37 protein-coding genes are annotated in these 40,418 nt (G+C 61.0%); 12 read left to right on the forward strand and 25 right to left on the reverse strand.

Translation table 11 applies throughout. The features are described from left to right. Nucleotides 1-902 (reverse strand): FecR family protein (locus J1777_RS10975; protein ID WP_207575738.1); only part of this gene is annotated, 902 nt, incomplete at its 3' end. Nucleotides 903-1,135: 233 nt separating this feature from the next. On the opposite strand from J1777_RS10975, the gene J1777_RS10980 reads away from it, so the two are divergent. Further along, complete coding sequence (locus tag J1777_RS10980) at nt 1,136-1,807, forward strand: cyclic nucleotide-binding domain-containing protein (protein WP_207575739.1); 672 nt, start codon at nt 1,136-1,138, stop codon at nt 1,805-1,807. Here J1777_RS10980 and J1777_RS10985 read toward each other — a convergent pair. The 9 genes from J1777_RS10985 to glyQ all read right to left on the reverse strand — a co-directional run bounded on the left by J1777_RS10985 (nt 1,800) and on the right by glyQ (nt 13,871). Next, a complete protein-coding gene (locus J1777_RS10985; RefSeq protein ID WP_207575740.1) occupies nt 1,800-2,807 on the reverse strand; it encodes a GNAT family N-acetyltransferase in 1,008 nt (335 codons plus the stop codon). The genes J1777_RS10980 and J1777_RS10985 overlap by 8 nt on opposite strands. Then, on the reverse strand, nt 2,800-4,113 hold the full coding sequence (locus tag J1777_RS10990) for an ABC transporter ATP-binding protein (protein WP_207575741.1): 1,314 nt from the start codon (nt 4,111-4,113) through the stop codon (nt 2,800-2,802). Before J1777_RS10990 ends, J1777_RS10985 begins: the two co-directional genes overlap by 8 nt. Further along, the gene (locus J1777_RS10995) at nt 4,103-4,876 is read right to left on the reverse strand and encodes an ABC transporter permease (RefSeq protein ID WP_045266120.1); all 774 of its coding nucleotides are present in this window, start codon (nt 4,874-4,876) and stop codon (nt 4,103-4,105) included. Before J1777_RS10995 ends, J1777_RS10990 begins: the two co-directional genes overlap by 11 nt. Before the next feature lie 132 nt (nt 4,877-5,008). After that, nucleotides 5,009-6,004 (reverse strand): acyltransferase family protein, encoded by a 996-nt coding sequence (locus tag J1777_RS11000; protein ID WP_207575742.1) that lies wholly within the window; start codon nt 6,002-6,004, stop codon nt 5,009-5,011. An 8-nt stretch (nt 6,005-6,012) separates the two neighbouring features. Beyond that, a complete protein-coding gene (locus J1777_RS11005; protein ID WP_207575743.1) occupies nt 6,013-7,209 on the reverse strand; it encodes a glycosyl transferase in 1,197 nt (398 codons plus the stop codon). A 15-nt stretch (nt 7,210-7,224) separates the two neighbouring features. Beyond that, nucleotides 7,225-8,871 carry a glycosyltransferase family protein gene (locus J1777_RS11010; RefSeq protein ID WP_207575744.1) on the reverse strand — a complete coding sequence of 549 codons (1,647 nt, stop codon included), beginning with the start codon at nt 8,869-8,871 and terminating at the stop codon, nt 7,225-7,227. Continuing rightward, a complete protein-coding gene (locus tag J1777_RS11015; protein ID WP_207575745.1) occupies nt 8,868-10,598 on the reverse strand; it encodes a PIG-L family deacetylase in 1,731 nt (576 codons plus the stop codon). Before J1777_RS11015 ends, J1777_RS11010 begins: the two co-directional genes overlap by 4 nt. A gap of 99 nt (nt 10,599-10,697) precedes the next feature. Beyond that, nucleotides 10,698-12,860, reverse strand: coding sequence for a glycine--tRNA ligase subunit beta (glyS, locus tag J1777_RS11020; protein WP_207575746.1), 2,163 nt, complete (start codon nt 12,858-12,860; stop codon nt 10,698-10,700). Between the two features lie 60 nt (nt 12,861-12,920). Further along, nucleotides 12,921-13,871, reverse strand: coding sequence for a glycine--tRNA ligase subunit alpha (gene glyQ, locus J1777_RS11025; protein ID WP_207575747.1), 951 nt, complete (start codon nt 13,869-13,871; stop codon nt 12,921-12,923). Nucleotides 13,872-14,005: 134 nt separating this feature from the next. Between glyQ and J1777_RS11030 the strand changes: the two genes are divergently transcribed. Beyond that, complete coding sequence (locus J1777_RS11030) at nt 14,006-15,088, forward strand: SPFH and helix-turn-helix domain-containing protein (protein WP_207575748.1); 1,083 nt, start codon at nt 14,006-14,008, stop codon at nt 15,086-15,088. A gap of 40 nt (nt 15,089-15,128) precedes the next feature. On the opposite strand, the gene J1777_RS11035 is transcribed toward J1777_RS11030, so the two are convergent. Then, entirely contained in the window at nt 15,129-15,575 is a 447-nt protein-coding gene (locus J1777_RS11035) for an OsmC family protein (RefSeq protein WP_207575749.1), read from the reverse strand. A 292-nt stretch (nt 15,576-15,867) separates the two neighbouring features. On the opposite strand from J1777_RS11035, the gene ilvA reads away from it, so the two are divergent. Then, nucleotides 15,868-17,439, forward strand: coding sequence for a threonine ammonia-lyase, biosynthetic (gene ilvA, locus J1777_RS11040; protein ID WP_207575750.1), 1,572 nt, complete (start codon nt 15,868-15,870; stop codon nt 17,437-17,439). A 142-nt stretch (nt 17,440-17,581) separates the two neighbouring features. On the opposite strand, the gene J1777_RS11045 is transcribed toward ilvA, so the two are convergent. From J1777_RS11045 to J1777_RS11105, 13 genes are all read right to left on the reverse strand, one after another. Next, nucleotides 17,582-17,878, reverse strand: a complete 297-nt coding sequence (locus J1777_RS11045) for a flagellar protein FliT (RefSeq protein ID WP_207575751.1) — start codon at nt 17,876-17,878, stop codon at nt 17,582-17,584. Nucleotides 17,879-17,899: 21 nt separating this feature from the next. Then, a complete protein-coding gene (gene fliS, locus J1777_RS11050) occupies nt 17,900-18,316 on the reverse strand; it encodes a flagellar export chaperone FliS (protein WP_207575752.1) in 417 nt (138 codons plus the stop codon). Nucleotides 18,317-18,372: 56 nt separating this feature from the next. After that, nucleotides 18,373-19,737 carry a flagellar filament capping protein FliD gene (gene fliD, locus J1777_RS11055; RefSeq protein ID WP_207575753.1) on the reverse strand — a complete coding sequence of 455 codons (1,365 nt, stop codon included), beginning with the start codon at nt 19,735-19,737 and terminating at the stop codon, nt 18,373-18,375. Between the two features lie 198 nt (nt 19,738-19,935). Continuing rightward, nucleotides 19,936-20,652, reverse strand: coding sequence for an RNA polymerase sigma factor FliA (locus J1777_RS11060; protein ID WP_207575754.1), 717 nt, complete (start codon nt 20,650-20,652; stop codon nt 19,936-19,938). Nucleotides 20,653-20,656: 4 nt separating this feature from the next. Next, complete coding sequence (locus J1777_RS11065; protein WP_207575755.1) at nt 20,657-21,433, reverse strand: hypothetical protein; 777 nt, start codon at nt 21,431-21,433, stop codon at nt 20,657-20,659. Continuing rightward, nucleotides 21,426-22,964 carry a flagellar biosynthesis GTPase FlhF gene (flhF, locus tag J1777_RS11070; protein ID WP_207575756.1) on the reverse strand — a complete coding sequence of 513 codons (1,539 nt, stop codon included), beginning with the start codon at nt 22,962-22,964 and terminating at the stop codon, nt 21,426-21,428. Before flhF ends, J1777_RS11065 begins: the two co-directional genes overlap by 8 nt. Before the next feature lie 2 nt (nt 22,965-22,966). Then, a complete protein-coding gene (flhA, locus tag J1777_RS11075) occupies nt 22,967-25,069 on the reverse strand; it encodes a flagellar biosynthesis protein FlhA (protein WP_207575757.1) in 2,103 nt (700 codons plus the stop codon). 38 nt (nt 25,070-25,107) lie between these two features. Then, nucleotides 25,108-26,253 (reverse strand): flagellar biosynthesis protein FlhB, encoded by a 1,146-nt coding sequence (flhB, locus tag J1777_RS11080; protein WP_207575758.1) that lies wholly within the window; start codon nt 26,251-26,253, stop codon nt 25,108-25,110. A gap of 171 nt (nt 26,254-26,424) precedes the next feature. Further along, on the reverse strand, nt 26,425-27,150 hold the full coding sequence (locus J1777_RS11085) for a protein phosphatase CheZ (protein WP_207575759.1): 726 nt from the start codon (nt 27,148-27,150) through the stop codon (nt 26,425-26,427). A gap of 6 nt (nt 27,151-27,156) precedes the next feature. Next, the gene (gene cheY / locus J1777_RS11090) at nt 27,157-27,549 is read right to left on the reverse strand and encodes a chemotaxis response regulator CheY (protein ID WP_207575760.1); all 393 of its coding nucleotides are present in this window, start codon (nt 27,547-27,549) and stop codon (nt 27,157-27,159) included. Between the two features lie 29 nt (nt 27,550-27,578). Beyond that, nucleotides 27,579-28,619 (reverse strand): flagellar motor protein MotB, encoded by a 1,041-nt coding sequence (motB, locus tag J1777_RS11095; protein ID WP_207575761.1) that lies wholly within the window; start codon nt 28,617-28,619, stop codon nt 27,579-27,581. Beyond that, nucleotides 28,620-29,480, reverse strand: coding sequence for a flagellar motor stator protein MotA (gene motA / locus J1777_RS11100; RefSeq protein ID WP_207575762.1), 861 nt, complete (start codon nt 29,478-29,480; stop codon nt 28,620-28,622). It lies immediately after the preceding gene. A 214-nt stretch (nt 29,481-29,694) separates the two neighbouring features. Then, complete coding sequence (locus J1777_RS11105; protein WP_207575763.1) at nt 29,695-30,270, reverse strand: 5-formyltetrahydrofolate cyclo-ligase; 576 nt, start codon at nt 30,268-30,270, stop codon at nt 29,695-29,697. A 15-nt stretch (nt 30,271-30,285) separates the two neighbouring features. Here J1777_RS11105 and J1777_RS11110 point away from each other — a divergent pair, with 15 nt between their 5' ends. Beyond that, nucleotides 30,286-32,253 (forward strand): lytic transglycosylase domain-containing protein, encoded by a 1,968-nt coding sequence (locus J1777_RS11110; protein WP_207575764.1) that lies wholly within the window; start codon nt 30,286-30,288, stop codon nt 32,251-32,253. Between the two features lie 90 nt (nt 32,254-32,343). Here the strand turns inward: J1777_RS11110 and J1777_RS11115 are convergent, their stop codons facing one another. Continuing rightward, entirely contained in the window at nt 32,344-33,276 is a 933-nt protein-coding gene (locus J1777_RS11115; RefSeq protein WP_207575765.1) for an MBL fold metallo-hydrolase, read from the reverse strand. A 152-nt stretch (nt 33,277-33,428) separates the two neighbouring features. On the opposite strand from J1777_RS11115, the gene J1777_RS11120 reads away from it, so the two are divergent. The 8 genes from J1777_RS11120 to J1777_RS11155 form a co-directional block, all read left to right on the forward strand. Further along, a complete protein-coding gene (locus tag J1777_RS11120) occupies nt 33,429-33,911 on the forward strand; it encodes an Lrp/AsnC family transcriptional regulator (protein ID WP_207575766.1) in 483 nt (160 codons plus the stop codon). Between the two features lie 110 nt (nt 33,912-34,021). Further along, a complete protein-coding gene (locus J1777_RS11125) occupies nt 34,022-34,639 on the forward strand; it encodes a GNAT family N-acetyltransferase (RefSeq protein ID WP_207575767.1) in 618 nt (205 codons plus the stop codon). Between the two features lie 96 nt (nt 34,640-34,735). After that, nucleotides 34,736-35,614 carry a transporter associated domain-containing protein gene (locus J1777_RS11130; protein WP_207575768.1) on the forward strand — a complete coding sequence of 293 codons (879 nt, stop codon included), beginning with the start codon at nt 34,736-34,738 and terminating at the stop codon, nt 35,612-35,614. 71 nt (nt 35,615-35,685) lie between these two features. Then, complete coding sequence (lnt, locus tag J1777_RS11135; protein ID WP_207575773.1) at nt 35,686-37,215, forward strand: apolipoprotein N-acyltransferase; 1,530 nt, start codon at nt 35,686-35,688, stop codon at nt 37,213-37,215. A gap of 91 nt (nt 37,216-37,306) precedes the next feature. After that, nucleotides 37,307-37,831 carry a bifunctional 3-hydroxydecanoyl-ACP dehydratase/trans-2-decenoyl-ACP isomerase gene (gene fabA, locus J1777_RS11140; RefSeq protein ID WP_207575769.1) on the forward strand — a complete coding sequence of 175 codons (525 nt, stop codon included), beginning with the start codon at nt 37,307-37,309 and terminating at the stop codon, nt 37,829-37,831. Continuing rightward, on the forward strand, nt 37,828-39,051 hold the full coding sequence (gene fabB / locus J1777_RS11145; RefSeq protein WP_207575770.1) for a beta-ketoacyl-ACP synthase I: 1,224 nt from the start codon (nt 37,828-37,830) through the stop codon (nt 39,049-39,051). The genes fabA and fabB overlap by 4 nt, the downstream gene beginning before the upstream one ends. A gap of 33 nt (nt 39,052-39,084) precedes the next feature. After that, nucleotides 39,085-39,621, forward strand: coding sequence for a D-glycero-alpha-D-manno-heptose-1,7-bisphosphate 7-phosphatase (locus tag J1777_RS11150; protein ID WP_207575771.1), 537 nt, complete (start codon nt 39,085-39,087; stop codon nt 39,619-39,621). 63 nt (nt 39,622-39,684) lie between these two features. Continuing rightward, a partial coding sequence (locus J1777_RS11155) for a lysophospholipid acyltransferase family protein (RefSeq protein WP_207575772.1) occupies nt 39,685-40,418 on the forward strand: 734 nt, incomplete at its 3' end.

Raw genomic sequence — 40,418 nt, forward strand, 5'->3', positions numbered from 1 at the left:
GGGGTGGGCCGTGCCAAGGCAACGTTGAGTTGCTGCACTGTGTCTTGCGCCAGGACGGTTTGCACCTCTTGCTGGCTGCCAGGAGTCAGGCTTGCTTGCGCACTGGCAGTGACAGTGGCGGTGGCCGAGACCGGGCTGGGAGAGAGGTTGTGTGCGCTGCGGGTGTGGCTGGCAAGTTGCGCATCTGCCTCCCGGGGGGGCATGTCTTGGGCCAGCAGTTGGGGCTGGGCAAAGTAGTTGCGGTATTGCATGAGCATGCCGGGCATGTCGGCCGCGCTGAGCCATTGGGCCGCACTGCCGCCGCAGGGGCCGGTGGCCTGGGCCTGGCATTCGGGGGCGGTCAGCGGGGCCATGACGATGGCCCCTTGATTGACCTGGGCCTGGGCTTGTTGCGCATCGGCCCGCACCACAAAATCGGTGCCGCGCACGCCAATGGCAACCAACGGGGTGTTGAGGCGAAAGCGCTCGCGGGCACCTTCGGCCGCGGCCCCGGAGATGGCGCGGGCTACGCCTTGGTCAAGGCGAAAGCGCACCAGGGATTGGTGAACCTGGGCCGGGTTGTAGTGGTAGTCCTCGACCACCAGGCGGCTGTTGGGGCGCACGCTGACCAGGGCTTCATCGACAAAGCGGATGTGAACATGGCCGCCCGCAGCGGTTTCAACCCGGTCGCCCACCCAGATGCTGCCGCCAGCACGGGCACTGCGGCGCTGGCCGTCAGCGCGAAAGATGTCTGCTTTGCCAAGGGTGAGGGTGATGCGCCCAATGGCGGCGCTGGGCGCTAACGTGGCCTGGGGCGGCAGTGCCGCAGCGTCTTGCCCGGCCTGCCCTGCGCGTGGGCAGGCCGCTGCCACCAGCACGGCGGCCAGGGCAAGTACAGAAAAACGGGGGGCAAGGGAAAACATGGTGCGGTGCAACAGTAAAGAGATAAAGGTGGCCCAAGCGCCAATAACCAATCAAGCCGACTATTTTGCATGTGCCCAGCGGGGCCTGTCTGTGCGTGCAATCACAGGCGCAGGCCCGGGGCCAGGCCGCGCCAGGGTGACCGACAAACGGCGGCTTTACACTTGGCGGCTTTTATTTGTGTGTTTGCACTTGGTTTTGGTGCCTTGGGATTGTTTGCCGCATGCCTGTTGTTGTGTCTGCCTTGTCTGCCCTGCCGCTGCTGTCGCACCTGCCCCAGGTGACGGTGGCGCATTTGGCGCAGCATGCCCAGGTGACGGCCTACGCCAAGCGCGAGGTGGTGCTGCACAAGGGGGCGGCGGGCCAGTGTTTGAATTTTTTGCTGGATGGCCGCCTGCAGGGCCTGGACTTTACGGCGGATGCGCGTGAGGTGGGGCTGTACTTTGTGCAGCCGGGCGATTTTTTTGGTGAGGTGGCGCTGGTGGACAACCAGCCGCAGCCAGAGTACGTGACGGCGTTGATGCGCTCGCAAGTGATCAGCATTGGCAAGGAGTTGATCCGCCCGGTGCTGTTTGCGGTGCCGCAGCTGGCCGAGGCGCTGTGCCTGCGCCTGTCGCAGCGCTTGCGCGGGGTGTCAGAGCACCGGCGCATTTTGGGTCTGGCCACGCCGGTGCAACGGGTGTGTGCGCTGCTGGTGCAGATGGAAAAGCAGGGGCGCATCCCGCAGGTGCCCACGCACCAAGAGCTGGCGATCATGGTGAACCTGACGCGCGAATCGGTGTCGCGGGTGTTTCAGCTGCTGCAGGGGCGCAGCATTGTGGAGCGCGATGGCAATGATTTGCTGGTGCTGACCCCCGCCCAGCTAACGGCCTGGGCTGAAGGGGCAGAAGTCGCTGTGGCTACATAAAGTCTGAATCGCCGCCCATGAGCCAGAGGTGCCCCTGCCAGGGGGCCACGCTGGCGGTGGGGCCTGCGGCATCAATCGCATTGGTGGGGATGGAGATGTCGGACGGGCTGCTGTGCAGGCCCTGGGGCTGGGCGGCACAGAAGTCGGATGCCACGGCATCGCTGACCAGCGCTTGCACTGGGCGCTGGTGCTGGTGGGCAAAGGCGCGGGCGGCGGCAATGGCGTGGGGCAGGTGTTGGCGGGGGCCGAGGTAGTCGAGCCAGTCGCAATGCTCAGGATGCAGGCGCAGGGCCAGTGCCGCCAGGGGTTTGCCGGTAAGGCGCTGGCGCACCAGCAGCAGGTGGTAGTCCACGCCAGGGCGTTGCTGGTAGCGCCAGGCCCAGTGGCTGGCGCTGCGCAGGGGCAGAAAGTGCTGGGGCCAGCTGGCTTGCATCTGGGGCCACAGGGCATCCAGGGCGGTCAGGGGCGCATCGGCCGCCAGCGTTTGCACGGCCCAGAGGCGCTGCCAGGGCGCAGGCTGGGCTGTCCAGCGCAGTTGTTGCAAGCAGCCCGCCTGGCGATACAGGCCGAGCTTGAGGCCGAGCTGAAAATGGCGGGTGTTGGGAAAGCCAAAGGCAAACGCATAGGGGGCACCAGCGCCCAAGTGCTGGCTGAAAAAGTGCTGTGCCACCTGAAACAGCGCCCCTTTGCGCGAAAACACGCCGCGCTCTTGCATGCGCACCATGACATCGCCGTTTTGTACGGTCTGGATGGTGCGCCCCTGGTGGCTGAAGGTGCGCGGCATGCCCCCAAAGAAGGCAATGGCATCGCCCGTGGAGGCTTTGGTCAGCAGGCTGCCACGCAGGTCGGTGCCACGGTATTTCCAGTCCCATTCCTGCTGGCCCATGGTGTGGCCAAAGACTTGCGCAAACAGGGTGCGCAGCTGCGCATCCTGGCTGCGGTGGGCGGTGTGCAGTTGCCAGTCGCTGAGCAAGGTGGGGGGGGTGCTGCGATCAGCCATGGGGCACCTGCGTCCAGTCCCCCGCCAGCAGCCAAGGGCCTTGGTGCTGGCCGCTGTGCTCTAGCTCGATGTGGGCAATGGGGTCCATCCACTCGTACACGTAGCGCCCTTGTGCGCACAGGAGATAGACACCGACGCGGTAGCGCCCTTTGTTCAGGGGCAGTTGGGGCAAGGTGTAGCGCACCTGGGCGTGGCCCTGGGCGTTGTGGGCCTGCACGGTGCCCGGTGGGCAGTGGCCGGAGCCGAGGATTTTGCCGCTTTCAGAGGAGATCACCACGGCGACAAGGGGGTGGGGTTCTTGCGCGCTGGTGTGTACGGTGGCATCGACGTGCAAGGTGCTGCTGCCGGTGTGGCCGCGCAGCTCGGTGCCGACGGTGTCATCCAGGCCCACTTCGACCTGGATAAAGCGGGCGACGGCCGCAGGGGCTGGCGCAGGGGTGTCGGGCGGCACAGGGGGCGCGGATGGGTCGGACGGATGATCAGACGGGTCGGGCAGCGCCGAGGCGGCGTGCGCTTGCACGGTGGCGCTGACAGCGTCGATGCCCGGTTGGCGATTGACCCCATCCAGATACTCTTGGTAGCGCGGCAGCACGGCGCTGGTGGGGCCAAATTCGCGGATGCGCCCTTGCTCCAGCCACAGGCAGCGCTCGCAAAACAGGTCCACATGGAACAGGGCGTGCGAGCACAGCAGCAAGGAGGTGCCGTTTTCGCGCAGCTGCATGACGCGGTCGAAGGAGCGTTTGGCGAACACGCCATCGCCCACGGAGAGGGCTTCATCGACGATGAGGATGTCGGGCTCGACACTGGTGGCCACCGCAAACGCCAGGCGCACTTGCATGCCGCTGGAGTAGGTTTTGACGGGCATGGCCAGGTGCTCGCTGCTCAGGCCACTGAAGGCGCAGATGGCATCCAGCCGCGTGCTGACCTGGGCATGCGTCAAGCCCATGGTGGCGGCGTAGAGGAAGATGTTTTCGATGCCGGTGGCTTCGGGGTTGAAGCCCGAGCCCAGCTCCAGCAAGGCGGCGATGCGCCCTTGGCTACGCACCTGCCCGCTGCTGGGGGTGAGGGTGCCGGCGGCCAGCTGCAGCAGGGTGGATTTGCCCGCACCGTTGAGGCCGACGATGCCCACCGACTGGCCGGGCAGGATGTCAAAGCTGACGGGCTGCAAGGCGGTGTAGCCGCCAGCCTCTAGGCGCTGGCTGCCACGCAGGTGGCCCCACAGCTGGCGCAGGGGGGTGCGCTGGGGGGGGTAGGTTTTGCCCGCCTCCTGAAAGCTCAGGACGGGGGGCTGTGTATCAGAGGACATCGGCAAACCCCGGTTGAATGCGAATGAAAAACCAGCGTGCCAAGACAAGCAGCGCACAGGCGGCCAGCGCATGTGCCCCCCAGCCCAACCAGTCGATCGGCTGGCCATGCATGAGCACGCCACGCACCAATTCGACCGACCAGGCCAGTGGGTTGCACTGGATCAACCACTGCATGCCGGCAGGAATCATGGAGGCAGGATAGAAAATGGGCGACAAAAACATCAGCAGGCTGCTGACCGAGGGGGCCAGATGGCCAATATCGCGCAGGTACACGCCTGCTGCCCCCAGCAACCAGGCCAGCGCCTGGGCATAGATGAGCAGCGGCAGCAGCGCCAAAGGCAGCAGCGCCAGGGCTTGCCAATGCGCCTCGCGCCACAGGGCAAAGCCGATGGCAATGCACAGGGACAGCCCCAGTTGCACGGTGCCCGCCCCCACCACCACGCTGGGCAGCAGCAAGAGCGGAAAGCGCACTTTGGTGATTAAAAACGGGAAGCTGCTGACGCTGGAGGGCGCACGGTTGATAACGTCCGAGACGAAGGCAAACAAGGTCAGGCCAATGAAGACTTGCAAGCTGTATTCGCTGATGCTGCCATCACCAGCGGGCCAGCGCACCCGAAAGAATTTGTAGAAGACCAGGGTGAACAGCAGTATTTGCGCCAGCGGTTGCAGCACCAGCCAGGCAACCCCCAGGGCAGAGCTGCGAAAGCGCAGCTGCAGTTCACGCAGCAGCCATTGGCGGTAGAGGTAGATCCATTGGGGCATGATGTTTATAAGAATTATTGAATATTTGCTTTAGGATTAAATCTGTCCATCAAAGGCTTTTCAAAGAAATGCCAAGAAACTGATGCCAATATGCAGGTGATAACCAGGCACCACATGAGGGCAAGCTCTGGCTTAAGCCAATCCAGCGTTTTTAATGATAAGAGAACCGGTAGATGCCACAGATATATTCCGTAGGATATGGTGCCCAGATAGCTGACAGGTGCCAGCATGGTTTTTATTTTTCCCCGTAAACCTTAAGGTAATAAAAAACAATAAAACCAATGCAAACGAAACCGCCAATAGGCTGCGCCAGAAGGTCACCATCAGCGGATAATCCCAGTAGCTGCCATAAGACGCATAAATGCGCAATGTAAAATATAAAGAAATGCCAGCCAAGATGGCAATTGTTATTTGGGTCATGCCTTTTTTCTGAAGCATGGTTTTGCCGTAATCTGACCTGACCAACCTGGCCAAAAGCAGACCCGCCAAAAATTCATCCAACATGCCCGGCAGTTGGGTGGCGGCAACAAACACGGGGAAAAATCCCGATGATTCTGACGGTTGCACCCAGGCACTGACCCCTGCCCGCCAAAGCCACGCTGTAAGCAGAAAAACCAAGGCAATGCCCCACCAGCGCCCTACCCTGAGCCACGGGGCGATGAGCAGCATCAGCACATAAAACTGCATCTCTGTGGCCAGCGACCAGTTACTGCCGTTGATGGCCCCGTGCAATTGGGGCACCAGGTTGTGTAGAAACAGCAGGTGCGAACCTAAGTTCAAAAACAAATGCTGAAAAAGCAGGTGGGGGGATATGAAGGCGATAAACACCAACATGGTTAAGTAGTGCAAGGGAACAATGCGCGCGAGTCTGCGCCGAAAGAACCCGGGCCTGAAGGCGTGCTCCCCACGTTTATCGATTTCAGAAAATGCCGAAAGACCGATGACAAATCCAGAAATGACAAAAAATAAATCCACCCCCATCCAACCGACCCTGAACCAAAGCCAGGGCCAGGTTGCAGGAAAGTTGTTCCACTGAAAATGCTCAATGACGTGGTAAACAACAACAGATATTGCAGCAAAGCCACGCAATATGTCTATCGTATCGAAATAGTACGATTTTTGCTGCATGGTATTTATTACATGCGTGCGCGAATTTCGCACAAAAAGCCTTTGAATCCTTTTTCTGCAATCATTTGGCGCGCGCGTGCCATGTAAACACCGAACATGGCGGGACGCGAAAGAATCCCACTCAGGGCAGACCAAATGGTTTTCTTGGGTGCCGATACCATGGACAGCGCCGACATATCGCTTTTATTCCCAGAATACTCATGCACGCCATTTTTCTCCCACCAGGCAGCAAAGCCCGTGTGGTCAAAAGGATGGGGAAAGGCTTTTTGCAGGTCTTCGCGCATGCGATAGACGCGCCGCTGCAGCTTGCTGATGGGTTGCCCATTGTCAAAATTGGCAAAAGCCCATTGGTGCTGGCTCAATGGGTCTGCGGCGGTGACTTGAATGGCAGCCTCGTACCAGTCGATCATTTCAAACACTACCGGGCTGTGTACGGCATAGCGCTGCGCCATGATGCGGTGCGCACCTTTGTCAAAGCCGGTGTAATGGTAGAAGCCCAGGGGTTCGCCGTTTACATGAAACTGGCCATCTTCACGGGTGATGCGCCGCTTGGACAGGTTCCAGGTGGAGACATTCAGGCGCGGGGTGCGCAAAATCGCCACCTCTGGGAACAGGGCCGGGGCCAGGTCCACCCAGCGCTGGTCGGTGAAGATGCCGTTGGGGATGTCGTCGATGCACAGACGGTGGCAGCGCTCGCGCCACCATGCGGCAAAAGCACGCCCGGCATCGGTGGCGGCAACGGCCACAAAACCCAGGTTGTACACGCCGTGTTTGAGGGAGCAGATTTCGTTGTCCCAAATAGCCATCCAGTCGTCTTCGGGGGTGGTCTGGTGGGGGGTCAGGGCAATGCTGTTGTGCTCCAGGGTGGCCAGCACATCGTCCAGACGCGAGTACATGACGGTGTCGGGGTCCATGTAGATCACGCGGTCACCATCGTTGGCCAGAAGCTTTTCCAGCACAAAGGGTTTGATGGCGGTGGCCAGCTCCACAATGGCGTGGCCAAAGGCCCAGCTGCGCCAGTTGTCGATGCCCAGGTCGGCGGGGCTCCAGACGCTGTCGAACATATCCAGTGGGATGTTTTCTGGACGCTCGTCCGCCAGCGCCAAATGGATGCGTGCCTCAGGGTGGAATTTTTTGATCGACTCGGTCAATAACCGCACTTTGGGAATGTAGTTAACGGCAGCACTGGTAAAAATATGAAGCATGGCAAAACAAATAAGTTAGTGGGTGGGCGAGCGCAGGTAAGGCTCTAGTTTCTGGAGCACTTGCTCGGCACTGTCGGTCAGTGCCAGGCAAATGCTCTGGGGATAGCGTGCCAAGAAGGTGGCTTGCGCCCCCAAATCGAAAGCAGCCACGGGCAGCTGGTAGCGCTCCAGCTCATGCAGCACGTAGGAGAAGGTTTCTGGCCCTACCGAGCTGAAGAAGAAAATGTCGATGTCGTGTTGAATGATGAGCGCAGTGAGCTCCGATGCGCGGTAGGGCCCGGTGCTGCGCAAGGGCAGCCCGGGCATAGCAGCGCACTCCCCCAGTACCACGACTTCATAGGGGTGCCCGCCGTCGGCGATGGCGCGAACCAAGTCCGACACGGGTTGCTCGCCCTTGTAGGCCGAGGTGATGGAGCCGACGATGCCAATGCGCCCCGAGGGGCGTTTTTTCTGCGCCTGCCAAGCGTGCAGCTGGTCTTGCTCGGCCTGGCTCAGGGGGGCCACGGCATGCGGGCGCAGGCTCAAGGGCAAGGTCAAATCGGGGTAAGCACGCTGCAAGGCCACCTGGGCACTGGGGTCGAAAATGCGCACCTCGTCAGCCGTCGCCAGCAGCTGCCCCCAGACAGCACGCCAGGCTTCAATGCCATGGTGGCGGTACAGGGTGACCATGGCCTGCTCTGACCGCGCCAGACAAGTCTGGCACGTGGCGGTATCGGGCAATTGGCAGTAGCGCCCTTCGGCCTGCAACAAATGCTGGGAGGGGCAGATCGGAAAGTAGTCGTGCATCGCCACCGTGAGGCGACAAGCGTGCTGCTGACAATAAGTCTGCACAGCTTGCACCAAGGGCAAGGCTTGGGGAAAAGAAACCGCGTTGTTATAAAAAATATGGGCAATGCGGCTGCGCTGCAGCCAAGCCTGCAGCTGCGACCAGGTGCCACGGGTCACCAGCTCTTGGCGCTGCTCGGGCAGGATGCGGTACACCACGTACTGCAGCGTGAGCACAGAGAAGGTCAGCAGCGCTACGCGGCTGCCCTGGCCTGAGGCAGCCAGCAGCTCCTGGGCCAGCTGGTGGCGGCGGTATTGGTTGGCACCCCCGCCCAGGTCGTGGTCCACCACCAGGCAATCCCACGGGGGCAGGGTTTCAGGCTGGGCCGCTGCTGCTGGTTTGAGCACCAGTTGCGCCACCTGCCAGGCGCTGCGGGCGTGGCGCGTGGCGCGTTCTTTAAAGCCGCGCCACTGGCCGCTGCGCAGCAGGCTCCAGCTGCGCCCTAAAAAATAGCGCCAGGTGCGCAGGTGCTGGTGCAGGCGACTGGGGAATGGCGCGGTGTTGGAATTTTTGTCCAGTGGGTCGGCCCAGCGGTGCAAGCTTAGGCGCGCGCCATCGGTGTGGGCGCACAGCTCCAGCACCTGCCCTTCGGGCACCGCCGCATAGTAAAAAAAGCCACAGCGCTGCAAGGCTGGTGACAGGCCTAGCTCCCCCGCCACATCCGGGCGATCGCGGTTAAATGCGAGTTCCTGCACCCAGGCGTTGCCTTGAGGGTCACGACCATGCAGTTGCAGCGTAGGCTGCTGGCCAGGATGACCAACCAAGGCCACCCAGCCTTGCAACAGAATAATGCCTTGGTCAAATTCGACCCGTTCCAAGTGGTGACGTAGCTTCAATTGCCGCCCCTTGAAAGACGCTTTTTCATTCGGCGCAACCAGCTGAGCCAGCGCCATCCCCTGGAGGCATAAATCGCTTGCAGGGTTGTTTGGCTCTGCTGCAACGCCTGCTGGGTGTGCTGCAGTTGGTGCTGGTTGCATGCCAAGTCTTGCTGGCTCTGCCCCAGCGCCTGTTGGGTCTGCTGCAGCGTGTGTTCGCGCTGCAGCAGCTGGTTTTCTGCGTAGGCGCGATGCTGCTCTTGGTGGTCCAGCTGCTGGGCAAACCACGCCCCGGCGGCAGCGATACGCTGGGGCGGCAGCTGCGACAGCCATTTCTGCATGACCTGCTCGCGCCACTGCAGGTGGTGGTGCGCGTGCTGGGCATCACTTTGTAATTGGGAGCGATCGTTGTAGCGGTAGATAGCGCTGCAGCCGGGCACATGCACAAAGGAGGTGTGCGTGCTGACCTGCAGCCAAAAATCCCAGTCTTCCAGCACGGGCAGGGCTTCATCAAAGCGACAGCCCTGCAGGGCCACCAAACTGCGTGCAAATAGCACACTGTGGATAGGAAAAATATTCGTAAAAATCAACCGCTGACTTTGGTAAGGGCGGTCATAGCGCAGCACTTCCTGCCCCTGGGGATTGACCACCTGGGTGTCGGTGTGCGCAGCATGCACACCGGCTTGCGATTGCAGGGCGTGCACCAACTTATCAATATGCCCTGGCGCAAAGATGTCGTCGTCGTCCAGAAAAATGCAGTATTGCCCCTGTGCATGCTCTAGGGCGGCATTGGCAGCCTGTGGGCGTATCAGCGGGCGTTGCAGGGACACCCAGCGCACCCGATGCGGCAAAGCATCGACCCAGGCCGGGGGCTGCGACTGACCGTGTGCCGCCACCACGATGATTTCCAGCTGCGGATAGTTTTGCGCACACACGCTGGCAATGGCCTGCTCTAGGCGGGGGTCGCCCATGGTCCGAATGAGCACACTGACCAAGGGCAAGTCCTGCGGCACGATGGCCTGGCCGCGCTGGTGCAGAAACAAGGGGTCGAGTGCCGGCAACAGCGCCGACCAGCCTTGTTGGGCCAGGGGCAGCCACTGCAGCCCTTCTGCCGCCTGCACCTGGGGCCCCAGGGTGATGGCCCGAAAGTGGTTCAGCGCAGCAATCCGGCTGCTGTAGGGCTGCACCTCTTCTTGCGAGCCAAAGGCCTGCATGGCCTGGATTTTTTGTGCCTGCACGCTGGTGATGTCCACCAGATGCGAGCAATGCACCAAGGCCGTGCCCGATTCATAAAAGCACAAATCAACCGCCTGGGGCAGCTGTACCAAGCTCCACAGTGCGGCCAAGGCGCAGGCTTGGTGATCCGGATGGGGCTCATGCAGCGCAGGCACCAAAAGCACGTCGGCCTGGTGTGCTTGCACGTAGGCGGCGATGCGCTGCTGCAGCTCAGGGGTGCAGCGCACATCGCGATCGGGCAGTTGCCAAAAATCCAGGGCATAGCCCCCCAGCACAGCGGCGGCGGCCTGGCTTTCTGCCTGGCGCTGGGCACCCTCCCCCTGGGCTTGGCCCTCGGTCAGCACCACCACCCGGGCCTGTACGCCACGCTGGGCCCACAAAGCCAAAAGCCCTGCACAGCCAAACACCTCATCGTCGGGATGGGGTGCCAGCAGCACAGGGCGGTGAAATTGCTCTAGGGGAAAAGCTTGCGGGAAGGTCTGCGCCTCAAACACGCGGTCTTGTATGGGCATAGCTGCCCTCAAATAAAAACCGGCGATTATAGCCAGGGGCGCAAAACCAACCACCGGCACAGGCGTGTATCTGCACCGGTGGGGTCGGGGTGCATGCGCTTACCCCGCCAGCCGCGCCAGGTCGGCGACTTGGTTCATGCACTGGTGCAGGCTGGCCAATAGGCCCAGGCGGTTGTTTTTCAGCGCCATATCGTCGGCATTGACCATGACGTGCTCAAAGAACGCGTCCACCGGCGCGCGCAGGGCGGCCAGGGTTTGCAGGTGGGCGGTGGTGTCGCCCGCTTGCAGTTGCTGCTGGGCCTGGGCGGCGATGGTTTGCAGGGCGGCGTACAGGTCTTTTTCAGCGGCTTCGTGCAGCAGGGCGGCATTGACTTGGGGCTGGACTGCCGTTTCAGCTTTTTTCAGGATGTTGCCCACGCGCTTGTTGGCGGCGGCCAGGGCGGGGGCTTCAGGCAACGCGGCAAAGGCGCGCACTGCTGCCAGGCGCTGGGCCACGTCCGAGAGGCGCTGCGGGCGCAGGGCCAGCACGGCATCGACTTCTTGGGCGCTGTAGCCTTGCTCGCGCAGGCTGACGGCCAGGCGGTCGTAGAAGAAGTCTTGCAGGGCGGCGGCCGGGTCTTGGATTTTGTCGCCAAACACCGGTACGGCGCGGGCGATGAGCTGGCCCAGCTCCAGCGGCAGGGCTTTTTCTACCAGCATGCGGATGATGCCCAGGGCATGGCGGCGCAGCGCAAACGGATCGCGGTCGCCGGTGGGCAGGTTGCCGATGCCGAACATGCCGACCAGGGTTTCCAGCTTGTCGGCCAGCGCCACGACCAGGCCCACGTTGTCGCGCGGCAGCTGGTCGCCGGCAAAGCGGGGTTTGTAGTGGTCTTCAATGGCGTGGGCGACGGTGTCGGGCAGGCCATCGTTCAGGGCGTAGTACGCGCCCATGGTGCCTTGCAGCTCGGGGAATTCGCCCACCATGTCGGTGACCAGATCGGTCTTGGCCAGCAAGGCGGCGTTGTCCACGCAGGTGAGCAGCCATTCTTCGGCCACTTGGCCTTCGTGGCTGCTGAGGCTGGCGTGCTGGGCACCCAGGTTGTCAAACAGCTGCACCGCAATGGCTTTGGCAATGGCGCGCACGCGCTCGACGCGCTCGCCCTGGGTGCCCAGTTGGTTGTGGTACACCACTTTGGCCAATTGCGGCACGCGGCTGGCGAGGGTTTTTTTGCGGTCTTGGTCAAAGAAGAATTTGGCATCGGCCAGGCGCGGGCGCACCACGCGTTCGTTGCCCTGGATGACGGCGCTGGCATCGTGCGGGGCGATGTTGCTGACGATCAGGAACTGGTGCGTGAGCTTGCCCTGGGCATCGAGCAGGGGGAAGTATTTTTGGTTGGCCTTCATGGTGAGGATGAGGCATTCCTGCGGCACGGCCAAAAATTCTTCTTCAAACTGGCAGATGAGCACGTTGGGGCGCTCGACCAGGGCGGTGACTTCGTCCAGCAACGCTTCATCTTCGATAGCTACCACCCCGCCACCCACTTTGTCTGCAGCCTGTTTTAACTGCTGAACAATGTCGGCGCGGCGTTCGGCAAAGCTGGCAATCACGGCCCCTTGGTCACGCAGCTGCTGGGCGTAGCTGTCCGCGTTGTGCAGCACGACGGGATTGACCGTGGCCTCAAACCGGTGGCCTTGGGTGCTGTTGCCCGCTTGCAGGCCCAACGCGGAAACGGGCACCACGTCGGCACCATGCAGCGCCACCAAGCCATGGGCGGGGCGCACAAAATGCACGCTGCTCCAGCCGTCTGGCAGCTGGTAGGTCATGACTTTGGGGATGGGCAGCTTGGCGACGGCTTCATCCAGCGCTTTTTGCAGGCCGGCAGCCAGGCTGGCCCCTTGGGCGGTGCTGGCAAAGTAAAGCACGTCGGCCTTGCCGTCATGCACGCGCTGCAGGCTGGGCACCACGCTGGCATCGGCCCCCAGGGCGGCGAGTTTTTTGAGCAGGGCGGGTTTGGGTTGGCCATCGGCCTCCAGGCCCACGGCCACGGGCATGAGCTTTTGCGAGACGGCTTTGTCGGGCGCTTGCGCCAGCACGGCGCTGATGTGCGCCGCCAGGCGGCGCGGCGAGGCGTAGGCGGTCACGGCCGAGGCGGCGGTGGTCAAGCCCTGCGCGGCCAGCTGGTCGTGCAGCACGCTGGCAAAGGCATCGCCCAATTTTTGCAGGGCTTTGGGGGGGAGTTCTTCAACGAAGAGTTCAACAAGCAGGTTGGCAGTGGTCATAATAATTTAGGAGCTACTCGCGCTTACTGGGTAAGCGTTAGATGGCAAATTTGTTTAAAATTAAGCGGCTTTTTTTTGTTTTTCTGCGGCTTTGGCCAGTTCGGCCAGCACTTCGTCGGCGTGCTGCTTGGGGGCCATGGGAAAGCCCAGGCGGGCGCGGCTGTCCAGGTAGCTTTTGCCCACGGCGCGGGCCAAGTTGCGGATGCGGCCAATGTAGGCGGCGCGCTCGGTCACGCTGATGGCGCCGCGTGCGTCCAGCAGGTTGAAGGTGTGGCCGGCCTTGAGCACTTGCTCGTAGGCGGGCAGGGCCAGCTCGGCGGCAATCAGCTGGTTGGCGGTCTGTTCGTGCGCGGTGAAGGCGGTGAACAGAAAATCGACGTTGGAGTGCTCGAAGTTGTAGGTCGATTGCTCCACCTCGTTTTGGTGGTACACGTCGCCATAGGTCAGCTTGGATCCATCCGGCCCTTCGGTCCAGGTCAGGTTGTACACGTTGTCCACGCCCTGCAAATACATGGCAAGGCGCTCCAGGCCGTAGGTGATTTCGCCGGTGGCGGGCTTGCAGTCGATGCCGGCCACTTGCTGGAAGTAGGTGAACTGGGTCACTTCCATGCCGTTCAACCACACCTCCCAGCCCAGGCCCCACGCGCCCAGGGTGGGGTTTTCCCAATCGTCCTCGACAAAGCGGATGTCGTTCTTCTTCAGGTCAAAGCCCAGGGCTTCCAGGCTGCCCAGGTACAGCTCCAGGATGTTGGCCGGGGCGGGCTTCAACACCACCTGGTATTGGTAGTAGTGCTGCAGGCGGTTGGGGTTGTCGCCGTAGCGGCCATCTTTGGGGCGGCGGCTGGGTTGCACGTAGGCGGCCTTCCAAGGCTCGGGGCCGATGGCCCGCAGGAAGGTGGCGGTGTGGCTGGTGCCAGCGCCCACTTCCATGTCATAGGGTTGCAGCAGGGCGCAGCCCTGGTTGGCCCAGTAGGTCTGCAGTTTCAAAATAATGTCTTGGAAGGTGAGCATGGCCGTTGTCGCTTGGGTCTAGGTTTATTCTCTGGCGCGGTCGGCAAAAAAGTGCGTCCGCAAAGCAAAAGGGCCTGATTTTAGGCCCGCTGCGCCCTTCTACAATGCCCCACCGTTATTAAGGAGCTGTGCCCATGAATATCCTGAACATCATCAAAAGCCAATTGATTGAAGTGATCGAGTGGACGGACGACTCGCGCGACACCCTGTCCTACCGCTGGCCCGATGAGGACAAGGAGATCAAAAACGGTGCCCAGCTCATCGTGCGCGAGTCGCAGCAGGTGCAGTTTGTCGCTGCGGGCCAGTACGCCGACCTGTTCGGCCCGGGCAAGCACACGCTCTCGACCGAGAACATTCCGGTGCTATCGACCATTTACGGCTGGAAGTACGGCTTTCAGTCGCCCTTCAAGTGCGATGTGTACTACATCAACACGCGCCTGTTCACGGGCAACAAATGGGGCACGGCCAACCCGGTGACGGTGCGCGACCCCGACTTTGGCGTGGTGCGCATTCGCGCCTTTGGCACGTACGACTTTCGCATCGTGCAGCCGGCGCTGTTCCTGAAAGAAGTGGCGGGCACCGACCAAAACTTTCGCCTGGATGAGTTCGCCGACACCATGCGCTCGCGCATCGTGAGTATTTTTAGCGAGGCGCTGGCCAAGGCCAAAATCCCGGTGCTGGACGTGGCCACGCGCTACAGCGATCTGGGCGAGGCGCTGGTGCAGGTCATCAACCCGGCGGTGGTGGATAAATACGGGCTGGAAATCACCAGCTTCATTCTGGAAAACGTCTCGGTGCCGGCCGAGGTGGAGCAAGCGATTGACAAGCGCTCCAGCATGACCGCCATTGGCAACCTGAACGATTACGTGAAATACCAGATGGGCCAGGCCATGGCCAATGGCGGTGACAGCGCCGCCACCCTGCCCGCCAGCATGGCCATGGGCTTTGGCATGGCGCAAGAGATGATGAAGCAAATGCAGCAACCGGCCCCGGCCGCCAGCGGCTTTCTGCCCGGTGCGGCGGCACCAACACCAACCACCGCACCTGCTGCGGCCCCGGTGTTGCAGGTGTACACCCCCGAGCAAGCGGCCCAGTTGCTGGGCGTGGAGGTGGCCGATGTGCTGGCCGAGCTGGAAGCGGGAAACCTAAAAGGCAGAAAAATAGGAAGCGCTTGGCGCATTGCACAAGCGGCTTTGGATGAGTTTTTAGCCGGATAACGTTAAAAGAGCTGCGGTTGCAGCTCTTTTTTTATGCGCTTTATTCCCCCACCGTAAAGCTGGTGGTGATTTCGGCGGTTTTGCCCAGCATGATGCTGGCCGAACAATACTTCTCGTGCGACAGGGCAATGGCCCGCTCCACCGCCGCTGCGGGCAGGCCCTGGCCCGTGACGGTGAAGTGCAGATTGATCTTGGTGAACACCTTGGGCTCAACCTCGGCGCGCTCGGCCTGAATCTCCACCGTGCAGCCGCGCACCGCATGGCGGCCGCGCTTCAAGATCAGCACCACGTCGTACGCGGTGCAGCCGCCCATGCCCGCCAGCAGCAGCTCCATGGGCCGCGCGGCCAGGTTTTGGCCACCGTTGGTGGGGGTGCGCTCATCGGGCGCACCATCCATATTCACGATATGGCCGCTGCCGGTTTCGGCAACAAAGCCCATGTGGGAGCGGGTTCCGCTGGCACCCGTCCAGCTGACTGTGCATTTCATGCAATTTCCTTGTGAATTAAATTTGCGGGGGGTTTGTTGCAATGCAGCAAAAATCTACATACAATCCCTATATCGCGACTTTATCGCACCTGTTGTCTCCTCCACCCTCCAAAGGTGGATTCCAACCCTAGGCCTTACCGCCTAGGGTTTTTTTTCGTCCACTCACAGCGGCCTGTCCATAGAAGCGGCGATGCCCGGCTTCGTGCTGCACTGCCGCCAAGGGGTTGCGCAGTGCCTATGATGTTCGATTTTGCGGCACCGGCACCGGCCCGCCCCCGTAGCTTCAATTTTTATGACGACCTTGCCCCCTGCCACCACGGCACTCACGCCCGCCGATTACCTCACCCGCATCCTGAACGCCCGCGTCTATGACGTGGCCCTGGAAACCGATCTGGAAGTGGCCAAAAACTTAAGCCGCCGCCTGGGCAACAAAGTGTTGCTCAAACGCGAAGACCAGCAACCGGTGTTCAGCTTCAAGCTGCGCGGCGCGTACAACAAAATGGCCAACCTCACCCCGGGGCAACTGGAGCGGGGGGTGATTTGCGCCTCGGCCGGCAACCATGCGCAGGGCGTGGCCCTGGGCGCGCGCAAGCTGGGCTGCCGCGCCATCATCGTGATGCCCACCACCACACCCCAGCTCAAAATTGATGCCGTGGCCGCGCTGGGCGGCGAAGTGGTGCTGGCCGGCGAGAGCTATTCCGACGCGTACCAGCACGCCGTGGTGCTGCAGGAAAAGCAAGGCCTGACCTTTATCCACCCCTTTGACGACCCCGACGTGATTGCCGGCCAGGGCACCGTGGCCATGGAGATGCTGCAACAGCTGCAAAAGCTGGGCAGCCCGCGGCTGGATGCGGTGTTTGTCGCCATTGGCGGCGGCGGTTTAATTTCTGGCGTGGCCAATTACATCAAGGCGGTGCGGCCGGACATCAAAGTCATTGGCGTGCAAACCAAAGATTCGGATGCCATGCGCCAGTCGGTGCTGGCCGGTCAGCGCGTGGAGCTGGCCGATGTGGGCCTGTTCTCGGACGGCACGGCGGTGAAGCTGGTGGGGCAAGAGACCTTCCGCATCACGCAAAACCTGGTCGATGATTTTGTTGTGGTCGATACCGATGCGGTGTGCGCGGCCATCAAAGACATCTTTGTGGACACCCGCTCCATCGTTGAACCTGCCGGGGCCCTGGCGGTGGCTGCCATCAAGCAGTACGTGGCCGAGCACCAAACCGAGGGTGAAACCTACGCCGCGATTTTGTGCGGTGCGAACATGAATTTTGACCGCCTGCGTTTTGTCGCCGAGCGCACCAATGTGGGCGAAGAGCGCGAGGCCCTGCTGGCCGTGACCATGCCCGAAGAGCGCGGCAGCTTTCGCCGCTTCTGCCAGTTGATTGACCTGCTGCCCGGCGGCCCGCGCAGCGTCACCGAGTTCAACTACCGCATCAGCGACCATGATCGCGCCCATGTGTTTGTCGGGCTATCGACCACGGCCCCCGGCGAATCGACCCGCATCGTTGAGCACTTCCAGGGCCACGGCTTTGCCGCCCTGGATTTAACGCACGACGACATGGCCAAAGAGCATTTGCGCCACATGGTGGGCGGGGCATCGGCCCTGGCGCAGGATGAGCGCCTGCTGCGCTTTGTCTTTCCTGAGCGGCCGGGGGCTTTGCTCAAGTTCCTCAGCCTCATGGCCCCCAACTGGAACATCTCGCTGTTTCACTACCGCAACCAGGGGGCCGACTACGGGCGCATTTTGGTCGGCCTGCAAGTGCCCGCCAAGGATGGGGCGCAGTTTGCCCAGTTCTTGCAAAGCCTGGGCTACCCCTGGGTGGAGGAAACCAGCAATCCGGCCTACCAATTATTCTTGCGCTAATTTTTAGTGTTTTTGGCCGCTACCGCTTATCTATCAAGCGGTAGCAGCTCACTTTTTTATATAAAGCCCAAGAAAAAAGCCCGGATAAACAAGCTATCCGGGCTAAGAGAACACCTTGGAGGGCGTTAAACCAAGTGGTGCATCAATGCAGGGCCGAACCAGCCGGGGCCGTGCCCATGTATTCCAGCGTGGCCAGCCACGGCTCGGCCAGCAGGCGGATTTGGGCATCGTTGCGCAGAATGCGCTGCATGATGCGGGTCTTTTCTTTGCGCTCTTGGGCGGATAAGGTTTGCGCCTCGGCTTGGGCACGCAACTCACCAATCAGCACCGCGCAGGCTTTTTCGCAATCGGCAACTGCTTGCCAATTGCTGCTCATGGCGGCTTGCAGCATGTCCGTGCTCTTGGTCTCGATTGCTTTGTAAAAATCCAACAATTCCATCTCCCTCACTCCTTAACGCCGTCACGCGCCAGCAGTTGTGTTGCCCTCTGGGCCAATTTCTTTCCATCCCTGTGCTACAGGCTGCAGCACCCCAATCACTTCCTCGACCAGGCCCACGTCGTTGTGGACGTTGGCGTGGGTCAGCTGCTTGACCGAATAGTCATACAGCAGCTTTAAATTTCCGGCCAGCTCCCCGCCCTTTTCCAGATCGAGGCCCGCCGCCAGCCCTTCCTGCAAGATACGCACGGCCTTGCCCAAATGGCGTCCTTTTTCCTCCACCTCGCCACGCTGTATCGCACCGCGAGCAGCATTCAGGCTTTGAAACAGGCCATCGAACAACATTTGTATCAAGGCATGGGGCGAGGCGTTTTCCACCCCCGAATGCGCACCTACCTGGCGGTAGGCATTGGCCCTGTTGAATCCTGGAGAAGAAAACATGCGAATCCTTGGCAATCGTAAAAAGTACAAGCGCGGTGCCGACCTGAAGGGGGGTATTAGCTCTTCGAGTTATTCCACGTAGTCACCATTTGCGAGACATAGGAATTCAACGCATTCAGCGAAGACATTTTCACGTCCAGCGCCGAGTACTGCGCATACAACCGTGTCTCCAGCGCTTCGGCGCGTTTATTGACCTTGTCCTGCTCGGCAGTGTTGCTCTTGAGCGTGCGCTCCAGCGAGTCGGTCTTCGTGTTCAGCGTCCCGTCAAACGACAGCAGCTTGTCGGTGAAGTTCTTGAAGTTCACGGCAATCCCGCCACCCTGCCCCAGACTGTCGGCTTTATTGGCAAACAAGCCTTTCAAGTCGTCGATATTGGTCAATGCTTTGTCCAGCTTGGTGGTGTCCATACTGAGTTTGCCGCCCTCTTGCATCTGGATGCCGATATCGGCCAAGCGCGTCAACCCCCCGGTGCTGCCCGAGATGCCTTGGGTCAGCATGCGCAAGGAGTTTTGCAAGCTCACGGTGGCGCTATCGCCTTGCAGCACCCCTGCGGTTTTGCTCTCTTCGACGTACTTGGTCGATTGGGTCAGCAGGTCGTTGAGTGCGTTGTAGGCCTCGACAAACTCTTGGATGTTTTTCTTCATTGCCTCGGTGTCGGCTTTCACATTCAGCGTGGCCGCCGTGCTGGTGACTTCCGAGACGGTAAACGACATACCGGGGATGGTGTTGGCAAAGGTATTGCTGCTGGATTCGACGACCAAACCATTGAGCTCCACCTTGGCATTTTGGGCATTTTGGGTGGTGTTCTGCCCCAGCACTGTAGGGGCGGAGCTCAAATCCACCGTAAATGCCTTGTCGGTGCCGGTTTCCTTTGAGCGCAGCATCAAGCGCTCTTTGCCATCCACGTCAGTGACCACCGAGGCTTGAATGCCCATTTCTGCTTCGTTGATCTTGGTGGCAATCTTGGTCAGGGTGTCCGAGCTAGAAACACTAATATCTTTTTCCACCGCGCCCATTTTGAGCTTGATGGTGCCGTCCGCTCCCATGGCTTGGTCTTTGGCCAAGGCACTACCGCCAGCGCCGCCAGTGCCGCCAAGCGCCGTGGTTTGGGCCTGGGCCAGGTCCGTGACCTTGATGTTGTAGGTGCCGGTGGCCGCAATCCCGGTCATGGTGCCCGAGAGGGTGGGGTTGCTGGAGCTGATGCTCACGCCGTTCCAGGCACTGTCGCGGGTGAGTTTGGAGGCGATGTCGCCCAATTTGGAGGTGAGCGATTTGATTTCGCCGTAGGTCGAAATTTGGGTTTGGATGCCTTCGGCTTTGTACTCAAGTTTCTTCAGCGGGATTTTTTCCGCCGCAACCGTCTGCTCGACGATTTTGGCGACATCTAAGCCACTGCCGATCCCTGCGGATGAAATTGCCATGGTGAATACTCCTTCAACTGCATGCGCCACCCTGCGGGTAACTGTTGCCTTAATGCCTATTGTGCTGCGGTTGTTGCTATAACAAAAGCGAGAAAACTACCGCTCACACCTACCAATCTCTTTGATCCAGACCTCTTGGAACACCCAAGTGTCCAGGGCCTTCTTTTTTATCGGCGCTTTGCGAAAGAACTTAAGCCCTTAATGCAAACGCATTTTTGTGCGCAGCCGTGCGATGGCTTGGCTGTGCAGTTGGCTGATGCGCGACTCGGTCACTTCCAGGACGGCGGCGATTTCTTTCAGGTTCATATCGTGCTCGTAGTACATGGCCATGACGTATTTTTCGCGCTCGGGCAGGTTCTCAATGGCCTCCACCAGCGCCTGGCGCAAGCGATGGTCACGCAACTGGGCAAAGGGGTCGGCCTGGGCATCGGCCACATGGCGATCGAGGAAGTTTTCGCCCTCATCGCCGTTTTGGCCCATGTCTTCCAGATAAATCAATTGCGTGCCGCGCACCCGGCCCAGCAGCTCTTGGTATTCGGCCAGCTCCAGCTCCATGGCCTCGGCGATTTCGGATTCTTTGGGCGCTCGGCCTAGGCTTTGCTCCAGGCGGTGGATGGCGCTTTCAATGTCTTTTTGGCCTTTGCGGGCGCTGCGGCTCATCCAATCGCTGCCGCGCAGTTCATCGAGCATGGCACCACGAATGCGCTGGCTGGCAAAGGTCTCAAATTGCACCCCATGGCTGGTTTCGTAGCGCGACAAGGCATCGGCCAGGCCAATCATGCCCACCTGGATCAAATCGTCCAGCTCCACACTGGGCGGCAACCGGGCCATCATGTGCTGCGCAATCCGCCGCACCAGCGGGGCGTGCTGGCGGATCAAGGTATCAAGGCTTAATTGACCGTGGGCGGTGTACATCAACTCAATGATTCCACGCAGGTGAAGGGGTGGCGCAAGGCGCAAACAGGCTGGCGGGCAGCATTGCGGGCTCAGGCGCAGTAATCACCTGCCCCTGCTCCAAGCATTGTAGCGCCCAGCGCTGTAGCTGCCGGGGGTGTTCTGGGTCGATTTGCTGGGCCAAAGGCTCAACATGTAAATGGTGGTGTGCGCACTGCGCTATAGATTTCAAGAGCGGGTCCAACCCGGTATGCGCCGGGCGCAACGCCAGCAACTGGGGCATGACCCCGGTGTCCATGAACACTTGCTTGAGCGCGCGGTAGCACGCCACCACGCTGTGGCGTTTGGTGGGCACCAGCAACCAGGGCGCTTGCTGCACCCCCTTGCACACCGCCCCCAGCAAGGGGGCCGGGGCCAGCACCACCAGCAGCGCGTGGTTGCGAAAATGCCGGTACAGCTGCCCCAAGGGCGGCTGGCCACTGGCTTGCGCCCAATCGGCCAACTCTTGCAAGCCCCGCGCCGCAGGCAAGCTGGCAATGGCGTGGGACTGGGTCAGGTGCGCCGGCAGCGCGGTGCTGCTGCAGCCTTGCAGCACGTCTTCAAGGCCTGGGGCTTGGTCGGTTTCGCTCTCTAGGCCATCCAAAATCATCACCGGGTAGCCTTGCGCTTGCAACGCTGCGCAGGCTTGCCACAGGGCGTGCAAGTCCTCCACCTCGCCCGAGGGGATGACGCTCAATACCCGCAGCTGCCCACTGGACTGGCCAAGCAGGCTGCTGCCCTGGTGCCAACCACTGTCAAGCATGAAAACCTCCGCTGGCGGCCCCCAAGGGGGAATCTGCATAGAAAAAGTCCAAATCCAGCGCGCTGGGGTCAAACGCCGATTTGCTGTGCGCCCGCATCGCGCTGGCAATCAGGTTGCTGGCCACGGCACGGTCAAAATCTTCAGGCACGCGCTGGCCGTTGGTCACCCCGCGCAACACCATTTGGTGGCGAATCAGGGCATCGAGCGCCGGGCCGAGTTTGACGGCTTCATCCACCTTGGACAGGATGGCTTGGCGGCAATTGTGGTGCTTGAACGCGGCCAAGGATTCATCCAAGGTGTCGCCATGGCAGCCGGCATTGGCCACCAGCAGTTGCTGCACGCCAGGCAGCTGCAGCACTTGCAAAATATCGTCCTTGCGGGGGTCGCGGGGGGATACACCGGTGGTGTCGATGATGACCATTTTCTTGCCCGACAGCAGGCCCAGCAAATCTTTCAAGGCCGCTTTGTCATGGGCCAAATGGGCCACGACACCGAGCATGCGGCCATAAGAGCGCAGTTGCTCGTGGGCACCGACCCGGTAGGTATCCAGCGTGATCAGGCCAACGTTTTGCGCCCCGTGCCGTTGGGCGCACAGGGCGGCCAGTTTGGCCGCCGTGGTGGTTTTACCCACCCCGGTCGAGCCGATCAAGGCAAACACGCCGCCCACATCGTAGATGGGCGCCGCCGAGGCATCGGTGCGCAAATTGCGCTCCAGCACCTGCATCAGCCAGCGCAGCGATTCTGCCGGGGCCCCGGTTTGGGGCATGCGCTCAATCAGGGTGCGGGCCAAGGCGGGCGAAAAACCGGCGCGAATCAACTTCAAGATCAGGTTGGAGTGCAACGGGTTTTGCCGCGTTTGCCCCAGCCAGGCCAGGGTGTTGAAGCGTTCTTCGATCAGGCTTTTGACGGTCTGCAGCTCTTGCAGCATGCCTTGGCTGGTGGCGGGGCTGGCCGCCAGGTTTTTGCTGGCCGGCACCTCTGCGGCCATGGCACGCAGGGGGTTTTGGCGCACCACCTGGGGCATGGTGGCTTGGGCACTGTCTTGGCGGGCTTTGCGGGCGAAGGTGGGCAATTGGTCTTCAGGCAACTCGGCCGCCTGGATGCCTTCGCTGCGGCGGCGCAGCATGCGCTCACGCACGTAATCCTGGAAGGACAGGGTGCTCATGGCCAGCTGTTCGGTATCTTCGGCCACGCTTTGGCGGGGGCTGACGTGCACCGGCGCGGCCATGCGCGGTGCCACAGCAGCGGCCACCGGCTTAGGCGCTGGGGCCTGCGGGGCAATGATGGGGGCCGCAGTTTTGCGCAAGGGGCGGGTTTCTTCGGCCGCCCGCGCCTGGATGGCGGCACGCAGCCCGGGACTGGTTTTCTGGCCACGGTCCATGTGCTGCAGGTGGTCTTCGGCCGTGGCCATGACTTCCACGCCCTGGGCGGTGGCGCGGTTGGACAAAATGAGTGTGCCTTCGCCAAAAACAGACCGTGCTTTGGCTAAGGCTTCACGCGAAGTGGGAGCAAGAAAGCGTTGGATGTTCATAGTTATGCACCTTTAAGAATCGGGCCGATGCGGATCGAATGCGTTTCGGGAATTTCACTGTGCGCCAGCACTTGCAGGCGCGGGGCCACACGGCGCACGAGACGGGCGATGGCATTGCGAATTTGGTCGGGCACCAGCAGGCAGGCCGGCATGCCCAGCTCCTCTTGCTGGTTGGCCACCTCGGCGGCCCGCTGCGTCAGCACATCGGCCACGCCCGGGTCCAACGACGGGCCGTTGGCATTGGTCAGCGCTTGCACCAGCAGACGCTCTAAACCGGGTTCGATGGCAATCACATTCAACTCGCGGGTGGGGCCATAAATTTGTTGCACGATGGCCGGGGCCAAGGCAATGCGCACGCGCCGCGCCAGCTCCACCGGGTCTTGGGTGTGCCCGGCGTTTTCCGCCAGGGTTTCAATAATGGTGCGGATGTCACGAATGTGCACCGCATCCTCCAGCAGCAGCTGCAGAACTTTTTGGAACACAGTAATCGGCACCATTTTTGGAATGACCTCTTCAATCAACCGGGGGGCCACTTTGGCCACGTGATCCACCAGCTGCTGAACCTCGGCGCGGCTCAGTAACTTGGCGGCATGCATTTGCATCAAGTGTGACAAATGTGTTGCCATCACAGTTTCCGAATCAACGACGGTAAAGCCTGCCATTTGTGCCGCTTCTTTTTGGCGCTCGTCAATCCAGTGAGCGGGCAAGCCAAAGGCCGGGTCGGTGGTGGGGGTGCCGATCAGTGGCGTGGTAATGCCACCGGGGTTGATCGCCAAATACATGCCAGGGAAGGCTTCGCCCTCGCCCACCATCACCCCGCGCAGGGTGATGCGGTAAGCGCTGGGCTTGAGTTCGAGGTTGTCGCGCACATGCACGGCAGGGGGCAAAAAGCCCACTTCCTGGGCAAATTTGCGGCGCACGCCTTTGATGCGGGTGAGCAAATCGCCTTGGCGCTTTTTATCCACCAGGGCAATCAGGCGGTAGCCCAGCTCCAGGCCCAGCAGATCCACGGGCTGCAAGTCGTCCCAGGTGGCCTCGGTTTCTTGCTGCGGCGCAGCCAGCGCCTCTTGCGCGGCAGCGAGCTGCTCGGGGGTTTCTTTGGGTTTGTTTTTCGCCCGCATGGCCAGCCAAGCGCCGTAGCCAAAGGCGCAGCCCATCAGCAAAAATACGGTGTGCGGCATGCCCGGAACCACCCCCAGCAAGATCAAAATGCCGGCCGTAATGCCCAAGGCCCGGGGCGACATGAACATCTGCGCAGCAATTTGCTTGCCGGTGTCGTTGTCCTTGCCCACGCGCGAAATCACCATGGCCGCAGCCACCGAAATGAGCAAACCAGGAATCTGCGCGACCAGCGCATCGCCCACGGCCAGCAAGACGTAGCTGTTGGCCGCCTCGCCCGCCGACAGGCCGTGCTGGGCCATGCCGATGGCAAAGCCGCCGATGATGTTGATGATCAAAATCAAAATCCCCGCCACCGCATCGCCGCGCACAAACTTGCTGGCACCGTCCATGGAGCCAAAGAAGTTCGCCTCTTCCTGTACCTCCAGGCGGCGGGTCTTAGCTTCGGCCTCGTCGATCAGGCCGGCATTCAAGTCGGCATCCACGGCCATTTGCTTGCCCGGCATGGCATCCAAGGTAAAGCGGGCGGACACCTCGGCAATGCGCTCAGCCCCCTTGGTCACCACCATGAAGTTGATGACCACCAAAATAGCAAACACGATCAAACCCACGGCAAAGTTGCCGCCAATCAAGAAGTGGCCAAAGGCCTCAATCACCGCCCCAGCCGCACCGGGGCCGGTGTGCCCTTCGAGCAAAACCACGCGGGTCGAGGCCACGTTCAGCGACAAACGCATCAAAGTGGTGAGCAGCAGCACCGACGGGAAGGCAGCAAAGTCCAGCGGCTTGACCATGTACGCCGCCACCATCATCACCATCAGCGCCAGGGCGATGTTCAGCGTGAAGAAGGTGTCCAGCATCCACGGGGCAATCGGCAGCACCATCAAGGCCAAGATGGCCACCACCAAGATGGGGGCCGCCAAGCCTTGCACAGCCCAGCCATTTTGGCCGGCCCATTGCTGAAGATTTTTTAAATTTGCGGTACTCATAGCACGCTTCCCTTTTATTTCAACGCTATTTATGGTTTTTATTCCGCAAAACGTTTCTTGTTATGCGGATCCAGCTCTTCTGGAACATCGGGTGGGGCCAAATCACCGGGGGCTGGCGCTTCGCCACGCAGGCTGGCTTTCAACCGATACACATAGGCCAGCACCTGCGCCACAGCGGTGTAGAGCTGGGCTGGAATGGTTTGGTCAATTTCCGCATGGGCGTACAGCGCCCGCGCCAGCATGGGCGACTCCAACACGGGGACGCTGTGGGCTTTGGCCACTTCCCGAATCTTCAGCGCAATCAAATCTGCGCCCATGGCCACGACTTGGGGGGCGCTCATGGTGGCCTCGTCATAGCGCAGCGCCACGGCGTAATGGGTGGGGTTGGTGACAACAAAATCGGCCGCCGGCACGCGCGAAACCGAAGCACGGTGCGCCATCTCGCGCTGCTTTTGGCGAATTTTTCCCTTGACTTCAGGGCTGCCTTCAGACTCTTTGTGCTCTTGTTTGACCTCTTGGTGGCTCATTTTCAAGCGCTGCAAGAACAGGAATTTTTGCAAGGGCACATCAATCAGGGCCACGATGAACACCACCAGCATCAGCAGCATGAGGCCCGACAAAATCCAATCGCCCGCCATGGCCAAGGCCATCGGGCTGCCCTGCGCGGGCAACTTGGCCACATGTGCCACGCCATCGCGAATGTGCAGCCAAGCGATAAATCCCAAAATCAGCGTCAGAAAAACGTTTTTGATCGCCGTGACCAATTGCTGCTTGGAAAACACGTTACCCAAGCCCGCCAAGGGGTTGATCTTGCTGAATTTGGGCATGATGGGTGTCCAGCTGAACACCCAGCCGCCGGACATCAGACTGAGCAAAATCGTCGCCACATTGATGCACAGGGCAAACACCAGCACCCCCAGGATGCCCAGACCCATCATGCTGACCAGGCGCTCAAGCATCACATGCGGCACCAGCACCGTGGCCCCATCAAAGGTGAACTGCTGGCGCATCTCGATGCGCAGGTGCTGCAACAGGGTGGGGCCACCGGCCAACACCACCGCACAGCCGATGCCTAAAACCGCCAGATGCGACAAGTCCCGCGAGCGCGAGGTCTGGCCCTCGCTACGGGTCTTTTGCAGCTTCCTGGCGGTGGCTGGGAGGGATTTATCTTGGCTCGATTCCATGGTGGCATGAGAGGTAAGGTCTCATGCCATTGTCCGGATCTGGAAAGAATGCAAAGGATGGATAAGCCCGCTTTAAGGGCTGTTTATCTTGCAAAAGACGCAAGGCAATAATAAAAACAGGAGCTGCAAACGCTTATCCAGCAAGCGTTTCAAACCTTTTATCTATTTACATTAAAAACCCAGGCTGGCCAGCAAATCATCCACCTCGGACTGGGAGGACACCACGTTGGGGGTGCTGGCTGGATCGACCACCGGGCCATTGAGCTCGGGATGGGCAATGGGCTGGCCTTCAGCCAACGCTGCGGCCCAGACATCTTCGGCATCCACCGCCTCAGGCACCGGCGGCGCAGGGGGCTGGGCAGGTGCCGCTGGGAGCACCGCACCGGCCGGGGCGGTTTGCACCAGCAACTCCACCAGCTGGCTCTCCAGGCTGGAGGCCAAGGTAACCACCTTGGCAATCACCTGCCCAGTGAGGTCATGAAAGTCCTGGGCCATCATGATGTCGGTCAGTTGCTGATCGACAATTTCAGTGGCGGTCTCCATGTCCTCCAGGTAGTTCATGATGTGCCCCTTGGCCACCGCAGCGACTGGGTCGGCAATCATGGACTGGCGCATCTGCTTGGTGGCATTGACGATATTGGTTTGGCGCACTTTTGCGTCATCCACCAAGCTCAACACTTTCTCGGCCGCCTCACCGGTTAAACGGGCGATGTACGACAGCCGATTTTGGGCATCGGGCAGCTTGTCGGCCGAGCTGCGCAAGCGATCAGCGTAGCCCAGCTCGCGCAAGGCATCGTGCAACTGGCGCGTGAGCAGCCCCAGCTTGTTGTGAACATCGTCCTGCCCCAAACCGGCTGCAGGCGCATCAACGGGAGGATTGGGCAGATCTTCTTGCATGGTGTTTTACGCCAATCCTTGTTTTTTCAGGATCAGGGTCACCTTCTCTTCCAAGGTGGCCTTGGTAAAAGGTTTCACGATATAGCCAGCAGCCCCGCCTTGGGCGGCAGCCACAATATCCTCTTTGCGGGCTTCAGCGGTCACCATCAGCACGGGCAGGTGTTTGAGTTTTTCGTCCGACTTCACTTCTGCCAACAGCTGAAAGCCGTTCATGTTGGGCATATTGATATCGGTCACCACGAAGTCGAACTTGCTGCTGCGCAGCTTTTGCAAGGCCGCTACACCATCTTCAGCCTCATCGGCCTCAGAGAACCCGCTCTCTTTGAGCAGGTTGCGCACGATCCGGCGCATGGTGGAGAAGTCATCAACAATTAAAAAACGAAGGGCAGTGTTTGCCACATCGGGCCCCTTTCGGTGAAAAGTTATCGTTAAGGTCTTGCAGCTTCAGGGGCGGCGGATGGCCCCTTCGCTGCATCTACAGGTGCGGGTATTGTCGCTGGTTCAAAGGGTCGATTGTCCGGGGTTTGCCCTGTCAGCACCTCAGGAACATCCGTTTGCTGCGTGACTGGCTGGAAATTTTTCCCCAGCAAGCGCTCTTCGGCTTCGCGTGTGAGCACAGTAATCGTAATGCGCCGGTTTTGCGGTGCCCGTGGTTGGTCCGGCAATAACAAATCCATGGAGGAGAGGCCGACGACCCGGGCCAGCTTGTCATCGGGCATGCCCGCAGAAACCAGCTCCCGGCGTGAAGCATTGGCGCGATCGGTGGACAACTCCCAGTTGCTATACCCGCGCTCGCCATTGCCGTAAGGTGCGGCATCGGTGTGCCCAGCTAAGCTGATGCGATTTTCTACCCCACCCAGGGCTGCTCCCACCTCTCGCAGAATAACGCGCATATAGGGTTTGACGATGGCGCTGCCAATGTCAAACATGGGGCGGTTTTGCTCATCCACAATTTGAATCTGCAAGCCATCCGGGGTGATGTCCATGCGGATCTGCGAACGGTACTCGTTGAGCGTGGCATTGCTGGAAATCACCGCATCAATCTTGGCCTGCAAGGCCTTGATGCGCTGCGCATCTTCTTGTGCCCGACGGGATTTGGCATCCATATCACGGCGCCGATTGGTGTCGGCATCTGTGTCAGAGCGCTTGACCTGCCCGCTGATGCGGGCCAAATCAGTGCCGCCCCCAGGAATGATGCTGGAGCTGTTACCGGCCCCATCCCCGCCCTGCATGGCCACTTTCAGCGGCGAATTAAAGTAGGCGGCAATGCCTTGCAAATCCCCTTTGGCTGTGGAGCCGAGCAGCCACATCAAGAGGAAAAACGCCATCATGGCGGTGACAAAGTCAGCGTAAGCAATCTTCCACGCGCCGCCATGCACACCATGTGCGTTTTTCTTAACGCGCTTGATGATGATGGGCTGGAGTTTTTTTTCACTCCCTCCCGCCTGGCCCTGGGGTGCGGTTGCCATTTACTTCTTGCCCTTGACGTGGGATTCGAGCTCAAGAAAACCGGGGCGCTCTGTCGAGAAGAGAACTTTGCGGCCAAACTCAATCGCTGTGGGCGGGTTGTAGCCTTGCATACTGGCAATCAAGGTGCATTTGATGCAATCGAACTCTTTGGAGGCATCTTGCACGTTGTGCTCGACCAAGCAGGCCATGGGTTCGACCAAAGCGTAGGCCAGCAAAATCCCCAAAAACGTCCCGACCAGCGCCGAAGCAATCATCCCACCCAACACCGAGGGGGGCTGCCCCACCGAGCCCATGGTGTTTACCACCCCCAGCACGGCGGCCACGATACCAAAGGCAGGCAAAGCACCAGCCAGCCGCTGCAAAGCGACCACCGGACGGTGCGCCTCTTGGTGGTGGGCATCAATTTCGTTGTCCATGAGCGATTCAATCTCATGGGAGTTGAGGTTGCCCGAGACCATCATGCGCAGGTAATCGGTCATGAAATCGACCAAATGGTGATCGGCCAACAGCGCAGGGTATTTTTGAAACATGGGGGAGTTCTGCGGCTCCTCCACATCGCCTTCAATGGACATCAAGCCCTCTTTGCGGGCTTTTTGCAAAATGTCATAGAGCAAGGCCAGCAAGTCCATGAACCGGGCTTTGTTCTGTTTTCCCCCTTTAAAGGCAGCCGCCACGGCAGCGATGGTGGCTTTTAGCACCTTGGGAGGATTGGATACCAAGAACGCACCCAGGGCTGAGCCACCAATGGTGGCCATCTCAAAGGGCAAGGCCTTAGCCAAAACATCCACGTTGCCGCCGTGCAATATATACACACCGAAAACGCAGCCAAAAGCAATAACATAACCAATGATGGCAAACATAGGCGGGATTTTGTCAGACTGCCGAGCAGTCAAATACGAAAACTAAAGGGAGAAAACTGCACTTCTTGGCTGCTTGGCGCAATTTCTTGCGCTTTCAATGCGATGGCGCAAAACGTTTGACTGTATCTTGCCTGCACTGCTGTCTGCTGGCACACGGTATTTCATCGTACATAGTAGTTACTAGCAGCACCAACCCAGCACAGCCCATGCGCCATCACCCGACGGGCCAGACTGCACCGTAGTTGTTCAATATGGCATCCAGGGGCTGGTCGTGCGGCTCGGGCTCAAAGCAATCAATATACCCTTGCGCAAACCCCAAACCAACAGTGAACGGTTTGGGCTGCAATTGCGCCAAGGTGCGGTCATAAAAACCACCGCCGTAGCCCAAGCGATACCCCCCCGCGCCATAGCCCACACAGGGCACAAACAGCAACGTCGGCTCAATCACCTCCGTGTCTTTGGGCTTGGGAATCCCGTAGGCATCCTCTTCCATCGGGCACCCCGGATACCACACATGAAAACGCATGGTCTTGGTTTGCTTATCAATCACCGGCAAGCCAATGCGGCGCAGCTGGGGTTTGTCCAGCAGCTCGCCATCTTCCTTCCAGCGGTGCAGGACAGGCAAAGGGTCAAATTCCCCTTTGATTGGCCAATACGCACCAATCACCGTATCGGCACGGCCCACCAACCAAATGCGCATGGCACTTTGCAGGTCGTGCGTGCTCTGCTGCCGATGGGGCATTTGCAAACGGGCTTGCACCAAACTTCGGCGCAGGGCTACTTTGTCCATCACATAATCCACAGAATGAAACGGCTTGCAATTTTGACACCGCTGGTGGCTTTGGCCACTACTTTGACCTGTCCTGGCGTTGTTTTCGCGCAGTCTGCCGCAGATGAGGTGCTGCTGCAGATGCAACAAGCCTCGCGCAAACAGGACCTGCGGACGCTAACCTCCCTGCTCCCGGCCATCCAAGGCCACCCGCTGGAAGTCTGGGGGCACTACTGGGCACTAAAGGCACGGCTAAGCAGCGCCACGGCCCAAGAGGTGGAAGACTTCCTGCAGCGCTGGCGCGGCACCTACCAAGAAGACCGCCTGCGCAACGACTGGCTGCTGCTGCTGGGCCAGCGGCGCAACTGGGCAGAATTTGAACGCCTGCACACCGAATTTCGGATGCAAGACGACAAGCAGCTGCGCTGCTACGACTTGGCCATTGCCAGCATCGAAGGCCGCCTGCCCCAGCACGCCAGCACAGAACTGCAACAACTGTGGATGGGCCAGCCCGCCAATGACGATGGCTGCACATACGCCGCCAGCACCCTGTACGCCGCCGAGCAACTGCCCGCCCTGGCCGTGTGGCAGCGTGCCCGCCTGGGGGCCGAACGCAACCAACTGAGCACCGCGCGCAATGCGCTGGCCATCGTTGCACCGCAGCACGTGGATGCCCTGGCCGGGCTGTTCAAATCCCCGCAGGCATACCTGAGCAACCCCAAAACCACCCCACCGCCCGCCCTGGCCACACTGGCACTAATTCGACTGGCCAGCAGCGACCCGGACCAGGCCGCGCAATTGCTGCGCACGCGCTGGCAACAATCGCTGTCCGCCGAAGAGCAGCACTGGGTCTGGGGCATGATCGGCAAAGTGGCCGCCCGCCGCCTGTCTGACAATGCGCTGGATTATTTTGCCCAAGTCAAACAGCTGACCGACCTGAACGACGACAGCCTGGCCTGGCTGGCCCGTGCCGCCTTGCGTGCTGGCCAATGGGACAAGGTGCAGCGCGCCATCGCCGCCATGTCCCCCGCGCAACAGCAAGACAGCACCTGGGTGTACTGGCAGGCCCGAGCCCTGCTGACCCAGGGCACACCCGCCGACCAGGCACGCGCCCAGGCCTTGCTGGGCAGCATTGCCGGTGTCAATGGCTTCTACGAACAACTGGCCGCTGAAGACCTTGGGCAAGCCGTGCTGCCGCCGCCCGAGCCGCAGCCGCCCACCGCCGAGGAAATCGCCCGCGCCAACGCCAACCCCGGCCTGACGCGGGCGCTGTATGCCATCCGCATCGGCCTGCGCAGCGAAGGCGTGCGCGAATGGAACTACACCACCAACCTGCACCAACCCGGCGGCATGCAGGACCGCGATCTGCTGGCCGCCGCCGCCATCGCCTGCCAAGCCCAGGTGTGGGACCGCTGCATCAACACCAGCGAGCGCACCAAGAGCTTTGTGAGCTGGCAGCAGCGCTACCCGATGCCGTTCAAAGACGAGGTGGTTACCCGTGCCCGCACCATTGGGCTTGATCCCGCCTATGTGTACGGACTGATCCGCCAGGAAAGCCGCTTCATCATGGACGCACGCTCCCATGTCGGGGCCTCCGGGCTGATGCAGGTGATGCCCGCCACGGCCAAGTGGACGGCCAAAAAAATCGGCATGACCGATTTTCAGCCCTCGATGATCAACCAGCACGATGTGAACATCACCATCGGCACCGCCTACCTCAAGCTGGCGCTGGACGATTTTGATGGCTCCATGGCGCTGGCCGCCGCTGGGTACAACGCTGGCCCCGGTCGCCCGCGCAACTGGCGCAACGGCCCGGTGCTGGATGCGGCGATTTGGGCCGAAAACGTGCCCTTCACCGAAACGCGCGACTATGTGAAAAAGGTGCTGGCCAACACCACCAACTACGCCGCCGCCATCACCGGCCACCCCCAATCGCTGCGCTCCCGCCTGGGGCTGGTGGGGCCGAAAAACACCCCTGTGGCGTACAACAAAGAACTACCTTAAATTTGATAGCTGCTTGCGCTTTAAATACATTGATTTAAACGGATTAACACCATTAAAACCAATAATAAAAAGCGCAAACAGCTTCAAATATCAATCCACATTGCGCACCTGATCGCCCTCCCACACCACCGCCCGGGCCGCCGCCAGCGCCTGCAAAAGCGCTAGCACCCAGGCCGCAGGGTCTTGATCGGCAAAGTAGCGCTGGCGCATCTGCTGCATCAGCGGCGTGCTGGCGCACCAATCCTGCACTTGCTGGCAGCTGGCCTGCTGCCATTCCAGCAATTTGTATTTCAACAACACCTTGGCCGCGTACTGCGCATGGCGCTGGGGGTCGGCCTGAAAGTCGGCCAAGCGTTTGCGGGCCACGGCCAGCGCCCCCGCCACATCGCTGAACATACCGCCATGACCGGGCAACACCCACTCGGGTTGCAATTGCTCGATCACCTCCAGCGTGGCCTCCACCTCGGCAAAGGCCTGCTCGCCCTCAAGTTCAGGGAAAACCACACCAAACCCGCGCTCCCACAGCGCATCGGCCGAAATCAACAAGCGCCGCTGCGGCTCAAACAAAACGACCGAATGCGGATCATGCCCTGGGGCCGCATGCACTTGCCAATCGCGCAAGCCCAGCCGCACGGTAGTACCCGGTTGCACCACCCCATCAGCACGAAACTGCGGGCAGCGCTGCCCCGTCGGGGTATAGCTCAGGCCCACCGGGTCCCACTCCTGCACCAAGGCCAATTGCCCTGGTGCAACCCAGGTTTGCACCTGGGGCCAAGCCGCCTGCAGCGCCGCATTGCCACCGCAATGGTCGCTGTGCAAATGGGTGTTCACAATGTGCGCCAGCGTTTGCCCCTGCAGCGCCTGGCGCACCCCTTGCACGGTGGCCGCCGCCTCGGTGCAGTAACCGGTATCGACCACGGCGGTCCGCCCTTGGTTGAAGACGATGTTGTTGGCACTGAGCCAACTGCGTTGCACAAAGCGCATTTCTGGCCACAAGGGGCCCACGGTAGAAAAATCAGACATAGTGGCACATTCTCGTTTACGTAAACGTCAAGCGAATCAGGTAAATTCCCGAGGGGCCCCCTCCCCATTTGCGCAATAAAACTGCTTTCAAAACCCCAAAAACTTGATAAAAATGCAGCAACCTGCGCAAAACGCCATTAAAAAAATCTGCCATGACCGACCTACACAATATTGACAAACTCGACCGCGCCATCTTGCGCCGCTTACAAGAAAATGGCCGCCAAACCTACGATGTGATTGGCGAGCAAGTGGGCCTGTCGCCCAGCGCCGTGCTGCGCCGCGTCAAGCGCCTGGAGGATGTGGGCATCATTGAGCGCTACGTCGCCCTCATCGCCCCGGCCAAAGTCGGCCTGGGCCTGACCGCCTACCTCAATGTGCGCCTGGAAAAAGGCGCTGGCATCCACAAGCGCAGCCCGATGGACGCGTTCCGCGAAAGCGTGCAGGCGTGGCCCGAAGTGGTCGAATGCGCCTCGCTGACGGGCGAGATGGATTACCTGCTGCAAGTGGTCGTCAGTGATATGGCGCACTACAGCCGCTTCATCATGGACACCTTGTTGCAGCATCCCAGCGTGCAAGACTGCAAAACCAGCTTTGTCCTGGACCGCGTCAAAGGCACCACCTCGGTACCGCTCTAAGCCACACCAACACCACACCAACGTATTGGTATTTACCCTAGGACTCATGGGGAAGCCGCACTTATGGTGCAATGCAGGCATTCAAGGGTTTACCCCTATTTGCTTGTACCATGTTGTCTTCCATCCAGTCCTTTCTGCGCCGCTTCACGGCCCGCCCCTTGCTGCCCAAGGTGGTGCCCATTCGCACCCTGAAGGCCAAACACCGGCCCTTGGTGCTCCACCACCTGCTGCAGCTTAGTGATGCCGACCGCTTCTTGCGCTTTGGCTACCTCGCCAACGATGCGCAAATTACCCGCTACGTCGAAAAACTCGACTTCACCCGCGACGAGGTGTTTGGCGTTTTCAACCGCCGCCTGCAATTGATCGCCATGGCGCATTTGGGCTACGGCGCTACGCCCCAGGCCGATGCTGAGTTTGGCGTATCGGTACTGAAAAGTGCCCGTGGGCTGGGCCTGGGTGCGCGCCTGTTTGCCCGCGCTGGCATGCACGCCCGCAACCGCAACGTGAAAACCATGTGCATCCACGCACTCACGCAAAACAGCGCAATGCTAAAGATAGCTATCAACGCTGGTGCCCGCGTGGTTTACTACGGAACTGAGGCTGAAGCCTATTTGCAGCTGCCGGCTCCTGCTATGGATACACGCTTGGCGCAGCGTTTAGAGCAACGCTTTGCCGATGCCGATTACTTTCTGAAAAAGCAATGGCTGCGGGCCAGTGGTGGCCGATAGCCCTGCAGCGCAGCCGCCTATCCTGGCGAAAATCGCTGCGCAATCGGCTATTCTTAGCGCCTTGTTTCACTTGCGCGATAACACGCACTGACCACTGTGTCCGATTCCCACCCAGAGCGGGACGATAAACGCTCTTTCTGGCAGAAGTTTCAAGAATTTCTCCACCCCAGCCCCGATACGCCTGACGCGCTGATCGAAACCCTGGCCGAAGCAGAAGACAAAGCCATCATCAGCCCCGAGGCCCTGGCCATGCTCGAAGGCGTGATCCGCATGGCCGACCGCACGGCCGGCGACATCATGGTGCCGGCCCCCCGCATGGACGTGCTGGACATTCACGCCCCTTTTGAAGCCCTGCTCGACCAGGTCATTCGCACCGCGCATTCGCGCTTTCCGGTGTACGAAGGCGCACGCGAAAACATCATTGGCGTGCTCATGGCCAAAGACCTGCTCAAGCTGCAGCGCTCGCCCACCTTGAAGCTGCGCGCCTTGCTGCGCCCGGTGAACTTCATCCCGGAAACCAAGGGCCTGTACGATTTGCTGCGCGAATTTCGCAGCAACCACTACCACCTGTCCATCGTCGTCGATGAGTTTGGCAACATCGCCGGACTGGTCACGATGGAGGATGTGCTGGAGCAAATCGTCGGCGAAATTGAAGACGAATTTGACACCCCCGACGAGGAAGGCGACATCTTCGCCCTGGCCGATGGCAGCTACCGCGTCGCTGGCGACCTGGACCTGAGCCGCGCCGTGCAGGCGTTTGACCTGCACCTGCCCGCGCACGCCGTGGAAAACTTCGACACCCTGGGCGGCTATGTGGCCCACACCCTGGGCCATGTGCCACGGCGGGGCCAAGTGCTGCAATGGGAAGGGCTGGAGCTGCGCGTGCTGCTGACCAAAGGCGGCGCGGTGCGCTGGTTCCAGGTGCGCCGCCCCGAAGCCCTTGCCACAGATACGGCAGAAAGCACCCCATCTTGAGCACCTTGAGCTTGCCGCAGCGCTCTTGGCCGCAGTTGCCCACCGGGCAGCCGTGGCAATGGCGCTTGGCGATGCTGCCCGCGGGCTGGCTGCACGCGGCCTCGCTGGCCTGGCCGGGCCACGGCGCGGCCCTGTGGTGGCTGCAACTGCTCAGTCTGGCGCTGCTGTGCAAAGCCTTGCTCGCCACCCCGCGCCGGCGCGATGGGGCGCTGCTGGGCTGGCTGTTTGGCACCAGCTGGCTGGCGGGCACCTTTTGGTGGCTGTTCACCTCCATGCACACCTACGGCGGCCTGGCGGCCCCGCTGGCGGCGGCCGGGGTGCTGGCCTTGGCGCTGTTTCTGGCCTTGTACTACGCCGCTGTTTGCGCGCTTTTTAAGCACTTTAACTTTACCCACCGTGCGGTAAATGCTCTTGTTTTTGCAGCCTGCTGGCTGCTGGCCGAGTTGGCCCGGGGCGTGCTCTGGACGGGTTTTCCCTGGGGGGCCAGCGGGTATGCGCACATCTCCGGCCTGCTCTTTCCCCTGGCCCGCTGGGTCGGGGTGTACGGCATTGGTGCCGCTGCGGCGGGCTTGGCCATGCTGCTGGCCCAAGTGCGCCGCAGCGACCTGCGCGACCCGAAAATCTGGGCCATGTGCGGCTATGGCGCCATGCTGCTGTTTGGCCTACATGCCCAGCGCCAGCTCACACTGAACAACTACCGGCACGAGCAACCGCCCCTGTCGGTGGCCCTGCTGCAAGGCAATATCCCCCAGGATGAAAAATTTCAATCCGGCACCGGCATTCCGCTGGCGCTGCAGTGGTACAGCCGCCAGCTGTACGCCAGCCAGGCCGATCTGACCCTGGCCCCAGAAACCGCCATCCCTTTGCTGCCCCAGCAACTGAGCCCCGGCTACCTGGACGGCCTGCGCTCCTGGTTCAGCACCTGGGGCGACCACCGGGCCGCCTTGGTCGGCATGCCTTTGGGCAACGCGGCGCAGGGCTACACCAATTCGGTCATCGGCTGGTCGCCTGCAGAGCCCTCGGCCTACCGCTACGACAAGCACCACCTGGTGCCTTTTGGCGAATTTATCCCGCCGCTGTTCCAGTGGTTTGTGCGCATGATGGACATTCCGCTGGGGGAGTTTTCCCAAGGGGCCTTGGTGCAACCGTCCCTGCACTGGGCGGGCGAGCGCATTGCCCCCACCATCTGCTACGAAGACCTGTTTACCGAAGAGCTGGCCGCCCGCTTTGCCCAAGAAGCACAAGCGCCCACCATCTTTGCCAACCTGAGCAACATCGCCTGGTTTGGCGACAGCGTGGCCATCGACCAGCATTTGCACATCAGCCAGATGCGGGCCCTGGAGTTTGAGCGCCCGTTCTTGCGGGCCACCAACACCGGGGCCACGGCCATCATTGACCACCGGGGCAACGTCGTGCAGCAGCTGCCTTCGGCGCAGCGCGCCGTGCTGACCGGGGAAGTCACCGGCCACCAGCAACGCACCCCCTACGCCCGCTGGATGGCCGTGACCGGGCTGTGGCCCTTGGCGGCGTGGGCGCTGGTGGTATTGGGCTTGGCCCTGTGGCAGCACAGGCGCGGCAAACTGCGTTGCGCCACGTCCTGATCGCCGCCAAACCCCTCTCAAACCCTTTACACTGCAGCCCATATTTGTAATTAAGTTAGCACGTCCCTGCTAACGCGGAGTATTGAACCCCATGGCCGAATCTTTTTCCTATGAACAACTGATTGCCTCCGGAGAAGGCAAACTGTTCAACCCCGACAGTGGCCGTTTGCCCCTGCCGCCCATGTTGATGTTTGACCGCATCACCCACATCTCTGAAGACGGTGGTGCCCACGGTTTGGGCCGCATCGAGGCCGAACTGGATGTCAAACCCAATCTGTGGTTTTTTGATTGCCACTTCCAAGGCGACCCGGTCATGCCCGGCTGCCTGGGGCTGGATGCCATGTGGCAGCTCATTGGTTTTTACCTGACCTGGCTGCGCCTGCCAGGCCGAGGCCGCGCCCTGGGGGCCGGCGAGGTCAAATTCACCGGCGAAGTGGGCCCCGAGGTGAAGTTGGTCAAGTACGAGATCGACATCAAGCGCGTCATCAAACGCAAGCTGTGCATGGCCATTGGCGATGCCCGACTGCTGGCCGATGGCAAAGAAATTTATGTGTGCAACGACCTGCGCGTAGGCCTGTTTCTGCGCGACGGCGAAAAGGCCGGAGGCCAGGCATGACCCCACGGCGCGTCGTAATTACCGGTGCGGGCATCGTCTCGTGCATTGGCAATGATTTGGCTACGGTCGAAGCGGCTTTGCGCAACGGCACCAGCGGCATCCAGGCCGTGCCGGAAATGACCGAAATGGGGCTGCGCAGCCAAGTGGCCGGCGTTCCCACTATTGATATCGAAGCACGCATCGACCGCAAACAGTTGCGTTTCATGGGAAATGCTGCCGCATACTCCCAAATTGCGCTGGAAGACGCTATCAAACAAGCAGGCCTCACGCCAGAGCAAATCTCGCACCCGCGCACCGGTTTGATCATGGGCTCGGGCGGCGGCTCGCCCGCCAACCAAATCGAGGCCGCCGACACCCTGCGCGAAAAAGGCATCCGCCGCGTCGGCCCCTACCAGGTCACGCGCTGCATGAGCAGCACCGTCTCGGCCTGCCTGGCGACCAATTTCAAGGTCAAGGGCATCAATTACTCGATCACCTCGGCCTGCTCCACCTCGGCGCACTGCATTGGTGCGGCCGCCCAGCAAATTGCCTGGGGCCAGCAAGACGTGATGTTTGCCGGTGGCGGCGAAGAACTGTCCTGGGGCATGTCGCTGCTGTTTGACGGCATGGGTGCCATGTCCAGCAAGTACAACGCCACCCCAGAAAAAGCCGCCCGCGCCTACGACGCGAACCGTGATGGCTTTGTCATCGCTGGCGGCGGCGGTGCCGTGGTGCTCGAAAGTCTGGAGCACGCCCAGGCACGCGGGGCCACCATCTTGGCCGAAGTGGTCGGCTTTGGTGCCACCAGCGACGGCGAGGACATGGTGGCTCCGTCCGGCGACGGTGCCATTGCCTGCATGCAGCAAGCCATGCAAGGCCTGGATGCGCCCATTGACTACATCAACACCCACGGCACCTCCACCCCCGTGGGCGATATGCAGGAAGTGCGGGCCATGCGCGCCGTGTTTGGCGATGCCGTGCCACCGTTTTCCAGCACCAAATCACTCACCGGCCACTCGCTGGGCGCCACGGGTGTGCAAGAGGCGATTTACTGCCTGATCATGCTGAACAAGGGGTTTATCGCTGGCTCGGCCAACGTCGAAACCCCCGATCCGGCCCTGGGCGACATGCCCCTGGTCACGACCACGCGCGATGCCCAGCTGAACCAAGTGCTGTCCAACAGCTTTGGTTTTGGCGGCACCAACGCCAGCTTGGTGCTGCGCCGCTGGACCGGGGCCTGAACCCACAATGCCCACATGCCACGGGGGTGCTAAATGAAAGTGGTGGTTTTTGATTATCTGGGCAGCATCGACCCCGACAGCGTCGGGGCCGTCATGGATGTCAGCACCTGGCAAGCCCAGCCGGGCATCGCCGATGCCATTGCCCACCTCAACCACCACGGCTGGCACGTGGTGCAGGCCGTGAACCAACCCGGCTTGGGGCGAGGCAGCTTGGAGATTGCGGAGCTCACCGCCGTGCAGCAGCGCCTGCAGAAAATCCTCAATGCCGCAGGCGGGCGGATCGAAGCCTTCTTTTTCTGCCCCCACGCCCCCGAAGAGCACTGCGACTGCCGCAAGCCCGCCCCTGGCCTGCTGCTGCAAATTGCCGCCCGCTGCGGGGTCGCCCCCCAAGAGCTGTGGGTGGTTGGCCTGTGCCAAGCGCACATCCAGGCCGGGCTGGCCGTGGGGGCCAAGGTGGCCTTGGTCATGCCCGATCCCTCTTTGCACATCGACTGCACGCCCTGCGCCCAAAGCCCGTTGCCGCGCTACGCCAACTGGATGGCGCTGGCCCACGCCCTGGCCCCTGATTGACCCTTGCGGCTGGCAAGACCCATACCCTGCGCTGGCCCATTTCCTTCCGATTTCTGCCCCGCCATGCTGTTTTTGCGTTCTCTTTTGCACACCTTGTGGATGGTGATTACCGTCATTCCCTACACCTTGGGGGTTTTATTGGCCCGCGTCCTGGGCCTGCCGGTGATGGTGCGCTGGCGCATTGGCACGGCCTGGCTGATGCTCAGCGTCCACGCGGCGCGTTGGTTTTGCGGCATTCGCTACCGGGTGCAAGGCTTGGAACATTTACCCACCGACCCCCACCAGGGCGTGGTGCTGCTGGCCAAGCACCAATCAACATTTGAAACCTTTTTGCTCCCTGGCATCCTGCCCCGGCGCATTGCCTATGTGTTTAAAAAAGAGCTGCTGAGCATTCCTTTTTTTGGCTGGTCGATTGGCAGCATGGACATGATTCACATTGACCGCAAGCACGGCAGCCGTGCGTTTCACAAGGTGGTCGAGCAAGGCAAGCGCCTGCTGGGCGAAGGCGTGTGGGTGGCGATGTTCCCCGAAGGCACCCGCGTGGGCCGGGGCGAAGTGGGCGACTACAAAAGCGGTGCCGCACGCCTGGCCTGCATGTGTGGCGTGCCCGTCGTGCCGGTGGCCATTACCAGCGCGCGCTGCTGGCCCCGCAATGGCTTTGTGCGCTACCCCGGCACGGTGGAAGTCTCGATTGGCCAACCCATCCCCACCACCGGGCGCAAGCACGATGAGCTGACCGCCGAGGTGCAGCGCTGGATTGAGGCCGAAATGCGCCGCTTGGACCCCGAGGCTTACCC

Source organism: Comamonas denitrificans, from assembly GCF_017368815.1.
Lineage (GTDB): Bacteria > Pseudomonadota > Gammaproteobacteria > Burkholderiales > Burkholderiaceae_C > Comamonas > Comamonas denitrificans.

Bases quoted from the DNA above. Each gene is read 5' to 3' on its own strand.
- J1777_RS10995 (WP_045266120.1), bottom strand. From the start codon at position 4,876: ATGCCCCAATGGATCTACCTCTACCGCCAATGGCTGCTGCGTGAACTG.
- J1777_RS11065 (WP_207575755.1), bottom strand. From the start codon at position 21,433: ATGCTTGACAGTGGTTGGCACCAGGGCAGCAGCCTGCTTGGCCAGTCC.
- motA (WP_207575762.1), bottom strand. From the start codon at position 29,480: ATGTTTGCCATCATTGGTTATGTTATTGCTTTTGGCTGCGTTTTCGGT.
- J1777_RS11035 (WP_207575749.1), bottom strand. From the start codon at position 15,575: ATGAAATGCACAGTCAGCTGGACGGGTGCCAGCGGAACCCGCTCCCAC.
- J1777_RS11000 (WP_207575742.1), bottom strand. From the start codon at position 6,004: ATGCAGCAAAAATCGTACTATTTCGATACGATAGACATATTGCGTGGC.
- J1777_RS11045 (WP_207575751.1), bottom strand. From the start codon at position 17,878: ATGGAATTGTTGGATTTTTACAAAGCAATCGAGACCAAGAGCACGGAC.
- flhF (WP_207575756.1), bottom strand. From the start codon at position 22,964: ATGAACATCCAACGCTTTCTTGCTCCCACTTCGCGTGAAGCCTTAGCC.
- flhB (WP_207575758.1), bottom strand. From the start codon at position 26,253: ATGGAATCGAGCCAAGATAAATCCCTCCCAGCCACCGCCAGGAAGCTG.
- fabA (WP_207575769.1), top strand. From the start codon at position 37,307: ATGGCCGAATCTTTTTCCTATGAACAACTGATTGCCTCCGGAGAAGGC.
- J1777_RS11015 (WP_207575745.1), bottom strand. From the start codon at position 10,598: ATGCCCATACAAGACCGCGTGTTTGAGGCGCAGACCTTCCCGCAAGCT.
- J1777_RS11005 (WP_207575743.1), bottom strand. From the start codon at position 7,209: ATGCTTCATATTTTTACCAGTGCTGCCGTTAACTACATTCCCAAAGTG.
- lnt (WP_207575773.1), top strand. From the start codon at position 35,686: ATGCTGCCCGCGGGCTGGCTGCACGCGGCCTCGCTGGCCTGGCCGGGC.
- J1777_RS11105 (WP_207575763.1), bottom strand. From the start codon at position 30,270: ATGGACAAAGTAGCCCTGCGCCGAAGTTTGGTGCAAGCCCGTTTGCAA.
- fliD (WP_207575753.1), bottom strand. From the start codon at position 19,737: ATGGCAATTTCATCCGCAGGGATCGGCAGTGGCTTAGATGTCGCCAAA.
- fabB (WP_207575770.1), top strand. From the start codon at position 37,828: ATGACCCCACGGCGCGTCGTAATTACCGGTGCGGGCATCGTCTCGTGC.
- glyS (WP_207575746.1), bottom strand. From the start codon at position 12,860: ATGACCACTGCCAACCTGCTTGTTGAACTCTTCGTTGAAGAACTCCCC.
- J1777_RS11120 (WP_207575766.1), top strand. From the start codon at position 33,429: ATGACCGACCTACACAATATTGACAAACTCGACCGCGCCATCTTGCGC.
- fliS (WP_207575752.1), bottom strand. From the start codon at position 18,316: ATGTTTTCTTCTCCAGGATTCAACAGGGCCAATGCCTACCGCCAGGTA.
- glyQ (WP_207575747.1), bottom strand. From the start codon at position 13,871: ATGCTCACCTTCCAAGACATTATTTTGAAACTGCAGACCTACTGGGCC.
- J1777_RS10990 (WP_207575741.1), bottom strand. From the start codon at position 4,113: ATGTCCTCTGATACACAGCCCCCCGTCCTGAGCTTTCAGGAGGCGGGC.
- J1777_RS11125 (WP_207575767.1), top strand. From the start codon at position 34,022: ATGTTGTCTTCCATCCAGTCCTTTCTGCGCCGCTTCACGGCCCGCCCC.
- J1777_RS11085 (WP_207575759.1), bottom strand. From the start codon at position 27,150: ATGCAAGAAGATCTGCCCAATCCTCCCGTTGATGCGCCTGCAGCCGGT.
- motB (WP_207575761.1), bottom strand. From the start codon at position 28,619: ATGGCAACCGCACCCCAGGGCCAGGCGGGAGGGAGTGAAAAAAAACTC.
- flhA (WP_207575757.1), bottom strand. From the start codon at position 25,069: ATGAGTACCGCAAATTTAAAAAATCTTCAGCAATGGGCCGGCCAAAAT.
- J1777_RS10985 (WP_207575740.1), bottom strand. From the start codon at position 2,807: ATGGCTGATCGCAGCACCCCCCCCACCTTGCTCAGCGACTGGCAACTG.
- ilvA (WP_207575750.1), top strand. From the start codon at position 15,868: ATGACGACCTTGCCCCCTGCCACCACGGCACTCACGCCCGCCGATTAC.
- J1777_RS11110 (WP_207575764.1), top strand. From the start codon at position 30,286: ATGAAACGGCTTGCAATTTTGACACCGCTGGTGGCTTTGGCCACTACT.
- J1777_RS11030 (WP_207575748.1), top strand. From the start codon at position 14,006: ATGAATATCCTGAACATCATCAAAAGCCAATTGATTGAAGTGATCGAG.
- J1777_RS11115 (WP_207575765.1), bottom strand. From the start codon at position 33,276: ATGTCTGATTTTTCTACCGTGGGCCCCTTGTGGCCAGAAATGCGCTTT.
- J1777_RS11150 (WP_207575771.1), top strand. From the start codon at position 39,085: ATGAAAGTGGTGGTTTTTGATTATCTGGGCAGCATCGACCCCGACAGC.
- J1777_RS11060 (WP_207575754.1), bottom strand. From the start codon at position 20,652: ATGTACACCGCCCACGGTCAATTAAGCCTTGATACCTTGATCCGCCAG.